The following is a 57671-nucleotide window of genomic DNA, read 5'->3' as shown; positions in this document are numbered from 1 at the left end:
TCAGCTGTAAACCACTTGGCATCCTGGCGAAGTTTGTAGGTATAAGTTAAACCATCCTTCGAAACACTCCAATCTTCTGCAAGAGCAGGAATGAGATTCCCATAATTGTCATTTTCAAGCAAACCATCTACTAAGTTGGTAATCACACTAGTATTGTCACCAGAATAATCCAAAAGGTAGTTGAAGGTTGTTGGATCTGCACCAAATGTTGACGAGTAGGTTTTAGCATCTGTTGCGGATTTCCCACATGCAGTCAATAAGACCGCAGCAGCAAGTGTCAACCCCGCTCCAATCAATCGTTTTTTGAGTTTCATGATTCAACTTCTCCTTATATGTTAGGTTTTATAACATAAGATGATTTTATCAAATTTTATCCTAAAAGTAAAGTTATTTAATTTTTTGCTACCCGTCACTAAGATGAAAAAAAGAAAGAAACCCAGCATAAAAACTGGATTTCTTTCAGTATTGTACAGATTATTTAACGTGATTTGCCAGCTCTTTTTGGTATTTGGCATTTGTTTCGATTTTTTCTTTTTGCCATTTCTTGAGAGCTTCTTCGTATTCTTTAGCAGTTACAATATCATTTTGCAATTCTAAGCCTTTGAATACAAATGGATCTCCCTTGATACCAACTTGAGAGTAAGCTTTTGTGAATGGCACTGTACGGCTAACTGTCGGAGAACCACCTGAAGAAGCTACAGGGATAAGAAGTGAGCTATCTGATACCCAAGCTTGTGCTTTGGCATATTTTTCATAGCGTTTGTTAAGATCACTTGTTTCTGATGCTGCATCATCCAAGAGTTTCTTATACTCATCAAGTCCAACTTGAGCCATGACTTCTGGATCTTTACCTTTTGTAATACCCAAGTGTTTAAGAGCAGAACCCTTCTTAGCATCTAAGATATTGAGGTAGGTTGCTGGGTCTTGATAGTCTGGTCCCCAACCAGTTCCGTTCAAATCGTAGTCTTTTTGAGAAGGCACTTTGGCTTGAGATGTGATACTCATTTTCTCATTGTCAGTCATTTGAAGTACATCGATAACAACATTTTCACTTCCAAGTGCTGCTTCGACAGACTGTTTGAGAGAGTTGGTTTGTTGCACAGCAATAACATCAGTTTGTTCAACTGGAATATCCAAATGGATTGGGAAGGTTACACCTTTGGCTTGCAATTCTGTTTTTGCTTTTTCAAGGGCGGCCTTTGCTTTTGTTGGATTGTAAAGAGTATCCTTACCATCTGTCAAAGCAACATCTTTCCATTGATCTCCGTATGTTACCAATTGTTCTTGCGCCAATTCACCGAAGGTCTTTTCACCAACCTGAACAAAGTCATAAGGTACAAGACTGGTACGGATAATCTTGTCTGCACCCTCTTCACCATTCATCTGCGCAGAGTATGAATGACGGTCAAGGGCAAAGTTGATTGCCTGGCGGAAGTTTTTATTGAGAAGTGCTTCTTTTGTAGAAGTCTTTTGCGCTTCGTCTGTCTTGGCTGTTTTATTGTAAGACTGACGATTTACGTTGAAGGTAAAGTAATAGCTAGTCGCTTCTTGCGGGCTATAAACAATTTTATCGCCGTATTCTTTCTTAGTTGAATCAAAGCTTGAACTAGTTGGGAAAAGGCGTGCTGTTGTATAGGCCCCTGATGCAAAGCTACGAATCAATGATTCTTGGTCAGAACCATCGTAGAAAGTAAGCTTGACGTGGTCAATCTTAACATTGTCTTTGTCCCAATAATTTGGGTTCTTTTCGTACTCAATGACTGATTTTGAAGTGAAGTTCTTCAAAATATATGGCCCATTATAGAGAATCCCTGAAGGTGCAGCTGCACCATAATCTTTCCCTTGAGAATTTAAGAACTCTTCATTGACTGGGAGCATAGTCGCTGTTGTTACCTTGGAATTCCAGAAGCTTTCTGGTTGGTTCAAGGTGTATTGAACAGTGTAGTCGTCAACTGCTTTGACTCCAACTGTTGAGAAGTCATTTGTTTCACCGCTAACGTACTCTGCCAAACCTTTGATAGAGTCTTGGATAAGTGTTAGGCCATCTGACTTGCCATCAGCAGCATGCTTCAAACCAGTCACAAAGTCTTGAGCCTTGACCTCGGCGTACTCTTCACCTTCAGAAGTATACCATTTGACACCTTTGCGTAGCTTGTAGGTATAGGTCAAACCATCCTGTGAAACCGACCAATCTTCAGCAAGAGATGGAATCAAGTTCCCGTATTTGTCATTTTCCAAGAGTCCGTCGACCAGGTTAGCGATGACGTCTGATGTCGAACTTTTACTAGTTACGCTATAGTCCAATGTTGTTGGATCAATGGCATATACATATGAAAATGTTGTAGGAGCATCTGCTTTTTTCTCAGTCTTGCTACAAGCTGCTAAAAGAAGAGCTGCACTCATCGTTATCCCTGCTACTGCGAGCAACTTTTTCGATTTCATCGGTATTCTCCTTTAAAATACTATTTTTCACCATTATACCCTATTTTTTTATAAAAGCAAGGGTTTTCATGGCATTTTTTAGAAAATTCAAAATAATATTTTTTAAAGAAATTTCTACACTTATTTTAGAAAAAACTCAAGCATCTTAGATACTTGAGTTTTTAGGTTTAATTGTCTAATTCGACACAGAATGCATCCCAAGGGGCTAGTCTTAGTTGTTCGAGTTTTTCTTGAACCTCGGTATTCGCAACTAAGATTGATTTTAGAACTCCATCAAAGTGAAATTCTTGTTCTTGATTTGAGAGGTTAACGACTACTAGGAAACGGCGTTTCCCATCCTTGCGAATATAGGAAAAGATTTTCTCAGCTGTTTCTAATAATTCAAAGTCAGCTTGAACCAACCAGCTGTTTTCTTTGCGAAGTTGGACTAGTTTTTGATAGGTATAAAAGATAGAATCTGGATTTGCTAAAGCCTCTTCTACATTTATCTTCGCATAGTTTGGATTAACTCCCAACCAAGGCTTCACATTTGAAAATCCAGCATAGTCGCTAGCATCCCATTGCATTGGGGTACGGGCATTGTCTCGCCCTACTGTACGAATACTGTCCATAATTTGCTCGAGTGGAACGCCTTGCTCAAGCGCTTCTTTGGCGTAGTTGAGCGACTCAATATCTTCAACTTGCTCCAAGCTTTCAAATGGGAAATTGGTCATACCGATTTCTTCACCTTGATAGATATAGGGTGTTCCTCTCATCAAGTGAAGTAAAATCGCAAAAGCCTTGGCTGACTTCTCATGGTATTGGCCTTCATCGCCCCAGATAGAAACGATTCGTGGAAGGTCGTGGTTATTCCAAAATAGGGAATTCCAGCCCTCTTCAACTCCTAATTCTGTCTGCCATTTGTTGAAAATTTCTTTTAACTTTCCAACATTTAACTCTTTTTGGTACTGCCACTTAGGTTTCCCTTCCCGATACTGAAGACAGATGTGTTCAAACTGGAAGACCATAGACAGCTCTTGACCTTCTGGATTCGAATAACGTTTAGCTTCTTCTGGATTTGCTCCCCAAGTCTCCCCTACTGTCAATAAATCTTTATTGCCAAAGGTCGCCTGATTCATTTCCTTGAGATAGGGATGGAGCATAGGACCATTGTTGACAACTTTCTGGTCAGGAACCTTCCCAATCATGTCAATGACGTCCATACGGAAACCACCGATACCTTTGTCAATCCAGAAGTTTATCATTTCATAAATTTTTCGGCGTAGCTCTTCATTTTCCCAGTTGAGATCAGGCTGTTTCTTACTGAAAAAGTGTAGATAGTATTGACCAGATTTTTCATCATATTCCCAAGCAGATCCACTAAAAGCCGACGTCAAATCATTAGGCTGGTCTCTCCAGATATAGTAGTCACGTTCTGGACTTTGAGGATTTTCACGCGCCTCGATAAACCAAGCATGCTCATCGGATGTATGATTGACAACCAAATCCATAATGATTCGAATATCTCTTTTTTTAGCTTCAGCAATCAGCTCGTCCATGTCTTCCATGGTTCCAAAGATAGAAGCAATGTCTTGATAATTGGCAATATCATAACCATTGTCATCCATAGGGCTATCGTAAACTGGTGAAAGCCAAATTGCTGTAATCCCAAGCTTAGCTAAATAATCTAACTTGCTAGTAATTCCAGGCAAATCACCAATTCCATCCCCATTACTATCCTTAAAACTTTTAGGGTAGACTTGATAGACTACGGCATTGTGCCACCATTTTTCTTGCATCTTTTCACCTCATTATTTTAATAATCTATGGTCTATGATAGCGCTTTTCATAATTTTATGCAAGCGTTTGCTTTATCTTTTTTCTTACTTTTGTGACTCTCTAGTTTCTTATCTTTTATTTTTTTTATATAATAGAAAATAGAGGTAAAAAAATGAAAAAACAAGCTTTTAGTTCTGAACAATATTTGAATCTACAACGCGACCATATTTTGGAACGCATTAACCAGTTTGACGGCAAGCTTTACTTAGAGTTTGGGGGTAAGATGTTGGAGGACTTCCACGCTGCTCGTGTTCTTCCTGGTTATGAACCAGATAACAAAATCAAACTTTTGCAAGAGTTGAAAGAACAAGTTGAGGTTGTGATTGCCATTAACGCTAGCAATATCGAACACTCAAAAGCTCGTGGTGACTTGGGTATTTCTTACGACCAAGAAGTACTTCGTTTGATTGATAAATTCAACGAGCTTGGTATCTTTGTTGGCTCTGTCGTTATCACTCAATACGCTGGTCAACCAGCGGCAGATGCCTTCCGTAACCAATTAGCTAAAAATGGGATTGACTCTTATCTCCACTACCCAATCAAGGGTTATCCGACAGATATGGACCATATCATCTCTCCTGAAGGTATGGGGAAAAACGACTATATCAAAACGAGTCGCAATTTAATTGTCGTGACTGCTCCTGGACCTGGTTCAGGTAAGTTGGCAACTTGTATGTCCAACATGTACCACGACCAACTGAATGGCATCAAATCTGGTTATGCTAAGTTTGAAACCTTCCCAGTTTGGAACCTTCCTCTCCATCATCCAGTCAACTTAGCTTATGAAGCGGCAACAGCAGACCTAGATGACGTTAATATGATTGACCCATTCCATCTCCAAACTTACGGAGAAACAACTGTCAACTACAACCGCGATATCGAGATTTTCCCTGTCCTTAAGCGTATGCTCGAACGTATCTTGGGTGAATCTCCTTATGCATCTCCAACTGACATGGGTGTAAATATGGTTGGTTTTGCAATCACTGATAACGACGCTGCAGTTGAAGCATCAAAACAAGAAATTATTCGTCGCTACTACCAAACCGTTCTCGATTTTAAAGCCGAAAAAGTTGCTGAGTCTGCTGTCAAGAAAATCGAACTTCTCATGAATGATCTCGGCATCACGCCAGCTGACCGTAAGGTTGCTGTTGCTGCTCGACAAAAAGCTGAAGAAACAGATGGACCTGCTCTAGCACTTGAGTTACCTTCTGGTGAAATTGTCACTGGTAAGAACTCGGAACTCTTTGGTCCAACAGCTGCTGCTTTGATCAATGCTATTAAAAAGTCAGCTAACATCGATGCCGAAACAAAATTAATTGAACCAGAAGTGGTGAAACCAATCCAAGGTTTGAAAATCAATCACTTAGGCAGTCGCAATCCACGTCTTCATTCTAACGAGATTCTCATCGCTCTTGCAATTACAGCTATGCAGAATCCTGATGCAGACCGTGCTATGAAAGAACTCGGAAATCTCAAAGGTAGCGAAGCTCATTCTACGATCATCTTAACGGACGAAGATAAGAATGTTCTCCGTAAATTGGGAATTAACGTAACCTTTGATCCCTACTACCAATACGACCGTTTATATCGTAAGTAGATTGAAAACTAGTAAGAACTTCTTATCAAGTATCACCCCTCTTCGATAGATTTCGAATCTCTCTTAAGGGGTGACTTTATTTTATGATTCTGACGATTTCCGACTATCTTCTTTTCTAAATTATTCTAACATTACTTCGGGAGTTTATTAAAAATGAGAGAATTACTCAGCCAAAAAGAGCAGAGACAATTAAAGATTTTAGAATATTTGTTTGAAAATCCTGACTGGATTTACCTAGATGATTTATCTAAAACCATTGGACACAATGCTCGCATCATTAAAAGTGATATCAAAGAATTACGTGAAATCTTTCCTGATTTTGATATTCGACACTCAACTGCGGGGATTATGATGGTGAATACGAAAAATAATGGCATCGAGCGAATTTACCAATATTTTTTACAGACGTCTGAGTATTTTCAAATTTTAAAAGCATTTTTCCTGTTGGACAGCCCCTTTACCTATGAGCATCTTGCCGAATTTCTGGATATTTCCCTTCCTTCTTTGAGAAAGAAAATTGCGGATATCAATAAGACACTTGATGGAACTTACCGCTTTAAGCTCAAGGTAACCCCAATCTCTATTATTGGAGATGAAAAAGATATTCGATTTTTCTTCTCCCAATTTTTCCACGAAGCTTATAATTTTCTGGACTGGCCCTTTGAGGAGGTTAAGGAAGAAAATATAAATGATTTTGTCTCTTTCTTCATCAATTTGGCGAAATTCCCTGCAAAATATCAAAATCTTTACCAAATCAGAACGCAGGCTACAGTCGATTTGCACCGAATGAAGAGAGGATATTTCGTTCAGTTATCGAAACAAAATATTTCCTGGTTAAATCCTATTTTCGACCAACTACCCGATTTTCAGCATCAGTTACAAGAATTGGCCCAAGGACTTAACATTGATATCAATCCGGAAAATCTCTATCAAATCTTCAGTCCATTTGCTGAACCTAGCCTCTTCTTCACAGTCGAAGACTTTCTAGCTGCTCGTCAATCTGACGAAAAAGTTAATTTGTCCTATCATGCTGCACGAGACATTCTGGACAACTTAACTCGAAAATTTGGCGTCCAATTTTCAAATACGGATACTTTAATTTGGAACTTGCACAATACTGCCTTACTCGAGCGAAGAGAAATCAACTCCGAATCGATCATTTCACAAAATAAAGACTATACACTTGGAAAGATTAAAAAATTCTTCCCTAATTTTTATGAAGCAACAGTCTTTGAAATGATGCGCTATAAGAATATTATGGGACAAAAGGAGAAGATACCTGCTCTTTCTCACCTGATTTACACCCTATTTACTCACGCAGAGGGGCTTACAGATCAATTATTTGAACATAAAAAGAAAGTCAAAGTCTTAGTTCTCAGTGAGTATGACTTTGCTCATCCAGAATTTTTGATATCTCTCTACGAATTCCATACTTCAAATAACATCCAGTATGAAACTTGGGATAAAGAAACCCTAAATATCGAAGAAATTAGGCAAAGTGACTATGACGCTATTATCACTAATTTTGATATTAAAGAAATCGATAATAAGCGAATCATGAACATTAGCCGACTATCTATCCTGCAAGTTGTCAACGAACTCAATAAGATTTCCATGCAAGATTTATAATTTTAAAAACCTCCTAGAAAACATCTAGGAGGTTTTTATGAATCTCTGTTTTTCTCAAGAACCATGAGCCAATCACATTATTCAAAATCAACAGTCTTATTCTTAATCACAAGCTTGGTATGAGCTGTTATATATTGTCGGTCAAGGGTTGTTGTAACTTCCCCTTCACCATTTATAATATGCCAAGCTCCGTCTTTATGAACAACCATAGCAACTTCTTGTTTGTTTTTATCTTCATTCTTAACAGCCAAGGCATAGGCGTCATCGACCCCTTCTAGCAAGAGTTCTTTGTTGCTACTGAGTGTCAGTAGATAATAGGCTCCATCTCGAACACCAATATCGTATTGTTGATTCACAAATATGGTTTTGTCGTAGCTAGGTCCTGGTTCAGAAGTTCCTGATCCATTCCCAAGAATACTTTTAAAAGTATCCTTTTGTTTGTCTGACTCTGCCTGTTCTTGGGATTTGATAAATTCCTGAACTGCAGCAATCTTTTCACTCTCTTGTTTCTTTGAAGCTCTCATTTGATGAATCACGACAGTTCGAATCAAAAATGAACTGGCAAACAGGAGTCCTATGATAGATGAAATTTTCCCCTTTTTCATTTCCGCTCCAATTTCCTTATACTTCACTATTTACTACTTTTCTATAGTATAACAAGATTTTGCTAGGTTGACAAGAAAAGTTGGAGTTTAGGAGCAGGACTTCCTTATTCTACTGTTACAGACTTGGCAAGATTACGTGGTTTATCCACATCAAGTCCACGGTGGAGGGTTGCAAAGTAAGCGACCAATTGAGTTGGCACGACCATTGAGATTGGTGAGAGGTAAGGGTGTACGGTCGTAAGGACGATGTCATCTGTATCTTTGGCAACATTCTCTTCTGCGATGGTGAGTACCTTAGCGCCACGGGCAGCAACTTCTTGGATATTCCCACGAGTGTGGTTAGCAAGAACTGGGTCTGACAAGAGGGCCAAAACAGGGGTTCCATCCTCAATCAAGGCAATAGTTCCGTGTTTGAGTTCCCCTGCCGCAAAGCCTTCACATTGAATGTAAGAAATCTCTTTGAGTTTGAGACTGGCTTCCATGGCTACATAGTAATCTTGACCACGTCCGATGTAAAAGGCATTGCGTGTTGTTTCAAGAAGCTCACGAACCTTGCTATCAATCAATTCTTTTTCTGAAAGGGTTGATTCGATAGACTGAGCCACGATAGACAACTCATGAACAAGGTCAAAGGCTTGCGCTTTTTCGTTGCCATTTGCTTCACCGACTGCTTTTGCCAGGAAGGCAAGAACTGCGATTTGTGCCGTATAGGCCTTGGTTGATGCTACAGCAATTTCAGGACCTGCATGAAGCAACATAGTATGGTTAGCTTCACGAGAAAGAGTTGATCCTGGTACGTTTGTCACTGTCAAGCTTGGGATACCCATTTCATTAGCCTTAACCAAAACCTGACGGCTATCAGCTGTTTCACCAGACTGACTGATAAAGATGAAAAGCGGCTTCTGGCTGAGAAGTGGCATCCCATAGCCCCACTCAGAGGAGATTCCAAGTTCAACTGGTGTATCTGTCAATTCTTCCAACATCTTCTTAGAAGCAAATCCTGCGTGGTAAGATGTTCCAGCTGCAAGGATGTAAATGCGGTCAGCCTCTTGAACAGCCTTGATGATGTCTGGGTCTACCACTACTTGACCAGCCTCATCTGTGTAGGCTTGGATCAGTTTACGCATCACCGTTGGTTGCTCATCGATTTCCTTGAGCATGTAGTAAGGGTAAGTTCCCTTTCCGATATCTGACAAGTCAAGTTCAGCAGTGTAGCTAGCACGCTCACGACGATTGCCATCATAGTCTTGCACTTCGACGCTATCAGCCTTGACGATAACCAACTCTTGGTCATGAATTTCCATGTATTGGTTGGTTTCACGAATCATAGCCATAGCATCAGAGCAGACCATGTTGTAGCCATCTCCAAGACCAATCAAAAGTGGTGATTTATTCTTGGCTACATAGATGACATCTGGATTTTCAGAGTCGATCAAGGCAAAGGCATAAGAACCACGAATGATGTGAAGGGCTTTTTTGAAGGCTTCGAGAACTGATAAGCCGTCTTCTTCGGCAAATTTCCCAATCAAATGTACGGCGATTTCCGTATCTGTTTGTCCCTTGAAGTGGTGTCCCGCAAGGTATTCTTCCTTGATTTCAAGGTAGTTTTCAATCACCCCGTTGTGGACCAAGACAAAACGTCCAGTCTCAGATCGGTGTGGGTGAGCGTTGTCTTCCGTTGGTTTTCCGTGAGTAGCCCAACGAGTATGTCCGATACCAGTTGTTCCCTCAACACCTGCAGTTTTAGCAGACAATTCTGCAATACGACCAACAGCCTTGACTAGATGGTTTTCAGCGCCACCTAGGACAAAAATCCCCGCAGAATCATAACCACGGTATTCGAGCTTTTCAAGCCCTTGAATCAAAATATCAGTTGCATTTGTGTTTCCAACAACACCAACAATTCCACACATAGTATATACGACACAGACAAGCTGTGCTTTCCCCTTATCGAAATTGGTATAGTCTGATTTTCTGTTTTTAGAATCAGTGAAAACAGTATATAATTGTTTCTTTTACTTGTCAAGAATAAAAATTGGTATAGTTCAATCGCTTTTAAACCACAAACAAAAAACCATTCAAGAAATAGCTCTTGAATGGTTGGACACAGCATTATTGTTGCAATAAAATATATCTACAACTAGAATCTTTACTGAGGATTTTGCCTGAGTCCCAGATAGGCATAGGTTCGAGTCCGTGGACAATCTTTTTCCATCCTCACCCTAAAATAAAATCGATGTTCCCTGCCATCCTTGGCATTTTCCTTATTCAAGACAAAGTAGTCCTTTTGATTGATAGCCATGGTTCGCAGAATGTCGTCAATCAGAAAAGTCAGGGGTACATTCATGGCAGAGTATTTTTGAAAATCTTCCTCAAAACGAATATAGTCGTCCGAAAAATAATCCATCTGCAATTTGTTTTCATAGAGCTCTTTTCTAGTCATAGACTTCCTCCTGACAAAGTTGGATTGTGAGAATATCATCTACCCTTATTAATCGATAGCCTTCATCAGTTCTAAGAGAGATTTCCTCGGGAGATAATTCTCTTACTTCACCCAATATGGTGCTTTTATGATTTTTCTCCTTGACCACAAAAGAGCCTTTTAGTCCCCCAACATAGAACTGGGAAAGTAACAACAACTTTTCGACTGGATTCAAATCGGTCGACAAATCAACACGATTTTTTTCTTCACTGAGTGAGCTGGTATGCTCCGATAGGAAAAAGCCCATCCACTTCTGCATGCCTGGATCTTGATAGTCCCTCGCGGATTGGAAGGGCAAATAAGAGCGATCAATCATTTTAGTCCATCTAATCCTCCAGCAGAGTGCCCTCCGATGAGCTTGCTTCTGGCAATACTTCTCGATGCATCCTCTAAAGCAGTCGCCTTCAAGAGAGAAGTAAAGCCGAATTGCTCTCGAATGGAATCAATGGTAGTCTGGAGCCTTTCTTCTTTTTCTAGCTTATCTACATCATCAAAAAGGGAAATCAAGCCAAAGGATTCGTCTACAAATCCTGAATAACTAACGGCAACACTCCTGACAGCTCCTGAAGTGTATTTGCTATGAAATAGTTTCAACACATAGCTGACCAAAAGACTGGTATTATTGGTCGGCTCAACCTTCATCTGGGTATGGATGGAGCGTTTTTGTTCCTGCTTTGAAAATCCAAGATGGATAGACACCACTGTCGTCTTCTTCCTGGCCCGTCGAAGTCTGATAGCCACCTGCTCAGCCATCTCTCGAAGAATAATTTCGATATCTCGCTTCTTAACGTAGTCTCTCGGTAAAATTTGCGAATTGCCCAAGCCGTGAGATTTTGGCTTATAAGGCTTGTGAACATTACTCTCATCAATTCCATTGGCATGAAACCACAAGCGAAGTCCAGCTTGGCCGAGTTCCTTCTTCAGGTCATCAGGATTGCTATTGGCTAATTCCTTAATTGAATAGATTCCCAAACTATTCAAGCGCTTCTCCATCCGGTGCCCTATCCCCCAAAAGTCAGTCATCTTAGAAATGTTCCAGACCTTATCTTCCACATCCTGATAAGACCAATTGGCTCGCATGGTCGGTGTGTGCTTGGCTTCATTATCCAAGGCTAACTTAGCAAGCAGGGGATTGGCATTGGACATACCGACTGTCGAGTAAATCCCGGTCTGCCGCCAGATATCTCTCTGGATACGAGCCGAAAGCATATCTAGCTTATCTTTGCGAGAAATCTGCTGGTCTGGGACAAAATAATTAATCGAACTGGTTAGATCAATAAAGCCTTCATCAATTGAATAAGGATAAATATCATCTGGACTGCCGTAATTCTGGAAAATGCGCTGAATTTCCATGTTGACTGCGATATACTTATCCATCCGAGGAGGGACAATGACGGTCACCCGAGCCCAATCTTCGATAAATTTCACATAGTCCGGATCTGTCCGTAAGCCTTGTTTCTTGGCATTATAGTAGGAAAATTTACGCGTCATGATATCAAAGGGCAGGTCATAGGCACGGCCTACATTTGCTTTCCCAAAAACCTTTTTAAACATAGGCGAGGAGGCAAGAATAAGCCCAACAGAATTATCCGCCCGACTCATAACACAAAGGGAGGTTTTAAGGGGATGGAGTCCTCTTTCCACACACTCAACACTGGCATAAAAGGACTTCATATCGACAAAGGCAATATCACTTTTGGGCTCTCTGGAATAATCAAAGTAGCCCATAGACTATCCCTCCATCGGTACAAAATTACCTACGATAATTCCCACAATCCGCGGATCTTCTTCGTAAGAAATGTGAATATCCTTGTATTTAGGATTGATGGAGACCAAACGCAAACCATCCTCTTCTCGATAGACTCGTTTGATATAGGTCTGGTTATTGCAAACCACTGCATAGACAGCACCATCATAATCAAATCCGGTCTCTCGAATCAGAGCCACGGAACCATTTTGATATTTGGGCTCCATAGAATCCCCAGACACCCAGGAAGCAAAATCATGAGCCAGTTCTTCATTGAAATAAACCGTATCAAAGTTTCGATCATCATAAACCGAAGCCCCAATCCCCGCTGACATGCGTTCATAGACATGATACTCGTAGAGTTTTTCTGAAATAAGCGTCACCTTCTTGGCTTGTTCTTCTTGAGCCAGATCGCGAGCATAGACCACTACCTTCTCTTTTCCTTGTTTAGAGAGGCTATTATAAAGACGGACAATTTCGATTTGGGTGAAATAGCCTTTTGGTACTTTTAAAAGATCTTCTAGCTGGCTAACCTTTTCTTTAGAAGGCTCCTTGACTCCACGTTCCCAGGCCGAATAAGCCTGAAAACTAGTGCCAAGCTTCTCTGCAATCTCTTTCTGTGTTAGCTTTAACTCTTTTCTCCTAGCCTTGAGTTTTTCTGGTTGGTACATGATTTACCTCCTAGTGTTATCTTTCATCCTAGGTTGACTTCGTTTTAGAATTCAACCATTTTGGTTTAGTTTTATTATATAAAAAAAGCAGACGAATGTCTAGTGGGAAACTTTTGAACAAACTCTTGATTTTTAGACAAAAAAGACATCCAAGAGAAAATTCTTGAATGTCTGTCAAGATTGACAAGGCCATTTTTTCTATTAGTAAACTGGTAATGATGCTGCTATAGATTCCTTATCTCAAATACTGCCGTATGAATCCACTCGTTATGCATTTGAAAGTCATTTTCTATGATTTTACTAAAGGTAAAACCATTTTTTAAAAGCACTCTCTGAGAGGCCAGATTGTCCGTTGCCGTCCCTGCGATAATCTTATGTAAACCATAAGTAGTAAAGGCCTTTTCTAAAACGAGTTTAACCGCTTCACTTGCATAACCTAAATTGGTAACATTTTCTCCAATCCTATATCCAAGTTCTGCTGTTTTTCTATCCTTCCCTAAAACACTTAAATTGATTCTTCCAACCATAACACCTTGTGCATCTCTAATAAGATGCATGTAGACATCATGATTCTCTTGTTCTCTTAACAATTCCCTTGTAATTTCTTTAAAACTTTCTGAATCAAAATAGTGAGCTGGTCTAGGAGGTAAACTTAGCTCAAAATACTCTCTATTTTCTTTTTCAAAAGAATAAACATCTATGCTATTTTCTTCAGACATCAACTCTAAACTTATCATTGTAAACCATCTCCTATTATTCTCTAAACTCAAATTCACTCATGTTCACACAAAGTGACATTTACAAAATTTAAATAGATATCTTAATTTTTTCATATCGTATCTACATTATAACATAACATACTATGAAGAAAAATAATATCCATCAAGGACCTCATAAATTCCAACATCTTACTAAACAGGCTGGAACGCTTATGGAAGTTATTTTTAAACCCTACCTGCTTCATCTTCATAACATGATTATGACTTACAAATAAAGAAGAAAACCATCTCAAATTTGATGAGATGGTTGGAATATTTAATCTACTTTATAAAAAACTTGTTCCGAACTCGTTGGAGCAGCTTGACCAGCAATCAGCCTATTTTTACTTGGATCAGAATCAACCCACTTCATAGTAGTTCCAGCAGGATAAATAATCATACCAAATCCTGTATTACCAGTTCTAACACTAAAGTTAATACTTCCATCATTACCTATACTCGATTTTTCAATGTTTCCACTGTTTACTAATCCATTTTTATCGAATGTAAATTCTTGGCCCAAACCATTTCTCCATGTTCCAACTAGAGTAGAGAAATCACCATTTAGAATGGCTTGCGCATCTATTTTTTGTGATTTAGAGTGCGCTTGCTCTTCTTGTGTCGAAAGTTTTTCCTCTGTAGTCGTCACACTATCTTGAGAAGTTGTTAAAGCAGTGGTTGTCGTTATACTTGTTGTACTAGTCGTTGTCGTACTAGTAGTAGAAACCTGTTCTGTTGTAGTATTCACTGCTTCTGCATCTTGCTTCTTATGATTAAAGAAGAACAAAGAACTTATCAGTACTATAGCAATTACGCAACTTAACAGAATCAAAATCCAATTGATACCTTTTCCTATTTTCATTTATAACTCCTTAATATTATTCGTATTTAATTATATCATACTGAACTTATACTAGGAAGAATTTGTATAAGATAAAGACTATTGGGGTGAATTTTGTATTTTTGAAACAAAAAAGACATCCAAGAGAAAATTCTTGAATGTCTGTAAATGTTGATAGTATCGTATTGATTAACGTTTTGAGGCAACTGACTTTGTCAGGTTGCAGCCACATTTGTAAGCGACTAAAGTCGCAACAACTGTGTCAATTGCACCAATTTAGTAAAAAGTACAAAAAAAGAACACCCCGAAAGGTGCTCTTTGTAAGTACAGTAATTCCTTCGAATTAACGTTTACTAAATTGTGGTGCTTTACGAGCTTTCTTAAGGCCTATTGAAAATATATTATTTTTATGCTAATAAAACAAGAAGGCTACTGATACCTAAAACTGTTTTCACCCAAATTAACCTTAAAATATTTGAACCTCATATCTGAATCTGGAATCGAGAATTCAAAGCTTTTTTTAGTTCCATTTTCCCATAAATATCTTGTTTCAAACTGAAAACCAGAATAAATTTTATCATTTTCATCATAAAAAGAAATATTTATATCAATGTAATTGATGCGATGACCTGTAGTATTTTCAAAATTCCCCACGTATCGTTTCTCTTTTTCTAATCCATCTTCAACCTCTTCAACAACAAAGTTTTTTGCATCAAACGTATCTACTAATATTCCGTAAACTCTATTAAATTCTTTAACAGCTTCACCGGATCTCAATATATCATTTAAACTATTTTTATCTTGAACAGGGATTTCACTTATTGAATTAATATCTAAAAGTAATTCATAACGTTTATGTTGGAGTTTGTTCCACTCGTCTCTAAAGATACTATCCAGGTATTTTCGATTTGTTGTCGTTTCCTTTTCATTCTTAAGGACATCAATATAGGTGTCAGCTAGTTTCTTTAACTCGGGATTTTCAAACTCACGATTTTTATATTTCTTAAGTTCATTTAGTTCATAATCCACATAGGTTCTATAGTTTTTTAGTGATTCTTTATCATACTCCCTTTTGGCAATAACCTCCCAACGTTTATCTAACCCTTTTGCTAACGAAGTTAGAAATTCATTATCATAGGTATTATTGTTGTTTTTACTTGCATTAAATATAAGCAAAAGCATTAGTAGAAGTATTGAAACTACACCTAATAGTTTTTTCCCCACACTCAATCTCTCATTTCTGTCTTTTTTTCTATTATAACACTCCTTTGATTACTGTCAAACTAATAGATGCTTTTGAAAAGTATTGTAAATATAGACCCTTTTCTATATCAAATGAATTTCATATATTTGAGAAAAGTTGTCGATAAAAAATAACTCAAGAAAAATTTTGTGATAAGTCTTACTTTTTAACAAAAAAAGAACACCCCGAAAGGTGCTCTTTGTAAGTATAGTCATTCTTTCGAAGAACGTTTACTAAATTGTGATGCTTTACGAACTTTTTTCAAGCCTGGTTTGAAAAGTCTGGCTTTTAGGACAGCTCAAAATCACTCGATAGCAAGCGTCAGAAGAGTTTCTTCTGATTTTGATTTCAAGAAATAGGAATAGATGGATCTAAAATAGGAAAATTTCTTAATTCAGAATTTTCAATCCTATCCTCTTCCTTCTTATCCTAATAAAGTTTGTAATATTGGAATAACAACGATAAATAGAACCGTACTTAGAGTCACCACATTCGTCGAAAATTCCACATCTCCTTTTCCTTGATTAGCAAGGATTGGGAGAACGGCTAGAGCTGGTGTCGCGGACTGAATCATAAAGGTCTTAAATTCAGCCGTTGCCATATTTGGAGCAAAGAACTTCAATACAAGAAGCATGATTAGGGGAGCTAAAATAAAGCGTCCAACCAAAGTGACAATTGTATCTTTATCAAAACGAATCGTATTCAAGCCTGCCTTAGCTAGAACAATACCGATATAGACAAGAGATAGTGGCGTTGTTAAACTACCAATATAAGTCAAGGTGCTTTCCGCAAAACTTGGAACAGGAAGACGGAACACTAAAAACACGAGGGCTACGAGAAATCCCAATAAAGGTGCTGGGAAGAGCTTCTTCCAATTAAATTTTTGAGCTTGCTTTGAAGCCCCTTCTTTGCTATCCGAGGTCATTAGATAGACACCTAATGTCCAAGTAGAGACCGTATTTGTAATATAATACACCAAGAAGTAGGGAAGGGCTTGATCTCCAAATAGAGCTATGTTTAAAGGTAAACCAATAAAAATGGTATTGGCATTTACGAAGGTATTAATCATGGTTCCTCGACGGCCCGGGCGCACTCCAAAAAGTTTCACCGCTATAAATGCCATTAGGTAACCGAGAATGAAGGCGATAAACGTATACAACAGACCGCCAGACAAGCTAATTAATTTATCTAACGTTAAATATTTAAGAACAGAGGTAAAAATTGCCACTGGCATGGCCACATTCATAATGAGTTTAGATAAATCATTTCCAAAACTCTCTTGAAACCAACCACGGACTTGTAAGAAGTAACCTAGAATGATGATGACGATAATAGGTACAATACTCTGAATTGAAGTTAAAAAGATTTCCATAGTCTCCCTTTCTATATGTCATAGCGTATAGTTGAAGGTGTACGAAGCATCCAGTCGCACTCGTACACCCCATTTCCATTTACTTATTTATAGGTTGGATACCACTTCTTTATAGGTTGGATACCACTTCAAATCACGAACTGCTTTGGCCATATCTGTTTCCTTGGCACGCGCAAGACCTTGTTCTTGCGCTTTTTTAGCGACTGCTTCTGCTACTTTAATAGAAACATCTGCTACATACTTGAATGGTGGCAAGACAGGAGCTCCCGGTTGACCTGGATTGACAATACCACTCAACGAATGAGCCGCTGCTCCAATCATTTCATCTGTCAAAAGACTTGCTTCAGAAGCTAGCATACCTAGACCAAGACCTGGGTAAATCAAGGCATTATTGGCTTGACCAATCACATAGTCTACACCTTTATAAGAAACCGTATCAGCAGGAATTCCTGTTGCGACAAAAGCCTTACCATCTGACCATTCAATCAAATCTTTGGCACTAGCTTCTGCTAGTTTGGTTGGATTTGACAAAGGGAAAATCATCGGACGCTCTGTATTTTCACACATCGCTTCTACAATTTCTTTAGTGAAGGTATTTGGCTGAGTTGAAGTTCCTACTAAAATAGTTGGTTTAACAGTTTTAACGACTTCTAATAGATCTGTTAATTTATCAGCATTAGGAAAATCCGACCGTTTCTTCGCAAACGGTTTTTGCTGTGGTGTCAAGTCATCCATATCATCAAAGAGAAGACCTTGTTTATCCACCATAAAGAAACGTTTATAAGCTTCTTCTTCGGAAAGACCTTCACTCACCATTTCACGAAGAACACGAGAGGCAATTCCTGCACCCGCAGTACCACCACCATAGCAGAGATAAACTTGATCGGTTAATTTTTCACCACTAATATCCAGTGAACCAAAGATACCACCTAAGGTAACGATTCCTGTACCCTGAATATCATCATTAAAGGTAGGAATTTGTTTCCGGTATTTTTCAAGAATATTGGCAGCATTAGAACGTCCGAAATCTTCCCAGTGAAGGTAAAGTTTAGGGAAAAGCCGTTCTGCTGTTTGAACAAATTGGTCAATGAAATCGTAGTAACGATCTCCGCGGACCCGTTCGTGACGATTTCCTAAGTAATTAGGATTGTTCCGAAGTTCTTCACGGTTAGTTCCTGCATCAATAACTAAAGGAAGGACCATAGAAGGATCGATTCCAGCAGCACCCGTATAGACCATCAATTTCCCAACAGAAATATCGACACCATTTGTTCCCCAGTCACCGATTCCAAGGATTCCTTCTGCATCTGTTACAACAATGAGTCGAATCTCACGGTCCCCTGCTGCATTTTTCAAAGTGGCTTCAATGTTTTCAGGATGATTAATATCAAGATATCCCGCATACTGTGGATCTACAAAGAGGTCACTATAGCCTTCAATGGTATCTGCAATGGTTGGGTCATATACAATTGGATTGAATTCTTCCAAATGTTGAGAAAAGAGGTAATAGAAAAGAGTCCGGTTGGTATTAAAGATTTCCATTAAGAACAAACGTTTTTCCAGATCATTGACCTTTGTTTGCATTTGTGCATAGGTTTGTGCCGCTTGTTCCTCGATGGTTTGAACGTAAGGCGGCAATAACCCAATAAGGCCTAGTTCCTTTCGTTCCTCTAAGGTAAAGGCAGTTCCCTTATTAAGGAAAGGATTGTTTAAAATATCATGTGCAGTCATAGTGCAACCTCCTTTTTGCTTATATTATACCACTAAAATAAACCGTTTACAAAACTTTGTTATATATAAAATACAATCGTGTACGCATATGTTATAATGGGGCTACGAGAAAATTTATAATAAACCTTTTGATACTTAAAACACTATTATTGATAATCACTCTTTACTAAAAGTTTCGAGTAACAGAAACTAATCATACAATTTGGCAACTATAATTAAAATAAATAGTACGAAGGTTTGTTATAGAATACTTTGTGTTTTTTAAGGTGTTTTTTTGTCATACAAAACTTGTATTCTATTTATATGACAACTAAAAACTATTTACAACAATACATTTCCCAAAAAGTGAAATATTTTCGAACACAGAATAAAATGAGCCAGGAAGAACTTTCGGAACAAGCGGGACTTGGCCTTAAATATATCAATCAACTCGAAAATCAAAATGTGAATCTGACCATTCACAGTCTCGAAAAAGTGATTGACGCCCTAGAGATGACCCCAGAGGAATTTTTCAATTTTGATAGCCTTGAATCAACCTCTGATAAGACTGATAATCTTTCACTCAAAAGAATCAACATGAAGGTTAAACAACTTCCTGTTGATAAACGAGAAAAGATGTTGGTCATTTTTGAAAGTATCTTAGATAATCTATGATATCCCTGACTCACTTACATTTTAACTGGTGACTACTCATATAGTCAAATTGTAGGATACGGATAAGATTTATTTATCCGGTGATTTCCACATATTTTCCATTTTCCAACTAATGAAAGTGAGCCCATATGAATTTAAAAGATCTACAATATTTTTATGACCTCTGCCAGCTTCAATCCTATACGGAAGTAGCAAAACAACACAAAGTCAGCCAGCCTTCTATTTCTTATGCCATCAAGCGCTTAGAGGAATCCTTTAATTGCAAATTGATTCACCACGATCCCTCGCATCGTTCCTTCAAACTAACTCCCCAAGGACAAATCCTTCTAAAGCATACAGAACAGATCTTACCTGAGATCAGTTCTGCTCACAAAGAAATTAATCGCTCCTTGGCACATTACTCCACTGTCGGATTCCCTCCTATTATCATTCAGTATCTCTTTGCTGCCTTGAAGGGAAAAGATAAATTCGATTTTTTAAAAAAGGTACGCCCTATCCGCGGTGGTTCCGTGGAATTATTAAATCTTCTCCTCAAGGGAGACCTTGATGCAAGCCTACTCGGTTTGATTGAACCACTAAATCATCCTTCAATAGATACGCATGAACTCTTTCAAAAAGAACTATATGTCGTTTTATCTAAGAACCATCCTCTTGCTACTGCTTCTTCCCTCACTTTTGAAGAATTAGTAGATCAATCCTTTATACTTTTAGACGAACACTTTGTTCACCTGAAGGCTTTTGAACTACTTAATCAAAAGTATCAAAACAAGGCAGAAATATTCTTTAAGAGTGACGACATTGTCATCATTAAAGAACTTTTAAAGAAAGGAATTGGCCTTAGTTTACTAGCTGATATCGCACTTTCTGATGAAGATAATGATTTAATAAAAATCCCTCTAATCCCGGAGGACCAGATCACATTTACAGTTTATTATGCTTATCTCAAATCAGCTACACCGTCATCAGAAGTAGAGTCCTTATTTAATCTGATTAAATCATATGAATAGCAAAAAAACTCTAACTATCAACTACCTGATAGCTAGAGTTTTTTACATTGTAGATATTAAACTAACATAAAGAGAAATAAGGAATTATCGATTAATCTTTTCATTTACCTAATACCCTTCAACGAGATTTCTAATTATCAATCCAAAAAATGTCAAAAAAAGAACACCCCGAAAGGTGCTCTTTGTAAGTATAGTAATTCTTTCGAATTAACGTTTACTAAATTGTGAAGCTTTACGAGCTTTCTTAAGACCTGGTTTGGCTAACTGTTAAAATAAAGTGTCGCAAATAGTTATAAACAAGGACTTTTTTACGTTCAATTATCAATTAAATTTTATCTATTTTTAAATAATTTCATTTAAATTGGGCAAATTTTTTTATCAAATAAAAAAATACGAGTCAGATATCTCAGAAATTTGCCCTAACTAGTGAAATCAACCAGTACTAGTTATACATCACTATTGAAAAAATTTTTGCTAAAAAACTTACAAAAATCCTTGACTTTATTTTCAAATAAGATTACAATGAAAGTATAGTTGTAGTTAGACAAATTATTTTTTCAAAGAGAGGTTACTTATGGAAATTTCTACCTACTCAGATTTTCTTCAAGAGAAAACTGCTTTGACTTTTGAAGATGCACATAAGATTTATAATGAACTAATTAGTTCATTTGACATAAAAGATCCAATTTTTCTCGATGACTGGACAATGTTGATTGAGTTAGCTGCAGAGTATACTGAGATTCGTGTCAAATCAGCAACAGTATCAAAAGAAAAACAAGATAAGCATGGAACTCTTAGAACCTCTGCTCATAATGCTTTCATCATACAATTGAATGCACTAAAAAGCGAAATCGAATCTACAGGAGGAAATACTAGCTGGTTTGATAAAATTACAGAAGATCGACAACGCCAGGGAGATTTCGCCAATTATTTAGCATACATTTACGCTGTAAGCACTAGATCATCATAAAGTAAAAAATACTCTTCAAACAATCGCTTAAGATTCTCAAAATTAAATATTACCGTAATAAAACTGAAAGGAAAAACTTATGGAACATCAAGAAGTTATTGATTGGTTGAAATATTGTGACGAAAATAATATCAAACCATGGGAATGGGATTTTAAAAATTGTTATTCTGATAAACTAACATCAGATAGTATAACAAACTTTTTAAAATATAGAAATAATGAACTTACTAATCCTACTATTTTTCGAGTAACAGACAGGATTGGTGAATCTGCCGACTGCGATAAGGAAGCATTCTATCTATATAAACTTTTGGGATGGCAAGAGTCACAATATAGTATCATTAGAGGAGAAACTATAAATTCTTTTTCAACTACTTTTACTAAAGCTATTGTGAAAAGTTCAAATCGTGATCAAGTATATAAAGAAATTGGTATTAACCCTAAAGAATATCTAAATAAACAATACACAATTTTATACTATAATGAGAATTACCAAAAATTTGATATTATGAGTCAAAATAAAGATAATTTTGAAAAATTTGCAGAATTGACTCATACAATTGGAAATTTCACTGTTTTACCTAACTGGATGAATTGCGGCCGAGGCATGTGCCTATATGACTACTGGGACATTACTTTAATGTCACTTCAAGAATTTTTAAATATTTTATCTCCTGAAGCATGGCCAAACTTCATAAAGAGGTACTATCTTCAACCATATGTTAATAGCGATTATAACGTAGATTTATTTTGGGATAATCATGATGACAAGCTCTTACCTAAAGAAACAGATTTTCCAATTTTCCTCAAAAAAGTCAATGAGCGAATTGAAGAACGAGGTAAATTTATTATTAAACAAATCTGTGATCAATTAGATCAAAAAGATTTCAATTTCTATAAAGAAATTGAAAATATGGATACAATAAAATTTTCTAACGAATTTTAAAAAGGAGGATTTATGGTCAGAGTATATAAAAGTGTTCGTCTTGCATATGAAGCTAAAGTGTGGATAGACGAGCTTATTCAAAATAAAGAACGTAAAATCAAAGAACTAAATCAAAATAATTTTCTAAGTACACTAGAACAAACACTTCTATCAAATCATTACGATGAATTAAATGGTGTATCTTTCAATATTGTTTTGAAAGCTTCTATTGGAAGCGTAATTGAAGAAGCATATAGAAACACAAAACATTACTCCATTGACAAATGGCAAAAACTACGTCAAGAAATGGAAAAAGATATCAAAAATGTCAATCCTAGTCTAGAAACATCAGTAACCCCTAGACTCTATTTAGATGAAAATGTTCTAAATGGTCTTGATGAATTTCGATATCATTTAATGAAAGAAGATGGCGCTACTAGATTACCAAGACTTAGCTACATCATTAAACTTGTTGTATATTCCTATTGGAAGACACAACAATAACCTAAGCAAAACCTGCTTAGGTTCCTTATACAAAGTATTGTATAGTTGTTTTACTACTTATTCGGAGGTTGCTTATGTTTAAATTAAAAAAAGAAGCTGACTTAAAAAGAAATTATTTTATTACAAGTTCACGTTTAAAATTGTTACATCTCATAATAATTGTCTTTTCTATCTTTATTTTATTAAGTTTAATAGTAAGTATTAGAGCTCCTGCTTTTATTCAAATCTTATATATTGCCTTTGGTATTCTAGCAATCTATAAAATAAATAATACATTAAAACATTTTAGATACAATCTAGACTTTGATTTGATTATTAGAGAAAGCTTGCTATTTGTTTTATATACAAATCATCTCTACACTTCAGAAAAGGATAATTCAGGTTATGAAAAAATTATTAGGAGTGCTATTTTAAAATATGAATTAGATAATCAAAACGGTCGTATTATTATTAAAGCGCTTATCAGAGGTGACGAATTTAGTAAAAAGGTTCAAACACTTGATGATGTATTAGCTGGAGTTCTCGAACTTGAACTAGAAGAAAAAATTACTCATCCTAATATTGTGGAATATCACTTTTATTACAAGAAACCTGATAGACTAATATTATCACCCCACAGTCATAAAAAAGAGATAGATAATCTTGATATAGACTTAGGATATGATATAACTTATAATCCTATAAAATGCCCTCATATTTTAGTTTCAGGTGGTACAGGTAGTGGAAAATCTATATTCATATCTTTCTTAATTATTGAACTTCTTAAGAGAAACTCAACACTATATATTGCAGATCCCAAGAATAGTGATTTAGGTAGTTTATCTCATTATTTAAGCGATAAATATGTAGCTACAACTCCCAATAATATTGCTCGTATTGTACGTTTGGTAGTCGAACAAATGCAGGAACGATATCAAGCCATGCGTGATAACTTTAAATACGGTTCAAATTTTGCCGACCATGGTTTTAAACCAGTATGGCTTATATTTGATGAAATGGGAGCATTTCAAGCTTCAGCAACAGATAAAAAATCTAAAGAAGTTATTACCGAAGTAATGGACGGTATCAAACAAATTATCCTACTAGGACGACAAGCAGGTGTATTTATTCTTATATCTGCCCAACAAATGAGAGCTGAAACTCTAAATACTGATCTTAGAGATAATTTAGGACTGAGAATAGCTTTAGGAGCAAACTCAATAGAGGGATACCGTATGGTATTTGGCACGGCTACACCTGATAAGTTAAAATCTATTGATGAAAAAGGAGCAGGATATCTTTATATGCAGGGATCAGGGAAAGAAAAGGCACAATATTGGGAAAGTCCTTATCTTGATACAACACAATTCGATTTTATAAAAGAACTACAATTATATATAACAAAGTTAAAATAATTTCAATAGAAATTTTTGCTTAAATTCAATAGATTTTCAGTAAAAATTTCTATTCCTCATCGCTTAAGCGATGACAAAAAGAAACGAGGTATTATATGAAAATTAACGATTTTCTCAAACCAGAATTATTAGGAAATAAATTCGTGGCAGTAAAAGGATATACAGAAGTTTTGGACCGAGAAACAAACAAACCTGTAGCACTACGTCTTAATGTATCAATTCAAGATGAAAATTCTGATTTCTTTATGGAAATGATCCAGATAAAAGTCAATACGTTATCTCCTACAGCTACCCCTCAGTTATTGTCGGACAAAAAAACATGTCCTGTTAAATTATCGAATTTAACAGTTGGACAATTTAATGGAAATTTATGGTTTTCTTGTAACGATGTAGTTCCTATTTCTAAATAATTTGGTGATACTATTTATGGCTAAACTTTTTGCAATATCTGATATACACGGTTACTTTGATGAGTTCATAAGCGCTCTCAGTACAGTAGATCTATCTGATAAAAATAACCGTCTTATTCTAATCGGAGACTATATTGACAATGGACTTCAATCTTTTCAAGTCATTTCTAAAATAATTGAACTTGAAAAGCTTTATCCAAAACAAATTATTACGCTTTTGGGAAATCATGAAGAATGGTTTTATGATTGGTTGATTTTAAATAAGCCTACTGCTTCTGCATTTCCAGAAACAATAAAGAGTTTCTTCACTCTAGAGGAATTGGACTATATTTTAAAATCGAATCCTAACAACTTTGAAACAGGTGTTAGAGATGAAATTAAAAATAATATCAAATTCATCCCATTCATAAACTGGTTAAAAAAACGATATAAGGATAAACGATATTATGAAACTGATACTCAAATTTATGTTCATGCTGGTATTGATGAAGAAGCTGGCAAGCTTTGGAAAGAGCTAACGAGTCCTGAAATATTTACAAATAAATTTCCTATTACCACTGGTGGTTTTTTAAAAGATATTATTTCCGGTCATGTTGCTTCTTGGGAAGTAGCTAAAAATAAAACTTACCAAGGTAAAATTTACTTTGATAGTAAAAATCATTACTTCATTGACGGTGATGTAAATCATAGCAAAACAATACCTGTTCTTTGCTATGATACAATTACCAAGAAATATCACTTTCTATAACTTTTAATCATGCGCTCTTAGGCAAAACTGCCGACTGGAGGTCGGCAAGCTGGAAGCGTGTTTAGTGGAGCGATGCCTAGAAACACATGATAGAAGCACTGAGGAGCTTTGCTCCTCCTAGTTTATTTATTATATAAGCAAACATTACGAGAAAAGGAGATGATTTTGTGAGTTATAATCGCAAAATTATCCGAACTTCTTCATACCTTGAAATATGGGAATACGAATCTCCAATTTTTTCAAATGATACTACTCAAATTGATGAAGAACACATTTCACTTAAAGAAAAAAAGAAACGTAGAACTTTTGAGGAACTCACAACTGCTGAACAAGATGAACGAATAAAAAGAATTTCTAATACTCGTAAAAATTCTAAATGGAAACTTCAACGCCTAATAGATACAAATTTTGATGAAAGAACTAGTTTCCTTACCCTTACCACTAAAGAAAATATACAAAACAGATCTGAATTTAATTTACTTTTTGATAAATTTATTAAACGTTTAAACTATAACATATACCATTCCAAAAAAAGACTTATTAAATATATTGCAGTATTAGAACGACAAAAAAGGGGAGCGTGGCATGCACACATTCTCCTTTTTTCTTTTCCATTTATCCCTCATAAAGAATTATTGACAATTTGGGGATTAGGTGCAGTTCGGATAAACAAACTAAATAGCTTAGATGATTCTTCTAATGCTGGCCGTTATGTTGCAAAATACATGGAAAAAGGCATAGGACAGGAATTATTAGAGAGTCTAGGAAAAAAGGCTTTTTATTCTTCTCGTAATTTACAAAAGCCTGAAGAGATAAAATTTTTTACAAGTGAATCTTTAGATGACCTTGTTAAAAATGAAGATATCCTATTTGAAAGCAACTATATTAGCAAAGTATTCCGTAATGGACACTTAATTGATAATAAAGTCAAATACAAAAAAATAAAGTTAAGTAAGGAGTAACGAAGAAATGCAAGTCATTCTACCAACAGAACAAGTTCAAGAAATACAGTCGATGATTACTAAACTCTTGCAACATGAGATTTCTCATTTCAAAGAAGATTTGGGACTGGATAGCCCTTATCTCAACAAAATACAAACTTGTCAATATCTAGGTATTTCTAACAACACATTAGATGGCTGGATACAAAAAGGTCTTCCCGTTATTAAAATTGGTAAGACTGTCCGATTCAATAAAACTGAGATTGATAAATGGCTTTGTAGAAAAGCTATGCTATAATATCTCTAATGATATATCCTGGCTCGTAAAAGGAGAACATCATGGCTGTTACAAAAACAAATAGTAACACTTACAATCTTAAAGTGTATATACCTAAAGAAATCCGATCTAAAATGGGGATTAAAGGGAATCACTTTGTTAAACGATATAAAACAAGAAAGGAGGCTAAAGAAACTGAACTAGAGATTTTAACTAAGATACATCAACTTGAAAGTGGTGAAGATATACCACTTTCTAAAAACAGTGATATTCTATTCTCTGAGTTCTTTAATAATATTTGGTGGGATTCATACAAAGCTGGTCAAACAACTTCAACAACTAAGCCTCCAACTCAAGTTACTATTGATAATACTGAAACTGTTTTTAAAAAGCATATCTTACCAATGTTCGGCAATTATTCAATCAATTTTCTAAATCAGAATAAGCAAGTCGTCCTAAACTTAATGACTGCTAAAGCTGAAGAGTATGCTAATTTCAAGGTTATTCGAAGCTATGTAAACTCAATTTTCGATTGGGCTGAAGAATTAGAGTATATAGAATCAAATCGATTATCCAAGACAATTAAACGAATTAAAGACACCAAAAAGCTAAAACTCCAAGAAGCTAAAAATGAGGAAGACCTGTATCTGTCTAGTGAAGATTTACAAGACTGGTTTGATGCTTTTAGAGAAGATTTGGAGAACGATAAATTATCACTGAAAGATTATGTTCTATTCTTTACAACCTTTATTCTGAGCGATAGAAAATCAGAATCCTATGCTCTACATTGGAAAAATATAGACTTGGAAAATGCTCAAATTGACTTAAGACATGCACTTGATAAATACAAGAATGTAAAGTCAACAAAAGGAAATAAGAAAACAATTTTTTCAATTCCTAGTTACCTTGTATCACTTCTTTCAGAATGGAAAAAACAACAGAAATACGAGTTAGCGAAATTTGGCATAATGCAAACGCCTGATCAACTGGTCTTTACCTATATAGATACGAAAGGTAATGTAAATAGCCCTCTACATGTTGATTATCTCAATAACAAAATGAACTCCGTAAAAAGGCGACACCCAAAGTTAAAACACGCTACACCGCATAAATTGCGACATACAGGAGCGACACTTGCTAAGAAAGCTGGCATGAGCTTAGAAGCTATCTCAGAAGCATTAACCCATAGTGATACGATTACAACCAAGACTTATGTCAATACTTCAAATATTGTTCCCCTATCTGCTGGACATGTCGCCTATCAACACATTAAAAATGAATAGTGCAAATTTAGGGCAAATTTTAGGGCAAATTCTCGTAGAAAGCATAGAAAAAAGCACCCATAGGGCAAACCTGTGAGTGCTTTGAAACGTTGATATAATCGTATTGATTAACGTTTTGAGAATTGTGATGCTTTACGAGCTTTCTTAAGACCTGGTTTCTTACGTTCAACTTTACGTGAGTCACGTGTAAGAAGTCCTGCGCGTTTCAATGAATCGCGGAAGTCTGGGTCTACTTGAAGAAGGGCACGAGCGATACCGTGACGGATAGCTCCTGCTTGACCAGCGTATCCACCACCTACAACGTTAACGAAAACGTCGTATGAACCTACAGTTGAAGTAACTGCAAATGGTTGGTTGATGACCAAACGAAGGTCAGCGTGTGGGATGTACTCTTCAACATCTTTTTTGTTAACAGTGATTTTACCAGTTCCTGGAACAAGGCGAACGCGTGCAACAGCGTTTTTACGACGTCCAGTACCTGCATATTGTGCTTGTGACATACTTTATTGTTCCTTTCCTTAGATAAGTCCTGAAATATCAAGAACTTCTGGTTGTTGTGCAGCGTGAGTGTGCTCAGCTCCAACGAATACTTTCAATTTCATACCTTGAGCGCGGCCAAGAGTATTGTGTGGAAGCATACCTTTAACTGATTTCTCGATCAAACGAACTGCATTTTTAGAACGAAGTTCACCAGCAGAGATTTGTTTCAATCCGCCTGGGTGGTTTGAGTGAGTGTAGTAGATCTTATCAGATGCTTTTTTACCAGTCAATTTAACTTTTTCAGCATTGATAACGATTACGAAGTCACCTGTATCAGTGTGTGGTGTGAATGTTGGTTTGTTTTTTCCGCGAAGCACGCTAGCAACAACTGCTGAAAGGCGTCCAAGAGGTACATCAGTTGCGTCAACAACGTACCATTTGCGTTCTACTTGGCCTGGTTTAGCCATGAATGTAGTTTTGTTCATGATTTCTCCTATTATGAATATCGTTTTTGTTTACAGGGCGGATGTTCCGGTCCGCAAGTTATTTGAAAGGTTCCGGGGCCTTACAAATGGGGTAAACAATACCGCCTACTATTGTATCAAAATTCTCAGATAAAAGTCAAGCGGTTGGGAAAATATTTTTTCATTTTTGCCAGATTCGTAGTCTTCTTTCACCCTTCTCCTCAAGCATGGTCTGAAACGCCTTAGAAACTAAGTAAATAGCGCAAGTCAAGAACAGCGTAACCACTATATAATTGATCAAAGGACCGTGGTCTCCAACCAATGGTGGTTTTGTCAAAAAGCCATAATCTCCACCCGTCATTAGATTAACCACAAAGATCAGCGCATTAAGCGAAGATGTGATGACTAGGATTCGTTTGAAATCCAATAAACTAGCATCATAGTCCTTTAAAAGATAAATCAAGGAATTTCCAAAGAGGGCTAAATGTCCGAAAATAAAAGACAGAATAGCGATGTGGGGGAAGGGATAGGGATCTGGCACTGGATAAACAAAGGCTGCCAATGTCCCAAAGGTTCCAAGCACAGAAAAGTACTGTTTGACTCTAGAGACTCCCGGGGTCAAAAGCACTACAAACATTGCTAAACGGCAATGATAAAAGGGCAGACTTTCTGTCAGAGGCATCTGGTTGACCAAATACCAACCGTAGAGAAGAATTAATTGAGTGGCCTGTAAAATCTGGAAAAATCGCTGGCAGATTGTATTGTTTCTATAGCGATAAGCTAAAAAAACAGTCACTGCCAATAATGTAAATAGACTTGCGTACCAAGTAAATCCAAATTGGGGTGGCTCCGTCGGCTGGGTGGTAAATAAAGCATCCCAAACATTCATATAATTTTCCTCATTTTCATATAAGCTAGCGATTTTGATTGTTCACTAGGAACTCTGCTGCCAGCTTATTTCACTTTCTTATTTTTTATGTAACAGAAGCTAGCTTCCTTAAGATAAGGCAACGCTTCTAATCGACATATTGTTCCCGCTCCCCCTGATAGACCTGCCATAGAATTTCCATTTGTTTCTTGGTTATTCGTTTTTCAGATAGGGGAGGCAGATTCTCAATATCAAAAAATCCTAGTTCTGCAACTTCTTGATTTTCTTGAAAGTGTCCATCTAATAACTGACAGGCAAAGACGAACTTGGCATACTGTTTGTTCTGAAGTTGAAAGCGATTGGTATCAAAAACCGCTAATAAAGAGCCTACTTCTGCAGAAAAGCCTGTTTCTTCCTGAACTTCTTTTCGGATATTTTCCTTAGGAGAATATCCTACTTCACCAAAGCCACCAGGCAATGCCCAAGTATCCTCTCCTTGTCCTCTAACCAGGCAAATCTTCTGATTTTGAACAATCCATGCCCTTACATCCATCAAGGGAGTTGCATAGCTACCTGTTGGTTTTAAAATTGCAGTCAATTCCTCTTGACCGAGCTCTGTTTGATCCTGCAAGACACTCCATAAAATCTGACGTAAATCCTCATAACGTTCACGGTCATAAGGATCCTTGGAATAGGTCAACCCAGTATCAGTGATAGCTAACATTCTCTGAATAGCTTTGGCGAAATCAGTTGTGCTCATTTTCTAGGCTTTCTACTAGCTTGGCTAGATTCATAGAGTTCGAACCTTTAAGCAGAATCTGGTCATGTGCGCCAAGACTTTCCTTGACCTGTTTAAGCATAGCTTCAAACTGGTCTTCATCAGCTGTTTTCTTGAAATAATAAACATGACCGATTGGGAACATTTGACTGGCTAATTGAGCTAGGTCAGCGATATCTTCACCGTAGAAAATAACGGTATCAAGGACATCTGGGGAAAGGCTCAAAATCATTTGATTATGGAGTTGAACAGACTGGTCTCCAAGTTCTTTCATATCCGCCAGAACTGCTATTTTCTTACCACCTTCATTAGCTGGGATAGCAGAGAAAGTTTCTAAAATCAACTTCATAGCTGTTGGGTTGGCATTGTAGACATCTGATAAGATATCTGCACCGTTGACAGCCTTTTTCCACTCGGTACGATTTCGGGTCAACTCTAGATTTTGGAAGGCTTGACCTATCTGCTCCTCAGTCACTCCTTCTTGCAGGGCAACATAAGATGCAATCATAGCATTGGTCGCATTGTACTTACCAGTTACTGGTAAATCAAGGGCCTGCTCCAAGAAATTAGCCTTGAAAGTCAAGCTACCCTTACGCTCGATCAAGTCTGTAATTTCGAGTTCTGCACCTGGACCAAAGCGAACCACCTTTTTATCAGTAGGTAGATAATCCTCTACAATGGGATCAGATGGCGCCAAGAGCAAGGCACCTTTCTCCATACCATCAGCGATTTGCAATTTCCCTTTGGCAATCTCTGAACGGTCCTTAAAGAAGGCCAAATGTGCCTCTCCGACCAGAGTCACAATAGCTGTCTTTGGACGAGCTAGTTCAGACAAGAGATGAATATCTCCCAAGTGATCCTGTCCCATCTCCAAGACCAATTTCTCAGTGTCATCCGGCATATGGAGAACTGTATAAGGTAGTCCAATTTCGTTATTGTAATTCCCTTGCGTTTTGTAGGTTTTGTAGCTTGTAGAAAGCAAATGAGCCAACATATCCTTGGTCGTTGTCTTCCCATTTGAACCTGTAACAGCAAAGACATCTACTCCTGTCTTTTGAAGGTAATAAGCTGCAAGAGCTTGAAAGGCTGTCAGAACATCATCCACTAAAATGTAAGGATAATCTGCCACTTCCTTTTCTGACAAGGTTAGAGCTGCGCCATTTTCAAAAGCCGTCTCAATAAAGTCATGACCATCACGCGCTCCCTTTAGTGGCACAAATAAATCCCCAGATCCAATCAAGCGACTATCAAACTCAGCCTTGACTAGCGGGCTATCCGCATATCCTGTCACATCATTTTTTGCATCGACGGCACGCGCAACTTCGTGAATCGTAAGTTTCATGTTTACTCCTTTAAAAAGGGGCAAGGAGTCCTTCCTCGCCCTTATGTCTGTCTTTACAATAGGTGCGCTTCACGCTTGTCAAAACTTTCCTTAGCAAGATCAACTAAACGTTCAATTAATTCTGGATAAGAAATTCCCATATTGTCCCAAAGTAAGGGATACATAGACCATTGGGTGAATCCTGGCATAGTGTTGAGCTCGTTTAGGAAAACTTCTCCCTTATCTGTATAGAAAAAGTCACAACGTGAGAGACCAAGTCCACCAATAGCACGGAAGGCAGTTTCGGCATTCTTGCGCATTACCGATACCACATCATCGCTAATCTTAGCTGGGATGTCCATCGTAATCTTGTTATCGATGTATTTAGCTTCGTAGTCATAGAAGGCTACATCCTTGACAACTTCACCAGGAAGCGTACTCTTGACATCATAGTTTCCTAAGAGGCCAACTTCGATTTCACGTGCATTGACTCCTTGCTCTACCAAGACACGACTATCGTACTTGAAGGCAAGCTCTAAAGCTTGATGGAGTTCTTCTTTATTTTCAGACTTAGAAATACCGACACTAGATCCCATATTGGATGGTTTAGTAAAGACTGGATAGGTTAATTTTTCTTCAACTTCAGCAATCTTAGAAGTCAAGTCATCCCCTTCAACAATCGCTACGTAAGGAACTTGGGCAATCCCAGCAGACTCCAAAACACGCTTAGTTGTGATTTTATCCATAGCAAGGCTTGAAGATAGGATGTTGCAACCGACATAAGGCATTTTCAAGACTTCTAAGAAACCTTGAACGGAACCGTCTTCTCCCATAGGTCCATGAAGAACTGGAAAAACAACCGCTCCTTCTTCGTAGATGGCACTTGGAGCAATTTTCTTGTCCCAATCAATCGTTTCATTGGTCATGAGACGTTCATCTTGTCCAGGAGTTTGGGTAAATTCTTGGGTTTTGATGAAATCACCGGACTGGCTGATAAAGAAGGTTTTGACTGCGAAACGATCATAGTTGACCGCACGCATGACACTCTCAGCTGACAATACAGACACTTCACGTTCTGCACTGCGTCCACCATATAATAAAATAATTGTTTGTTTCATATGATTGTCCTATTTCTACTAGAATACTTGCTCTTTAGTATATCACATTTGTCTCTTTTTTTAAACTTGAATAGCAAAAAAGAGACTAGATTAAAAACAAATCCAGTCTCTATGTTTCTTAAAATCTTATCTACTAGCTAATTGCTTCTATCATTAATCTTACAGACTAGAGTTCTGTACGATTTTCGATAGCTCTTAAGAGCGTTACTTCGTCCGCATATTCGATATCAGCTCCGACTGCTAGACCTCGCGCTAGACGAGTAACCTTGATCCCTGCGGGTTTGAGAAGTCGAGAGATATACATGGAAGTCGCCTCACCATCAGCAGTTGCATTAGTGGCTACGATGACCTCTGAAACCTCGCTATCCATGAGGCGCGTCATGAGACTTTTGAGATTGATGTCATCTGGGCTAATCCCATTCATAGGGGAAATCAAGCCGTGCAAGACATGGTAAAGTCCGTGGTATTCTTGGATATTTTCCATGGCAGCGACATCACGACTATCCTCAAGGACCAGAATCGTTGACTGATCTCGGCTAGGATCGGTACAGATAGAACAAGGATCATCATCTGTCAAACGCCCACAAATAGAGCAATAGGTCAATTCTCGCTTGGCTGCAAGGAGATTTTTTGCAAATTCATTGACGTCGTCATCCGACATCCCAATGGTATAAAAGGCCAGTCGGGTTGCTGTCTTAATCCCGATCCCTGGAAGTTTAGAATAACTGTCAATCAGCTTAGCTATAGGTGTTGGGTAAAGCATGGCTTCCTTTCTAATTCATTGGATGGTGTTGGTTGTATAGATTGATAATGTCGCGAGCAATTGCTGGCCCAACATTTTTGGTTAAATTGGTATTATGAGGAAAGACTACTGCAACTGCAATTTGAGGATTTTCTGTTGGAGCATAGGCCACAGCATTGGTATTATTAGCTTCTTGACCACCAGCTACATAGCTTTCAGCTGTACCGGTCTTACCACTGATAGAAACAGTAGCGCCATCTGAAAACGCCCGTCCTGTCGTAAGGGGACTAGTTCCATGCGATACTTGGTAAAATCCTTGGTGCAAGATTGCCATATCTGATTCAGAAATATTGACCTTGTTGATTTCCTTGGTATCTATTGCTTGGATCAATTCCCCAAGGCCACCCTTATCATTGTTGTCGTATATTCCCTCGACAATATGTGGAGCTAGACGAACACCATTGTTAGCAATCGTTGCAACGTACTGGGCTAATTGCATCGGTGTGTAGTTATCAAACTGGCCAAAAGCATTAGTTAAATAATTAGCCAAGTCAAATTTTTGGGGGATAAATCCTGTTGATTCCTCGGGCAAGTCAATACCTGTAGAAGCACCCAAACCATACTCACTAAAAGTCGCGCGTAGTTTTCCCATGGCAGACTCAAGTTGGTTGGTTTTGACTGTCATCTCTGGTTGATAGGTCTGACCCATCATTCCTAACGCAGTTTGAACCATGTAGGCATTAGATGAATATTCTAGAGCCTCAACGGCTGTAACCGGAAAGGAACCGTAATAAGGGGTATACCAGGAATTGATAGGGGCAGAACCTTGGAAGACGATTGGTTGGTCTGTCAAGGTTTGGTTGCCTGACAAGACCCCATTTTCCCAACCAGAACTGATGGTGGCTGCCTTAACGACAGACCCTGGTACAAAAACATTGGTCACTGTTCCTAGCGAGTCTGGTGTCAATTCACCAGTCTCCAGATTATGCTTCATTCCTGACATGGCTAATACAGCACCTGTCTTAGGATTAAGGGCTACTGCATAAACACCTTCTGAGTATTTAGCACCACCATTTGCAAGTTCAGAATTAAAATAACTCTTCAAGAGACTGTCCACGCTATCTTGGAAGGCCAAATCAATGGTTAATTTGATGTTTTTTCCCTTGCTACCTTCTTCTATATTCTCTACGCTCTCCATGTCTCCATGCTTGTCCAAATGGATTTCCTTGACGGTCCGTTTCCCTTGCAAGACTTCTTCGTATTGTTTTTCAAGATAGGAAGTCCCGACGCGGTCATTGAGCGAGTAACCTTTTTTCAAATACGCATCCACTTCTTCTGCTGGAAGACCTGATTTTTCACTAGAAACAGTTCCGACAATAGATGAAAGAGAAGTTTCTAAGACCTTTCGATCCCATGAGGTAGAGATAGAAATACCTGGCAATTCCTTTGAAGCAGAAGCAATTACAGCTACCTGTGTATCACTCAAAGGATCTGTTTGAATATTTCCTGTAGCAAAATTTCCTACTGAATTGAGTTGGCTAAAGAGGTAGATTGCCTTCTTTTCATCCTCGGAATAGTCCATCTGATTAGCTGCAATACTATTAGCAGCGTTGTTATAGAGTTCAGATTCAGAAAGTTGATTGCCATCTGAATCATACCGTTTATCTTTTGGAAGAGCTTCAACTGTTTTCTTATAAGCTTCGGCATCCGCCAAGTAGTAGTCTGCCATTTGTCGGTCCGTCAACTCTGGAGAAGTGACTGTGACATAAGTCAACAATTTTTTAGAAATATCCTTCAAATCAGCCGCAGTCATCTTGTTACTTCGTGTGAATGAAACAACTTGTTTAACGGTGTTTTGGACTAAAGGTTTTCCTGTTGCATCATAAATTTCTCCACGAGCGGAACCCATGGTTACTCGAGTTTGGCTAGCAGAAGCTAGTTTATTTTCATAAAAATCCTTATGAAGAACTTGCATATAAAGCAAACGGCCAATAATTGTTAAAAAAAGCAAAATGACGATTGCAAATAACAAATTAAGCCGTATCGGTATCGAGTGGCTATTGAATTTTCTCATACACATCAATCTCATTTCTAATCAAAATCACACTCTTCATTGTACCATAATTTAATCCGAAAATTATGGAAAAAGAAAAGACTTTTCCTTTTTGGTCCAAAAATTATTTTCTATGATATAATGGAGGTAAGCGCTATTTTATTTGTTAGATTTGTCAAAGTAATTTTGGCAAATAGCTATAAAAGGAGTCCCATGAATAAGCAAGATATTTCTACAATCATTGACCTTCACTTTGAAGAGATGACCGATTTAGAGCAAGAAATTGCCCGCTATTTTCTGCAGGCAGATACCATAAATGATGACTTATCCTCTCAACAAGTCACGCAAAAACTTCATATTTCCCAGGCGGCGCTCACTCGTTTTGCCAAGAAATGTGGTTTTAAGGGCTACCGAGAGTTCATCTTCAAATATCAACAACAAAAAGACACTCTTTCTGCTCCTCAACAGGATATGAATCCTTTGACTCAAAGAGTTCTCAGAAGTTATGCAAACCTGCGAGAAATTTCTCAAGGATTGATTGACGATGAGCAATTGGAACGTGTGGCTCAGATGATTGACCAATCAGAACGCGTGTATTTTTTCGGAACAGGAAGTTCTGGTTTAGTTGCACGTGAGATGAAGCTACGTTTTATGAGATTGGGTGTCGTCTGTGAAGCCTTAACCGATCCAGACGGTTTTGCCTGGACGACTAGTATCATTGATGAAAAATGTTTGGTCTTTGGTTTTTCCCTCTCAGGAACAACACCGTCTATCATAGACAGTTTATTAGATGCCCAGGACATGGGAGCCAAGACGGTTCTATTTACAAGTGCACCGAATAAGGATACTCAAGCATTTACAGAAACAGTATTAGTCGCAAGCCAAAGCCAGGCCTCTTATATCCAACGAATCTCTGCTCAGATTCCAATGCTGATTATCATTGATTTACTCTATGCTTATTTCCTAGAGATTGATCGCGAAAGTAAAGAAAAAATCTTTAATAGCTATTGGGAAAATAATAGACTGAATGGTTATCGTAGAAATACAAGAAATAGAAAACCCTGAAATTGAAAACAATTCAGGGTTTTCTGTTTGGAATAACGTTATCAATAAAAGAAGGAGTCCACGATGGGACTCCCTTTTTTTGTGTTTCAAAACACGTTCTTTGATTTAGTTTCTGCTAATCCTTCATCTCTTTTTTGAAGAAGAATAGCATCATTCCTGAAACTAGAGTGAGGGCAGGCAAGAGAGCTGAACTGACTTCTTCTCCTGTTGCTGGTAACTGTTTGCTAGCAGAATCTGCTACAGTTCCCTTCGCCTCTAGCTTGTCTTCTCCCATTGGTTGTGGTGCAGGAGTTTCTACATTTGTTGGTGCATCTGATTGAGGTGCATCTTTGTACACTACTGCATAGACACCTAAATGTGGAGCTACAAATTCAAGGGATGAACCTTTTTGTTCAAACTTCACTTCCTGCAATTCTTGATTTGCATTCATGGCATAGACATTGGCTACATCTGACGCCACAGTGACTTGAACAAGGGCTACACCTTTCAGTTGAACGAGTTCGCCTTTCTCATTTTTCAATTGAACTTGATAAGCATCGAAACGTCGACCTTCTAGAACCTGATCAGCAACCTTATCGACCTCTAGAACAGAACCTCCATTTAGGTCCCCTTCTCGGGCGATCAGTTTCAAGTTAGTTGAAGAATCTTTCAAGACCTTCAATTTGCTATCAGTTGATGGAGTTTCTTCCTTAGTACCAACCTCAATAATGCGATCTTGGGCTTCCTCACGTTCTACTTTAACAACCTTACGGTTGCCACCATCGACTTCTACATAAGTAGTCACTTGACCTTCTTTTCCTTCAGAAATGACTTGTTCCTTACCTTTAGCCAAATTAGCATTCTCACGGCGAACAGTCTTGAAGGCAATTGGTTCTTTCTCTACTTTTAGATTTGGTAGGTTAAAGTCCAGATTCATAACGCCTTCTGTCGGCATAGCAGTTCCTTCTTGAGTACCTACTTCAACGATGCGGTCTTGAACTTCCTCACGTTCAACCTTAACAACCTTACGATCGTTGCCGTCAACTTCTACATAAGTCGTTACTTGTCCGTCTTTTCCTTCAGAAACGACTTGTTCCTTACCTTTAGCTAAGAGAGAATTTTCACGACGAATCGTATTGAAGGCAATCGGATCTGTCGTTACTTCAAGGCTTGGTTGAGTTACACTCAATTCTTTAACACCTTCAATTGGAAGATTTGAATGTTTCACTTCCTCTTCTGGCTTACTTGGTTCTTCTGGTTTGCTTGGCTCTTCTGGCTTACTTGGCTCCTCTGGTCTCGCAGGCTCTTCTGGCTTACTTGGCTCCTCTGGTCTCGCAGGCTCTTCTGGAGCTGGTTCCTCTTTTGGAGTTGCTTGAAGCTTATTGATGGATACCAACGCGTCTTGCAAGGCCTTATCTACTGCATCCTGAGTTTTGGCTTCTTCAATAGCAGCTAAGGCTTGTTCTGCTAGTTCAACTAGTTTCTTCTTAGCTTCCTTGTCATCACCCAACTCAGCTGTTTTACTTTTAATGGCTTCGGACAAGCTTGCCATAGCTTTATCGTAGTCAAGCTTAGGCTCTACTGGTTTGCTTGGTTCTTCTGGTTTTGCTGGTTCTTCTGGTTTTGCAGGTTCTTCTGGCTTGCTTGGTTCTTCTGGTTTTGCTGGTTCTTCTGGCTTGCTTGGCTCCTCTGGTTTTGCTGGTTCTTCTGGAGCTGGCTCCTCTTTTGGAGTTGCTTGAAGCTTATTGATGGATACCAACGCGTCTTGCAAAGCTTTATCTACTGCATCCTGAGTCTTGGCTGCTTCAATAGCAGTAAGAGCTTGTTCTGACAACTCAACTAGCTTCTTCTTAGCTTCTTTATCGTTTCCGAGTTCCTTGCTCTTGTTTTGAATAGCCTCTGCCAAACTTGCCATAGCCTTGTCGTAGTTTGGTTCTTCTGGTTTTGCAGGTTCTTCTGGAGTTGGCTCTTCTTTTGGTGTCGCCTGAAGACTATTGATAGACGCTAAAGCTGCTTGCAAAGCTTTATCTACTGCATCCTGAGTCTTGGCTGCTTCAATAGCAGTAAGAGCTTGTTCTGACAACTCAACTAGTTTCTTCTTAGCTTCTTTATCGTTTCCGAGTTCCTTGCTCTTGTTTTGAATAGCCTCTGCCAAACTTGCCATAGCCTTGTCATAGTTAGGTTCCTCTGGTTTTGCAGGTTCTTCTGGAGCTGGCTCCTCTTTTGATGTCGCTTGAAGACTGTTGATAGATGCTAAAGCTGCTTGCAAGGCTTTATCTACTGCATCCTGAGTCTTAGCTTCTTGGATGGCTGTCAAGGCTTGCTCTGTTAATGCAACTAGCTTCTTCTTAGCTTCCTTGTCTTCCCCGAGTTCAGCTGTTTTTCTTTCAATCGCTTCTGTCAGACTTGCCATAGCCTTGTCGTAGTTAGGCTCTTCTGGTTGGGCTGGCGTTTCTTCGACACCGTAGTTCTCTTCCTTATCAAGGATTGCTTGCAAGGCTGTTACTGTTTTCAGAACTTCTTGTGCATTCGCATCACTTACTGAAAGTTGCTCAGATAGTTTGTCCAAGTTTGACTTGAAGGCTTGACGTGCCTCTGGAGTATTCTTCAAGCTTGTCTGGTCAAACTTAACCAACTCATCCTTCCAGCTCTTCATGGCTTGGATTAACTCTGCTTTGGTATAAAGAGCACTAGCTTCACCATGAGTGATGAACTGGTCAACTTGGATACCAATATTTCTCGTAGTATCATTACGTTTTGGATCCAATTGCAAGGTTACAGCATGCCAACCTTCTTCAAGTCCAGTCAAACGAACGAGAGTCTGACCACCTTGACGGGTAGTAGCTGTACCACTGAAGTACTTCTTGCCGTTGTATTCAGACGCATTCCCTAGACCATCTTGATACTCGACTTTTCTACCGTCTAGCGTTACTCTGTAGATACCATGTCCTGGATCCACATATCCTTTGATCTCAAGACCTGTTCCGTAGAAGTAGGCTGTTACACTAGCATTTTTCTTTTGCTCGTCATTCAATCGACCGAATGATGCCCAAGACTCAGTGTTTTGGTATTTACCTGATGAATTGGTTTCATGGTGCCAACCTGGGCTATAGTCAAGCTGAGTTGCTTGATCGTCATAGCTTGTCTGGTCTTTTTGGAGTAGTTCTGCCTTCATCACTTGAATCGTAGCTTCTGAAGCAAAACCAAGGAGGGCATTATCAGAAACGCTAGTCATTTTCACTTTGAAGTCAAAGATTGAATCAGCTTGCTCTGTAAAGTCAATTGTTGGAATCGTGATTGTTTTCTCAGTTTCACCATCTTGGAAAGTCAAGTCAGCTGTTGTGTCCTTGTACACTTTACCATGAACCCCTGTTCCTGGTTCTGTTACAACATGGACTGTTGCTGTTCCTTTGCTACCACCAACACGCTTAATGGTTACAGTAACCGGTTGACCTTTTTGAACTTCATAAGTTGTTTCTTTCATCTCAAACATACCTTTGCCGGCATTGTTAAGAGTGTAGATACCTTCAGTCGCAATAGGTTTACCAGTCTTGTTAACAAGTTTGATGGTATGTTCACCTGGAGCCAAATCATCTGTTTCATAAACCATCTGGCTACGTTTACGAGATGCATTATTGGTTTGAACGTCTGCAACCTTTTGACCATCCACGTAAACTGACATTTCACCGTGGTTTGGATCCACTGTAGATACTACATATGCTTTTGTTCCAGTGAAACGGTAGGTGACGCTAGCATCTTTTTGGTTTGTCCACATAGATGTTCCGCGGATACCTTCAGATTCGTCATACCAAGTTGTATTTTCTTTATCAGCTGTTGTATTTGAATGGTAATCCAATCCTAGAGGGTAGCCGTCTGTTTTCTCAATACTGCTTGGTGTCTTATAAACAGAGAAGTTTGTCAAAATAGGTGTCGCTTGTGCACCAGTAATGGTCACGCGAATCTTTTGTGCTTCTACTGGTTGACCTTGGATAAGGCGACGATAACCAACAGTTGACCCTTCCCCGTATGGTACCCAACGTCCATTGAGCTCAACTTCAACCTTGAAGCCAGAGATACGTTGACCTTTAGCGATATCTTCTTTGAGTTCGACTACGTCAAAGCGTCTCTTTTGACCAAGATCGACAGTAAATTCACCCGTTTTAGCATCATTTGCTGGTGCCCAGCTGGTATCATCCTTACCATCTGTTAGGTGGCTTGCTTGATACAAGTGATTCTTACGAGTAGAGCTTGCAGTAACTGTTGCACCCTTAGCGAAATCAGTCGCATACATTTGATCCAAGGTTGCTCGGAATTCTTTCAAGCGGGCGACATCTGCATCTGCGAATCTACCTTCTTTATTTGGTGGAATATTGAGTAGAAGTGGCGTTCCACGACCAACAGACTTGAAGTAAATATCCATCAAATCTTTGATTGATTTTGGTTGTTGATTATCATGGTAGAACCAACCTGAACGGATAGAAACGTCTGCTTCACCGACTGAGTACATATCTCCTTCTGGATCCCCATGATTGAGATAATCATTCTTCACATCGTCGGTGATTTTAGCTTTCTTGACTTTATGCCAAACTGGATCTCCAGCGATTCCACGTTCATTACCAATCCAACGGACGCTTGTCGGTTGAGCAGAGAAGATAGCGATATCCCCTTCAGCTTTCTTGATGTACTCGAACCACTTGTCAAAGGTATAGGTTACTTTTTGAGCTCCGCTACCACGCGCACCGTCCATCCATACTTCGATGAATTTACCATTATTTCCGTATTTAGGATTGCCAAGGATTTCCTTGAGTTGGTTAAGGTAGTATTCGTTGTACTCTTTTTCAGTATTCACGTGATAGTTTGGATTATTTGCATCCCATGGTGATAGGTACACACCCATATTCATGTCATACTTAGTTGCTGATTTTGAGATTTCTTCAAGAAGGTCACCCTTACCATTTTTCCATGGGCTAGCAGCTACGGTATGTTTTGTGTATTGAGAAGGATAGATGACAAATCCGTCATGGTGTTTAACGACCATAATTGTTCGTTTGAATCCGGCATCCTTCAATGTCTTAATCCACTGGTCTGTATCAAGGTTCGTCGGGTTAAAGTTTTGAGGATTTTCTCTACCGTTACCCCACTCAGAGTTAGTATAGGTATTCATACCATAGTGGATGAAGGCAGCCAATTCTTCCTTGTGGTAGTCCAATTGAGCCTTGCTTGGAAGTGGACCGTAATCAGCAATCTCTGTTTCTTCATCTTTTGGATCAACCACTGGAGTTACAGGAGTTGCTGGTTTTGGATCTTCAATCTTTTCGTATTCAAAAATAACTTCATTCACCCCTTTATGCTTGATAGTTGCTTCTTGACTTGCATTTACTGCACGATAACCTGCAATTTCTTTGGCTTGGAATCTATGAACAAAGGAAACATCGTATTCCTTACCTTCGTTATTATCCACATCTGCAGTTGTCAACTCTTTATCAGAGTCTTTCAAGCGATAGTGAACTTCAAAAGAACCTTTATTCACTTTATAAACTACCTTGATGACACGAGTTCCTGCAGGAGCCTTGCTCACAACACTATAATCATCTTCCCAAGCGTCTTTCAATTGTTTATTGATAGCTTTGCCATCAATCGATACAATCTCATATTTTTCTTTATTCTTCTTGAAGAAGTCAGTCTTTTCAATTTCTGTTTTATAGTTATAGTTGAATTGAGCGCCAACTTCTGCCTTATCTACAAACGTATCGTTTTCTTTGACTAGATTATCATTTTGGTCCACATGTTCGATAACTACTCGGCCATAGTCAACGCCTTCAACTAAGGTTGCTAGACCACTGTTGTCAAAGGCATACTTGTTTCCGCCAATGACAGCTGTTGTATTTCTGAGCAATTGTCCCTTCGAGTCAAAATAATAGCGATTATCGTTATCGCCTTGGTACCAACCTTCTTTGACACCGTACTTGTCAATGATTTCTTTGACCCATGCCAGTTGTTCTGGAGACAAGACAAGACCTCCACCGAAGCGATCTTTTTCAGCAATGTTCATATTGTCAACAGTCCCACGTTGGTGAATACCGATAACTTTACCATCACCGTTGATGATACCGCCACCAGAAAGACCTGATACAGAAGTCAAACGATAAGTGACACCAACAGTTCCCTTATCATCATATTTTTCAGTACCTTTAACAACACCGTCAGCCTTATACAATTGGCCAGGTACAATTGGTTCCTTCAATTCTGGTGAGCTTGAGTCTGTAGGATAACCAATCGTACTAACAGGTTCTCCCGCTTTATACTCTCGATACTCTGCTAAAGGAGTAAAGGTTGCAGCCTTATTTGGGCTTGCAATCTGAAGTGGTATAGGAGCTACAACCAAGGCTAAGTCATTCTTGTAACCTTCACCAAACTTTTCTTTATTCCAAAAATGAATATCTTTTTCCTTAAACAAAATATCCTTTCCTGAAGTTGGTAAAGATCTTTCTTTTGGAGTATTAGAGCCGACATTGTAGTAGAACTTAGCGGTATCACCACCTAAGATATGACCAGCATTGGTTTCGGCATCCTTCTTCAAGAAATTATGAGCCACTGTCAACATGATATTTGGAGCTACAAAGATACCAGAACCTGAATTGAGGTAACGCTGAGTTCCACCGTCTGCTAGAGGTGAACTGAAAATTGTGTAAATCATGGTAGCTGATGTAGCAGGTTGACCCTCATAATTGATATGCTTAAGGTCTTGACCACCATTGATAATAGCTCTATTATCTTTCTCAACTTCAGTTGCATTTGATTCTTCAGCTTTTAAAATACTCTTCGTTTCTACTTTGGGGCTATCCTTTTCTGATACAATAGCTGAAGTATCCAATTTTTTCACTGGTGTATCAGGATAAGCACGGTCAGGAATCTCTGCTGGTAGTAAATCGCCAGCTTCTTCAGTAGTTTTAGTTTCTTCTGTTACTTTTTCCGTAGCAGGAGCTACTTGTTCAGCTACATCTTCTTTAACAGGAGTCGCTACTTCTTTAGTTTCCTTAACTGTTTCTGCTTTTTCTTTATCAACATCGATTACTTCTTTTGCTTGACCTTCCACTTCTAGTTTTGGCTCTGTTACAACTTCGTTAGCAACAACATTTCCAGATGCAAAAAAAGCTAGTCCAACTGCCACAGAGGCTACACCAACCGTTAGTTTCCGAATACTGAATATTCGACTTCTTTCAAAAAAATACCGTTTCATCAAATTCTCCTAATGAACAAAAGCAGTCCGCTACTGCAAGAGCCCAGTTTCTGCTGGCGACAATTTTATTTCTCAGTACCTACTTTAAAACTCTTCTTCCTCCCACTCTTATCTTCTGTTTAAATTCATTTAGAAATCGCTTACATTTTTTCTGAATAAAAAAATGACTTGATTTTACAAACGCTTTTTCGAGATTTCTCAGTATAATAAATATACTATATTATCTCAAGAAATGCAAGGGCTTTCAAAGTTTTATTAAAGTTTTACCTAACTTTTTCCCTGTCAAAAAACCCTAAATTGGCAAAGCCAATTTAGGACTGTTTGGTTCTAAAATGATAATATGCGCCGAGCATGCCAGCAGTATTCTGATGGTGGGCAAATTCAAGACGAGTCTTGTCTGCCAAACTTGGAACAAGTGCATCTTTCAAAGCCTTACGAATTTTAGGTTTCAGAATAGCTTCTTGCCCCATAATGCCACCACCTAGGATGACAACTTCTGGATTGGCTACATAACAAATATTGGCGAGCCCCTTTCCAAGGTAATCTACCATGCGGTCAATCCCCTCCATACAGAGTTTGTTTCCCTCGGTTGCTTCCTTGAAAATCCGGCGGCCATTCCACTGTTCTACCTGATCACCATGTGCATCAGCCACATACTTAACAAGTGCTGTTGTAGAGGCTAAATCTTGGAAGTCTCCATCTTGCATATGCAGGTAACCAACTTCACAGGCAGAATTACTAAAGCCATGGAAAACTTGCCCATCAATGATTAAGCAACCACCGATACCAGTTCCGATGGTCAAACATAGCGTTATTCCTGCACCTTTTCCGGATCCAGAAACAGCTTCTGCTAACCCTGCACAGTTAACATCATTCTCAATCTCACACGGAATTCCAAAACTTCCTTCAATTTCTTTTTTAAATTGAGTTCCAGCATAATTTGGAATCTGTGGACCAGCATAGAAAATCTCACCCTTATCAGGGTCAACCATTCCTGCAGAAGAAATGGCGACGCCCGACACTGGACCTTTTTCTAGATAGCCAGCTACGATATCTTTTGTTTTCTGTAAGATGTGTGGACCGCCCTTATGAGCCTCAGTCGCAACTTCGTGAGACTCTACCAGTTGTCCATCTTGGTCAATCAAACCGTATTTGATATTAGTGCCACCAATATCAATTGCAACGTAATTAGTCATAAAGCCTCCTATTAATTAGAGGAAACGCTCCTTAGTTTCACGAATCAATGCCGCAGCTGCTTCAACAACTGGACGATCTTCTTCGGTCACTGGTGTAAGTGGAGAACGAACTGATCCGATATTAAGTCCTTCATTGATTTTCAAAACTTCCTTGATCACACCGTACATATTCCCGTGAGCTGCAGTCAATTTACCGATGATAGCGTTGATAGCATATTGCAATTCACGCGCTGTTTCTAGGTCTTTATCCGCAATCAATTGGTTCAGTTTCAAGAAGAGTTCTGGCATAGCACCATAGGTACCACCGATACCAGCTTTTGCTCCCATGAGACGTCCACCTAAGAACTGCTCGTCTGGACCATTAAAGACGATATGGTTTTCACCGCCAAGGCTGACAAAGGTTTGGATATCTTGAACTGGCATTGAAGAGTTTTTAACACCGATAACACGTGGGTTTTTCAACATTTCTGTGTAAAGACTTGGAGTCAAAGCGACACCTGCCAACTGAGGAATGTTGTAGATAACATAGTCTGTATTTGGTGCTGCTGCACTGATATCGTTCCAGTATTTAGCAACTGAGTACTCAGGCAAACGGAAGTAAATTGGTGGGATTGTTGCGATAGCATCTACTCCCAAGCTTTCAGCATGGCGAGCAAGCTCAATACTGTCTTTGGTATTGTTACAAGCTACGTGAGCAATGATGGTCAATTTACCTTTGGCAACTGCCATAACTTCTTCCAAAATCAATTTGCGGTCTTCTACACTTTGGTAGATACACTCACCTGAAGAACCATTAACGTAAAGTCCTTGAACACCTTTATCAATGAAGTATTGTACCAAGGCACGAGTACGTTCTGGGCTTACTTCACCCGCATCATCATAACATGCGTAGAAGGCAGGAATGACACCTTCATATTTTTTTAAATCTGACATAGATTTCTCCTAAGATTTCTTTTTTCTGCTTTGAGCAGATGATTTTTACTATTTTAGTATACACCTTGTAAAAAGCGCTTTCAATACATCTCAGCCACTTAGATTTTAATTTCTATTCATCTCCCATAGCTTTTCTTGTTTGAAAGTAGTTTCATGTCGTTTTCAATCTGCTTGATATTTAGCAAACAATTTTTCCATTAATCCAGCTTGGCAAAAGGCAAGAAGACTAAAGCCAAAGAGTAGAAATGCTGAACCACCAAGCACTAGAGTAAAGCCTGATAGATAGAGAAGCATAATAATTAATAAAATAATCGCAAGCATCAAGAAGAACCAAACGAAGTTAAAACTGACCAGAAGTAAGCCCTTTTGGAGCACTTCTTTCCAAGTTAATTCATAGCGTGCAGCAATTGGATAGCTAGCCAACATAACTAGGGTTAAAAATATCAGAATTCCCAAGCAAATAGCTTTAATGAGCTGAAAGGCAACACCAGTTTGACTCCAGAATAGTGATAAGTCAATTACACTAATCAAAAAGATTCCTAGTTCCAGCAAACCTAACTGGAGACCTAATTTCAAATTTTGCTTGAAGGCTCTTATATAAGTTTTAAAAACAGGAATACGACGGCTGCGCTTCACTTCAAAGATTGTCTGATAGAGACTAATTTTAGCTACTCCAATAGTCACAATAGGCAAACAAGACACAACAAAGAGTAGGTTAACCGTCACAATATCTAAAACCTTCTCGCAAAAACGCATAAGAAAATTATCCGTATCGAAAGCCGCTTTTATCAATCCAGATCCTTTATGTGCCATTGTTTGCTCCTCCTAACTGACTAATCGATTAAAATTTTAAATAAATATTTGCGAACTGTATCTTCCATACCTGCATAACCGTTAGGCTGATGAGGTTCTCCTGGGAAAAAGACTGCAAAATTGTGATATCCCAACAAAAGTGGGTATTGTTCGTGACAATGAACAAAGCCAATATCACTGGCTTTATCAAAGGCTACAGCCTCATCTTTGATGCGAGAACCGTAGCTAGAATACTCATGTCCTTCAACTAACAAATGCAAATCTGCATAGTTTTTATGATGCTCAAAGCGATCATTTTCTTCTTTGTTGAGAACATTTTCCTGTACAACTAGGAAGACCTTATCTCCATCAATATCGTATTTGCCTAATTCAAAGCTATCCTTACGATGGTCATAGAGATAATCAATAGCCTTGTCCAGATTTGGGTGAATTCCCTTGTAAAAGCTAATGTTTTTTAAATCATCAAAAATCATAGTAATTTCCTTTACTTGATTGTTATCTTCAGACACAAAATGTCTAGCCAGTAAGTTTATAAGTGTCTAACAAAACTTCATGAAGTAACCAACTCCTCTCCATTTTGTAGACACTTATAACCCTATATTGTAATGCGATAGATATATTTTTCTATACTCAATGAAAAATTGAAGAACAAACTAGGAAGCTAACCGCAGGCAATACTTAAGTATGGCAAGGTGCCGCTGACGCAGTTTGAATTCGATTTTCGCAGAGTATTATCCTTTAACAGCTCCCATAGTAATCCCTTGAGTAAATGATTTTTGGAAAACTAAGAAGACTGTTACGATTGGCACAGCTGCAAGAGCAGCCCCTGCCATTATTAAACCATAGTTGGTTGCCATTTCAGCCTGCATGGTCGCAACCCCTAGTGAGATAGTCAAGTTGTTACGAGAAGTCAACATAACCAACTGCATGAAGTAGTCATTCCATGTATTGATGAAGGTGAAGATTGCAAGAGCTGCAAATCCTGGTTTCACGATTGGGAAGGCTACGCTCCAGAATGTACGAATCTCACCGCATCCATCGATTTTGGCAGATTCAAGCAATTCTGTTGGAATATTTTCACTGAACTGTTTCATGAGGAAGACCCCAAATGGCCATCCAATCAAAGGCAAGATAACTGCCCAAAGCGTGTCATGGATTCCCATGAAGTTAACGATACGTACCAATGGCACAAGGACAACTTGTTTTGGAAGAGCCATGGCAGCGATAAAGATAGCAAAGAGGATGCGTTGTCCGTAGAATCGTTTCTTAGCCAATACGTAACCTGCTAGGGATGAAGTTGCACAAACCAAGAACATGGTTACCAAGGAAATGAAGACTGAGTTCCACATCCATTGTAAGGCTGGGTTTTGCACCATCAATTGTTGGAAGTTCTCCATAGTTGGAGCTTTCGGGAACCATTGTGGTGGAATCATAATGGTATCCGGTTGTGATTTGAATGCACCTGTCAAAATCCAGTAGAATGGAAAGATAAACAGTACAGTCAATAAAAGCAAGAAGATGGTTGAAATAACAGTGAAGGCTGTTAAAGGTTTCTTTTGTGTAGATTGCATAGCTGTCTCCTTTCTATTAGTATTCTACGTCGTTTCCAAGTACTTTAAATTGAACAAAGCTGACAATTGCGATCATAACTGCCAAGAATACACCAATAGTATTGGCATAACCATACTCAGTCAATTGGAAGGCTTTCTCGTATAGGTAGTACATAAGTGTACTTGTTGAGTAGTTTGGACCACCTGAAGTCAAAAGCTGAATCAAAGCGAAACACTGGAATGAGTTGATGGTTGTGATGATCGCGATATAAAGAGTTGTTGGAAGGAGGCTTGGCCATTTAATCTTCCAGAAAACTTGTAACTCAGTTGCTCCGTCGACACGCGCCGCTTCAACAAGAGAGTTATCAATATTACCCATTGCAGCGATGTAAAGAATGATTGGTTGACCAACTGATGTTGTCAAAAGAATAATCATAATCGCCATCAAAGCCCAGTTTTTATCTCCTAACCAAGAAATGTTTTGGCTAATGATATGGCTTGACTTAAGCACGAAGTTCAAAATACCTGATAGAGGATCGTAGATCCATTTCCATACTACTGTTACGGCAACACTACCTGTTACTACAGGGAGGAAGAAGACGAAACGATAGAAGGATCTAGCAACGGCATTTTGTTGGTAAGTTTGTGATGCCACAAATAGTGAGAAAAGTACAACGACTGGTACAGATCCGATAACTAAGATTACGGTATTAATCAAAGATTTTGTAAAGACAGGGTCTTTAAACATGCGGATATAGTTGTCAAGTCCCACAAACTCAAAGCTAGTCATCGAGTAGTTAAAGAAACTAGTGATGAATCCCATGATCATTGGAGCTAGGACGAAGACGGTAAAGAAAATTAATACTGGTGCTAAGAAAGCATAAGAAACAATTGTTTCTCTCATGCGAATTTTATTGACTTTCACAGTTGGCACCTCACTTTCAAATAGTTTTTGTTTTTCGACTGTCATCTGACATTGATCTAAAATCAGAATGAAATTCTTTTAAAGATTTGCCAATGTAAGAACTTCATTTTAATTTTGACCTGTCAGTTCCTTACATTTTTTAAATAAAACTCCCCCTTTTCGTACACAGTTATGCACAGGGAAAAGGGGGGATTTTACTTTTTATTTAGGGCTTATTTTTTAGCTGCTTTTTTGATTGTTTCATTCGCTTTTTCAGTGAATGTCTTCAAAGCTGGAGCAGGTTCTTCGTCACCATTAGATACTGATTGCAACATTGGGAACCAAAGTGTTCTCATTTCAGCAAATCCGTCAATTGTGTTGTAGTATGGAGCGTAGTATTGAGTCCAACCACTGATTGTTTCCATACGTTTGTCATCGTAAAGTTTACCAAATGAAGTACGAACTGGGAATGCTCCTGTGCGAACTACGTCTTTAGGACCCCACTCTTTATCATCAGCCATAAATTGGATGAATTTCTTAGCTGCAGCAATTTTCTTTTCATCCTTGTTGTTAAATACTGCAAATCCGTTTACAAGGTATTCAAGAGATGGTTTGCCTGAGTCAGATGGGAATGGTACTTCAACCACTTCAACTTTACTTGCTTCCAACAATTTAGCTTGGATACCGTTTTGAGCTGGAGCCCAAAGGAGTGTGTATGATGTTTGACCGTTTGCAAAGTTTTGGATGTCTGCTCCACCGTCATATTGTGAACCGTTGTTCAACAAACCTTCTTTAATCCAGCTTGATGCTTTTTCAAGACCTTTAACAAACTTAGGATCGTCAGTTGTGTATTTAGTAACTTCTTTGTCTGTTACAGAACCGCCGTAAAGGTTAGCGATGAAGGCACGTGTTCCTTGGTCTCCCCCTTGACCAGAACTGAACAATGAACCTGGAGTGTAGCCTTTATCTTTAAGTGCTTTCAAGACTTTTTCGAAATCATCTGTTGTCCAACCTTCTTTAACAAGGTTAGCTACACCAGCATCCTCCAACATTTTCTTGTTCATAGCCATGTAGAATGGTGCTGAACTGATTGGATACATGTAAGCTTTATCGCCAGCTTTACTTGCTTGGATGATGTTTTCGTTGTTAACATCTTTCACAAATTCGTCTGTGAAGAGATCGTTCAACTCAGCCAATTTACCATTTTTACCGTAATTGATGATACGACCTGGTGCGTCAAAGAGTACATCTGGAGCAGTTCCAGCTTCAATAGCTGTCGTGATTTTTTCAGGTCCAGACTTGAAGTCGATTGTTTCTAATTTAACTTTGATATCTGGATTTGCTTTTTCGAAAGCTTCGATGATAGATTTTTCATAAGTACCTACACCGTCACCAGATTTTTCTTGAGTGAAGACTGGGAAAGCCCACCAAGTGATTTCAGTTTTCCCTGAATCCGCTGCAGCGTCTTTTTTAGCGTCTGATTTGCCACAAGCAGCAAGAGAAAGAACAGCAGCACCCGCAAGTACTGTACAAGCTAGTTTTCTAAATTTCATTAGTATTCTCCTAAATGATGATAAGCGTATCCGAAACGGATAGTGAGCATTGACAACTTTGTATACGTTTACATTTTATTTTACGAATCAACCACTCTCCTCGTATTTTAATTGTCTTATTTGAGACCTGCAACAAATCGTTCCGTGATCTCTTTTGGTCTAGTAATAGCGCCACCAACTACGATGCCTCGCACTCCGTAACCTAGGATTTGCTTAGCCTGTTCTGGTGTATGAATTTTTCCTTCTGCGATGACGTCCACCCCTGCGTCGCAGAGTTTCTTGATGAGTTCAAAATCTGGACCATCCACTTTTGGACTATAAGATGTGTAGCCTGACAAGGTTGTTCCAACAAAGTCGATTCCTGCCTCAACTGCTGTTAGGCCTTCTTCAAAGGTACTTGTGTCAGCCATCAAGAGTTGATTTGGATATTTTTCTTTGATTTGACGGATAAAGTCTTGAATCTCTAGGCCATCATGGCGTTCTCTCTTCGTACAATCAAGAGCGATCACCTCAATGTCAAGAGCTGCTAATTCATCAACTTCTTTCATAGTAGCAGTGATGAAGGGTTCCTGTGGTGGATAGTCACGTTTGATAATTCCGATAATTGGAAGATTTGTGACCTCTTTGATTTCCTTAATATCCCGAACACTATTTGCTCGGATACCGACTGCTCCACCTTGCTCAGCCGCTTTGACTAGCAAGGGTATTACACCTCCCGCTTCTGTATAAAGCGGTTCGTGAGGAAGTGCCTGACAAGAAACGATGATTCCATCTTTAATCTGCTCAATCAAAGCTTCTTTGCTAATTTGTGGCATCCACTTTCCTCCTTTTCTTTTTTCTTATGAGCCTATTATATATCATTTTTAAAGCGCTTTCAAGAACTTGTACTAGAATAGATTGAAGTTTCAAAACAATTTTATGAAACAGAATCTCCTGAAAGTAGTTTCAGAGAGAAACACACGACTTTGAATCGCCTTCCATCCGCTTATTTCCACTAAAATCTTCGCTTTCTGCAAATAAATAGCCTGTAACGAATAAACGTTACAGGCCCTTCTAATATAAGTCTAAACTTTTTTATAGAGACTTTTTAGATTCAATGTTGCCATTAATCTTCTTTTTTCTTAGCTATTCCAAACAAACCGAGGAGAATTCCAACCATTCCTACAGATACTAGAGGAGTTGAAACCTCACTTCCTGTTGCAGGGAGAGTTGGTTGTTGTGGTTGAGCTGCTGGAGCTTGGTAAGTCTTATCTTGTTGCGCTACTAGCGTTACAAGCGGTTGTTCTTCGCCCTTATATTCTGAAAGTTCAGTCTTAGCTGCTTCATCTGCATTGACGCCACCTGTGAATTCTGGGAGTTCATGCTTAAGGGCTTGAACGGCATTTGCTCCACCTGTGAATTCTGGAAGCTCATTCTTGAGCGCTTCAACTGCGTTTACTCCGCCTGTGAATTCTGGAAGCTCATTCTTGAGCGCTTCAACTGCATTTACTCCGCCTGTGAATTCTGGAAGCTCATGAACCGCAGCTTCGACTGCATTGACACCACCTTCGAATTCTGGAACTTCTACTGTTGGTGCTGCTTCGTCACCTACTGTTGCACTAGGAGCAGTGTATTCAGGAAGTTCAGCCACAGTTGCTTCATCGTCATTGACACCGCCTGTGAATTCTGGAACTTCTACTGTTGGCGCTGCTTCGTCCCCTACTGTTGCACTAGGAGCAGTGTATTCAGGAAGCTCTGCTATAGCCGCTTCCTCGCCATTGACACCACCTTCGAATTCTGGAACTTCTACTGTTGGTGCTGCTTCGTCGCCTACTGTTCCAAACGATTCAGTGTACTCAGGAAGCTCTGCTACAGCCGCTTCCTCACCATTGACACCACCTTCGAATTCTGGAACTTCATGGATTGCCGGTTCGTCACCATTAACTCCATTCGTAAGTTTAGTACCTACCACAGATACTGGTAAGTTATGCATACTTTCAATTGCACCCGCTTCAATAGCTTTAACTTTTTGACCGATATCTTCAGGAGCTATCGTAAATAGGAGAGTCTTCGTATCATACTGAGTCATGAAGGTTGCAGTCTTACCATTAGCTAGTTTGAGAGTTGGAGCTTGATTTACCAAGACTTCTGAATCAAACTCCATAGCAATAATGCCTGGCCATTTTTCCATAGCCTGTGTCACTTTCACTTCTTTAGGAGCAAGTCTCTCTTTAGTTAGGTAATCCCAGTTGAATTTCTTGAAGGATAGAGTATAAGGATTGCCACCCGCTTCATGATGTTCGTACAAGAGACCAAATTCTTTTGGACCGATTTGTTGAAGTGAGTTATAAGCATACTCACCTTCTTGAATCAAATGATGATGCAACCAAGTCAACTCGCCATCTTCTTCTACGCGAGCCACTCGAATATGGCCATTCTTACGACCTGGTCCATTAGCATTGGCTAGAAGGATATACTCTTTACCATCTTGAACTGTGTGAGTTGCCGCCATTTGAACATAAACATCTGTGACATCTGAATAGCGTTTCACATCTTTTTCCCAAGTTGCTCCACCATCTTTACTTGTTGCGACCTGCAAATCTCCTGTCAATCCACGCATAAAGAGTTTCAATTGACCATTGTTCAACTGAACAACAGAAGCTTCTGTATTTTGAGCGTAGTAATTCTTCATGTTGCTTGAATCAACTACTGTGCCATCATGAAGTGTACGGTTGTCATTGACACCGCCACCCATATGCCAAGTCTTACCATGGTCATCTGAATAGATAATGCGAGATGATTGAGAACCGTCGAGGTGGTGGGTTCTGTTTGTCGTATAGACAGGGACAACAATCCGACCTTTATGAGGTCCATTCTGGAGGGTAATTCCCACTCCAGGTCCCACACCTAAGAATTTCATCCAATCAGCTTTGACCATTGGAGTAATATCTTGTGGTGCAGACCAAGTCTTCCCATCATCATCACTATAAGACATCCATAGGTAGCTGTCTTTAGCAATTCTAAATGGAGAAGTTTTATTGCTTGTAAAGTAGATATTTCCTAGTAACTGCTCACCTTGATAAAGGTCACCTTTATCGCTATATCCAGGCTTAACAGGATTTACAACAACTCGGTAATCCGTTGCCTGACCATCTGGTGTGTAGACAAGCCCATTTTCACGAATCGTATAGGCTCCATTTTCTCCTTCACGGTATAGAATTTGATAAGTTTTTCCATCAATTTCCTTATAGGCAACTTCTCTTTCAGAAGACATTCCAAAGATCCCTTTACCTTCTGGGAACATATCATAGACTGAGAAGATTCGTTTGGTTTCCGTATCTTGAACCAAGACCATGTCGATATTTACTGGCGAACCGATGTTTGGATCTTTGGCTTTTGGATTGTCACGTAGATTCGTAAGAGTGATGCGATCGCTCCATGTTTGACCCTTATCTTCACTTCGTTTAACGACCATACCGATATCACCCCAGTCATAGTGGTGTAAGCGGCGTTCGTCAGCTCCAGCAATCAAAGTTCCCTTGTCAGTCTTCAGGAGGGCTGGAATACGATAGCTGTTGATACCATCTTGATTTGGCTGCCCATTTTTACCTGCCGTAAAGACATCTGTTTTTTTAGAAATTTCAGCCCCTTCTGGAAGTTCTTGCCCCAAGTCTCCTCTTTCAAATAATTGACTTCGTGTTCGAACTTCATCTTGTGTTAAGGCGCGGTCATAGACTGTTAAATTACGAACTTGTAGATTTGAGCCCCAAACTGTCTTGCTTCCTCGTTTGGTCGCTCCGATTTGAACGTGGTTAACATCTGGCATATCTTTGATGAATTTTCCAGATTTTAGACTTGTTCTGGATAAGACACCATTTACATATAGACGAACTCTTCCGGTAGGAACTTCAGTTGTTGGTTTTTCCACAGTAAAGGTAACTGAATTCCACTGACCAGGGCGAACCTTTAATGGCGCATCAGTGTATTTATCATAGAATTGTGTACCATTTGCATCACGTCCTTCGATAAGGGCTGTGTTATCAAAGACTGACATGGTAAAGTACTCATTTTCCTTGGTATCACTTGATACAGAGAAAAGATTGTAGAAACGTGGTGCCGATGCATCTGGTTTGAACTCCATATGCACTGTTGCATCTTGAAGTTTCTTGAGTTTCTCTAAGTCACTTGTAAGATCATCTCGCTGATTATTTTCTGAGTTAATAGTAACATCATTTTTTTCTACGACAGTGTTAACATTTTCTAATTCTCTTGAGTAATAATCCCTAGCAATTGCTCCTTGGTTCTCAGTCTCTTCTGCATTTCCAGTTTCTGCAGCTGGAGTCTCTGCTGGAGTTTCAGTTTCTGTTGGTTTTTCAGAGCCCGGATTTGCTTGCAACTCCTCACGGTTAACTTCTGTTCCTTTATCTGTCGCTGTTGCCAACTTATCAGCAAGTTCCTTATCTAAGTTAGCTAGATTTCCTGTTTCTACTTCTTTTGGCAATTCTGGCAAAGCTTGTCCAGCTGTTTCACCACTAGTTGCTGGAGCTTCTTGAGCTAAAACTGGTGAAGCTCCAAAAACAACTGCTCCAATGACTACCGATGCAGCTCCTACTGTAAACTTTCTAATTCCAAAACGTTGTTTCCGTTCAAAATCTCTCTGTGTCATAATTTTCCTTTCTTTTTACAAAAAAATAAAGCGCTTTCTTTTTTACTTAAAAATTTTTGCCTCCAGGGCATATATCGTGTAAAGAAACTGTATTATTGATGGGTTTTCCCATTCTTTTTCATCTGAAATGCGGTTGCTTTTATTTACTTCCTTCCAGTAAGCAACCATTTTACTCCTTTCAAATTGATACTACACTTATTATATAATAAATCTTCCAAATTTTAGCCTTAGTAATCTATAATAGAATTTACTTTCAGATATATTTCTATGTTTCAAACTTTTTGAAACTACTTTCTGTACTCCTCAACAAAGAAAGCCCTGTTTTAGCAAGGCTCTTTTTCATTTTTTTAATGACCTATATAGGTAAAGGGAATCTCACTACCACACAACCAATTGTAGACTTGGTCGTTAACATGGACATTCATAGCCTCGTGGGCATATTCTGGCATGAGACGATAGCTCTTCTCACAAGCCAAACGATTGTAGATAGCAAATTGAGTAATCGGATAGCAGACATCGTCATCAAGCCCGGTAATCATTCTCACCTCACCTTTGATTCGATGGGCAAGATTTTTCACATCAATATAGCCAAGTGTTTCCATGATTTGCTCTTCTGTCTCATGGAATGGATCATGAAACTTAAAGTATCGAAAGAGTTCATCATAGGCTTCACTCGTATTTCCAATCTCTAGCACGCGTCTAAAGTCTGACAAGAATGGATAGATGGCAACTGTTCGCTTGATACGTGGATTGAGACCAGCAGCCACTAAAGCCAAGGCTCCTCCTTGCGAAGCTCCATAACTAACCAGTTGTTCTTCATCTACTTGCGGGAGACTAGCTACAATCTCAATCAATTGATAAATATCAAGATAAACATCCTTATAAAAGAGTTGCTCTTTCCCTTCAACAGCACCACGGATGATTTGTCCCTTAACTGTATTTCCCAGCGGAGAACGCAAACCATCTTGTGAATAACCAGACTGCCCTCGGACGTCCATAGATACAACGCCATAACCAGCGACCGTAAAGGCTAACATATCTGTCCAATCCCAGCAACGTCCCATATAACCATGGAAGTGGAAAATGACCGGCACTTTCTTTTCTGATTTTGGTAAGACGACACGCGCATAAATAAGGCCATCACGGGTACCTTTAAAAGTAAGCTCGTAGCATTTCACATTTGGGATATGAAAGTCACGTTTCTCTAGTTGGTATTCTGGCAAGACCGAAACCTTCTCAATCTCACCATCCCAAAAAGTATCAAAATCTTGAGGAACTTCATCTCTCCCTCTGTAAGTTTTCATTTCTTCTATTAATGCTGGATTTCTCATAGAATTCTCCTTTGTTTTGTAACCGTTATCATAACTGTAGCACATATGGAGAAGCAATGCAAGAAAGAAAGGAAAACGGAAAGTGGATTTAATGTCTGACCCCTGCAAGAATCCCTCTGAAAGTAGTTTTAAAAAATAAAAAGAGCGATTTCGCTCTTTTCTTAGTATTTAGGAGAAGGTTGAATTTCTTTTTGAAATGTCTTTTGGTAAGTCACTTTAATAGTCATGAGAGAGTCCTCGTTTCTTTTTGATGACTCTAGTATAGATACTCACCCTAAAAGCAAACTTATATTTTTCTTAGAAAAAGCTTAATCCAGGAATTCTTTTTTCTCTAGATGCAAGGCAATCATGTGCCATTCTGAATCCTCTCTCCAATTTGGGAGGGAGCTGATATAGCTAGCTACCTTTCTGGCTTCCTCAAGGATCGGGAAGTCTTCAATAATATCGGCCACATGAAACTCTGGTAGACCCGACTGTTTGGTCCCAAAGATTTCTCCAGAGCCTCGCATTTTCAAATCTTCCTCCGCAAGAACAAAACCATTGGTCGTTTCTGTCATAATACGCATGCGGTCTTTCCCAGAATCAGTCT

Annotated in this window: 48 protein-coding genes (2 of these 48 running past the window's edge); 14 read left to right on the top strand and 34 right to left on the bottom strand. The window is 38.7% G+C overall.

Translation table 11 applies throughout. The features are described 5' to 3' along the window. The 3 genes from KJR31_RS07405 to KJR31_RS07395 all read right to left on the bottom strand — a co-directional run. A protein-coding gene (locus KJR31_RS07405; RefSeq protein WP_214262759.1) for a peptide ABC transporter substrate-binding protein crosses the window boundary here: on the bottom strand, positions 1 to 314 show its start. 1645 nt of this gene lie to the left of the window's left edge; only the first 314 of its 1959 coding nucleotides appear in the window; it begins with the start codon at positions 312 to 314; its stop codon lies off the left edge, out of view. A gap of 160 nt (positions 315 to 474) precedes the next feature. Then, the gene (locus KJR31_RS07400; RefSeq protein WP_214262758.1) at positions 475 to 2442 is read right to left on the bottom strand and encodes a peptide ABC transporter substrate-binding protein; all 1968 of its coding nucleotides are present in this window, start codon (positions 2440 to 2442) and stop codon (positions 475 to 477) included. 167 nt (positions 2443 to 2609) lie between these two features. Beyond that, complete coding sequence (locus KJR31_RS07395; RefSeq protein WP_214262757.1) at positions 2610 to 4220, bottom strand: glycoside hydrolase family 13 protein; 1611 nt, start codon at positions 4218 to 4220, stop codon at positions 2610 to 2612. Between the two features lie 152 nt (positions 4221 to 4372). Here KJR31_RS07395 and KJR31_RS07390 point away from each other — a divergent pair, with 152 nt between their 5' ends. Continuing rightward, positions 4373 to 5857 carry a DUF1846 domain-containing protein gene (locus KJR31_RS07390; RefSeq protein ID WP_214262756.1) on the top strand — a complete coding sequence of 495 codons (1485 nt, stop codon included), beginning with the start codon at positions 4373 to 4375 and terminating at the stop codon, positions 5855 to 5857. Between the two features lie 153 nt (positions 5858 to 6010). Further along, the gene (locus KJR31_RS07385; RefSeq protein ID WP_214262755.1) at positions 6011 to 7486 is read left to right on the top strand and encodes a M protein trans-acting positive regulator PRD domain-containing protein; all 1476 of its coding nucleotides are present in this window, start codon (positions 6011 to 6013) and stop codon (positions 7484 to 7486) included. Positions 7487 to 7563: 77 nt separating this feature from the next. On the opposite strand, the gene KJR31_RS07380 is transcribed toward KJR31_RS07385, so the two are convergent. From KJR31_RS07380 to KJR31_RS07330, 11 genes are all read right to left on the bottom strand, one after another. After that, positions 7564 to 8091, bottom strand: coding sequence for a hypothetical protein (locus tag KJR31_RS07380; protein WP_214262754.1), 528 nt, complete (start codon positions 8089 to 8091; stop codon positions 7564 to 7566). Positions 8092 to 8195: 104 nt separating this feature from the next. After that, complete coding sequence (glmS, locus tag KJR31_RS07375; RefSeq protein WP_214262753.1) at positions 8196 to 10004, bottom strand: glutamine--fructose-6-phosphate transaminase (isomerizing); 1809 nt, start codon at positions 10002 to 10004, stop codon at positions 8196 to 8198. Between the two features lie 236 nt (positions 10005 to 10240). Next, a complete protein-coding gene (locus KJR31_RS07370) occupies positions 10241 to 10534 on the bottom strand; it encodes a DUF5960 family protein (protein ID WP_214262752.1) in 294 nt (97 codons plus the stop codon). Continuing rightward, positions 10527 to 10889: a hypothetical protein gene (locus KJR31_RS07365; RefSeq protein ID WP_214262751.1), complete on the bottom strand. Its 363-nt coding sequence runs from the start codon at positions 10887 to 10889 to the stop codon at positions 10527 to 10529. The genes KJR31_RS07370 and KJR31_RS07365 overlap by 8 nt, the downstream gene beginning before the upstream one ends. Further along, on the bottom strand, positions 10886 to 12301 hold the full coding sequence (locus KJR31_RS07360; RefSeq protein WP_214262750.1) for a Y-family DNA polymerase: 1416 nt from the start codon (positions 12299 to 12301) through the stop codon (positions 10886 to 10888). The genes KJR31_RS07365 and KJR31_RS07360 overlap by 4 nt, the downstream gene beginning before the upstream one ends. 3 nt (positions 12302 to 12304) lie before the next feature. Continuing rightward, entirely contained in the window at positions 12305 to 12991 is a 687-nt protein-coding gene (locus KJR31_RS07355) for an XRE family transcriptional regulator (protein ID WP_214262749.1), read from the bottom strand. Between the two features lie 224 nt (positions 12992 to 13215). Beyond that, positions 13216 to 13728 (bottom strand): GNAT family N-acetyltransferase, encoded by a 513-nt coding sequence (locus tag KJR31_RS07350; RefSeq protein ID WP_214262748.1) that lies wholly within the window; start codon positions 13726 to 13728, stop codon positions 13216 to 13218. Between the two features lie 298 nt (positions 13729 to 14026). Continuing rightward, positions 14027 to 14611, bottom strand: coding sequence for a DUF6287 domain-containing protein (locus KJR31_RS07345; RefSeq protein WP_214262747.1), 585 nt, complete (start codon positions 14609 to 14611; stop codon positions 14027 to 14029). Between the two features lie 408 nt (positions 14612 to 15019). Beyond that, positions 15020 to 15814 (bottom strand): FxLYD domain-containing protein, encoded by a 795-nt coding sequence (locus KJR31_RS07340; protein WP_214262746.1) that lies wholly within the window; start codon positions 15812 to 15814, stop codon positions 15020 to 15022. Between the two features lie 443 nt (positions 15815 to 16257). Continuing rightward, complete coding sequence (locus KJR31_RS07335; RefSeq protein ID WP_214262745.1) at positions 16258 to 17205, bottom strand: AEC family transporter; 948 nt, start codon at positions 17203 to 17205, stop codon at positions 16258 to 16260. A gap of 87 nt (positions 17206 to 17292) precedes the next feature. Further along, the gene (locus KJR31_RS07330; protein ID WP_214262744.1) at positions 17293 to 18936 is read right to left on the bottom strand and encodes a malolactic enzyme; all 1644 of its coding nucleotides are present in this window, start codon (positions 18934 to 18936) and stop codon (positions 17293 to 17295) included. A gap of 303 nt (positions 18937 to 19239) precedes the next feature. Between KJR31_RS07330 and KJR31_RS07325 the strand changes: the two genes are divergently transcribed. From KJR31_RS07325 to KJR31_RS07275, 11 genes are all read left to right on the top strand, one after another. After that, the gene (locus KJR31_RS07325) at positions 19240 to 19590 is read left to right on the top strand and encodes a helix-turn-helix domain-containing protein (protein WP_214262743.1); all 351 of its coding nucleotides are present in this window, start codon (positions 19240 to 19242) and stop codon (positions 19588 to 19590) included. A gap of 128 nt (positions 19591 to 19718) precedes the next feature. Continuing rightward, positions 19719 to 20597, top strand: coding sequence for a LysR family transcriptional regulator (locus tag KJR31_RS07320; RefSeq protein ID WP_214262742.1), 879 nt, complete (start codon positions 19719 to 19721; stop codon positions 20595 to 20597). A 574-nt stretch (positions 20598 to 21171) separates the two neighbouring features. After that, complete coding sequence (locus KJR31_RS07315) at positions 21172 to 21567, top strand: hypothetical protein (RefSeq protein ID WP_214262741.1); 396 nt, start codon at positions 21172 to 21174, stop codon at positions 21565 to 21567. 79 nt (positions 21568 to 21646) lie between these two features. Next, positions 21647 to 22513 (top strand): hypothetical protein, encoded by an 867-nt coding sequence (locus KJR31_RS07310; RefSeq protein WP_214262740.1) that lies wholly within the window; start codon positions 21647 to 21649, stop codon positions 22511 to 22513. A gap of 12 nt (positions 22514 to 22525) precedes the next feature. After that, positions 22526 to 22996 carry a hypothetical protein gene (locus KJR31_RS07305; protein WP_049479783.1) on the top strand — a complete coding sequence of 157 codons (471 nt, stop codon included), beginning with the start codon at positions 22526 to 22528 and terminating at the stop codon, positions 22994 to 22996. A 74-nt stretch (positions 22997 to 23070) separates the two neighbouring features. Continuing rightward, positions 23071 to 24390, top strand: coding sequence for an FtsK/SpoIIIE domain-containing protein (locus KJR31_RS07300; RefSeq protein WP_214262739.1), 1320 nt, complete (start codon positions 23071 to 23073; stop codon positions 24388 to 24390). Positions 24391 to 24485: 95 nt separating this feature from the next. Next, entirely contained in the window at positions 24486 to 24800 is a 315-nt protein-coding gene (locus KJR31_RS07295) for a hypothetical protein (RefSeq protein WP_214262738.1), read from the top strand. A 16-nt stretch (positions 24801 to 24816) separates the two neighbouring features. Next, positions 24817 to 25548 (top strand): metallophosphoesterase, encoded by a 732-nt coding sequence (locus KJR31_RS07290; protein ID WP_214262737.1) that lies wholly within the window; start codon positions 24817 to 24819, stop codon positions 25546 to 25548. Positions 25549 to 25715: 167 nt separating this feature from the next. After that, positions 25716 to 26510, top strand: a complete 795-nt coding sequence (locus KJR31_RS07285; RefSeq protein ID WP_214262736.1) for a rolling circle replication-associated protein — start codon at positions 25716 to 25718, stop codon at positions 26508 to 26510. Positions 26511 to 26517: 7 nt separating this feature from the next. Then, positions 26518 to 26787, top strand: coding sequence for a helix-turn-helix domain-containing protein (locus tag KJR31_RS07280; protein WP_214262735.1), 270 nt, complete (start codon positions 26518 to 26520; stop codon positions 26785 to 26787). A gap of 41 nt (positions 26788 to 26828) precedes the next feature. Then, positions 26829 to 28049 carry a site-specific integrase gene (locus tag KJR31_RS07275; RefSeq protein ID WP_214262734.1) on the top strand — a complete coding sequence of 407 codons (1221 nt, stop codon included), beginning with the start codon at positions 26829 to 26831 and terminating at the stop codon, positions 28047 to 28049. A gap of 107 nt (positions 28050 to 28156) precedes the next feature. On the opposite strand, the gene rpsI is transcribed toward KJR31_RS07275, so the two are convergent. The 8 genes from rpsI to pbp2b all read right to left on the bottom strand — a co-directional run bounded on the left by rpsI (position 28157) and on the right by pbp2b (position 35894). After that, a complete protein-coding gene (rpsI, locus tag KJR31_RS07270; protein WP_000075969.1) occupies positions 28157 to 28549 on the bottom strand; it encodes a 30S ribosomal protein S9 in 393 nt (130 codons plus the stop codon). 18 nt (positions 28550 to 28567) lie between these two features. Further along, on the bottom strand, positions 28568 to 29014 hold the full coding sequence (rplM, locus tag KJR31_RS07265) for a 50S ribosomal protein L13 (RefSeq protein ID WP_061418105.1): 447 nt from the start codon (positions 29012 to 29014) through the stop codon (positions 28568 to 28570). 160 nt (positions 29015 to 29174) lie between these two features. After that, a complete protein-coding gene (locus KJR31_RS07260) occupies positions 29175 to 29882 on the bottom strand; it encodes a YwaF family protein (RefSeq protein ID WP_214262733.1) in 708 nt (235 codons plus the stop codon). Between the two features lie 127 nt (positions 29883 to 30009). Next, positions 30010 to 30621: an NUDIX hydrolase gene (locus KJR31_RS07255; RefSeq protein ID WP_214262732.1), complete on the bottom strand. Its 612-nt coding sequence runs from the start codon at positions 30619 to 30621 to the stop codon at positions 30010 to 30012. After that, positions 30608 to 31981, bottom strand: a complete 1374-nt coding sequence (locus KJR31_RS07250; RefSeq protein WP_214262731.1) for a UDP-N-acetylmuramoyl-tripeptide--D-alanyl-D-alanine ligase — start codon at positions 31979 to 31981, stop codon at positions 30608 to 30610. Before KJR31_RS07250 ends, KJR31_RS07255 begins: the two co-directional genes overlap by 14 nt. Before the next feature lie 53 nt (positions 31982 to 32034). Continuing rightward, positions 32035 to 33078 carry a D-alanine--D-alanine ligase gene (locus tag KJR31_RS07245; protein WP_214262730.1) on the bottom strand — a complete coding sequence of 348 codons (1044 nt, stop codon included), beginning with the start codon at positions 33076 to 33078 and terminating at the stop codon, positions 32035 to 32037. A gap of 166 nt (positions 33079 to 33244) precedes the next feature. Beyond that, a complete protein-coding gene (gene recR, locus KJR31_RS07240) occupies positions 33245 to 33841 on the bottom strand; it encodes a recombination mediator RecR (protein ID WP_000966747.1) in 597 nt (198 codons plus the stop codon). 10 nt (positions 33842 to 33851) lie between these two features. After that, on the bottom strand, positions 33852 to 35894 hold the full coding sequence (gene pbp2b, locus KJR31_RS07235; protein ID WP_284444678.1) for a penicillin-binding protein PBP2B: 2043 nt from the start codon (positions 35892 to 35894) through the stop codon (positions 33852 to 33854). 192 nt (positions 35895 to 36086) lie between these two features. Here pbp2b and KJR31_RS07230 point away from each other — a divergent pair, with 192 nt between their 5' ends. Further along, a complete protein-coding gene (locus KJR31_RS07230) occupies positions 36087 to 36938 on the top strand; it encodes a MurR/RpiR family transcriptional regulator (RefSeq protein WP_214262728.1) in 852 nt (283 codons plus the stop codon). Between the two features lie 115 nt (positions 36939 to 37053). Here KJR31_RS07230 and KJR31_RS07225 read toward each other — a convergent pair whose 3' ends face one another. The 12 genes from KJR31_RS07225 to recG form a co-directional block, all read right to left on the bottom strand. Further along, the gene (locus tag KJR31_RS07225) at positions 37054 to 44157 is read right to left on the bottom strand and encodes an alpha-L-fucosidase (RefSeq protein ID WP_214262727.1); all 7104 of its coding nucleotides are present in this window, start codon (positions 44155 to 44157) and stop codon (positions 37054 to 37056) included. A 311-nt stretch (positions 44158 to 44468) separates the two neighbouring features. Then, positions 44469 to 45353: an ROK family protein gene (locus KJR31_RS07220; protein ID WP_214262726.1), complete on the bottom strand. Its 885-nt coding sequence runs from the start codon at positions 45351 to 45353 to the stop codon at positions 44469 to 44471. A gap of 15 nt (positions 45354 to 45368) precedes the next feature. Continuing rightward, positions 45369 to 46286 (bottom strand): dihydrodipicolinate synthase family protein, encoded by a 918-nt coding sequence (locus tag KJR31_RS07215; protein ID WP_214262725.1) that lies wholly within the window; start codon positions 46284 to 46286, stop codon positions 45369 to 45371. 162 nt (positions 46287 to 46448) lie between these two features. Next, positions 46449 to 47099, bottom strand: a complete 651-nt coding sequence (locus tag KJR31_RS07210) for a YesL family protein (protein ID WP_214262724.1) — start codon at positions 47097 to 47099, stop codon at positions 46449 to 46451. Between the two features lie 20 nt (positions 47100 to 47119). Next, on the bottom strand, positions 47120 to 47572 hold the full coding sequence (locus tag KJR31_RS07205; protein WP_214262723.1) for a YhcH/YjgK/YiaL family protein: 453 nt from the start codon (positions 47570 to 47572) through the stop codon (positions 47120 to 47122). A 258-nt stretch (positions 47573 to 47830) separates the two neighbouring features. Continuing rightward, positions 47831 to 48670: a carbohydrate ABC transporter permease gene (locus KJR31_RS07200; RefSeq protein ID WP_004250812.1), complete on the bottom strand. Its 840-nt coding sequence runs from the start codon at positions 48668 to 48670 to the stop codon at positions 47831 to 47833. 16 nt (positions 48671 to 48686) lie between these two features. Next, entirely contained in the window at positions 48687 to 49553 is an 867-nt protein-coding gene (locus tag KJR31_RS07195) for a carbohydrate ABC transporter permease (protein ID WP_053092415.1), read from the bottom strand. Between the two features lie 233 nt (positions 49554 to 49786). Continuing rightward, positions 49787 to 51106: an ABC transporter substrate-binding protein gene (locus KJR31_RS07190; protein ID WP_214262722.1), complete on the bottom strand. Its 1320-nt coding sequence runs from the start codon at positions 51104 to 51106 to the stop codon at positions 49787 to 49789. A gap of 116 nt (positions 51107 to 51222) precedes the next feature. Further along, positions 51223 to 51921 (bottom strand): N-acetylmannosamine-6-phosphate 2-epimerase, encoded by a 699-nt coding sequence (locus KJR31_RS07185; RefSeq protein ID WP_214262721.1) that lies wholly within the window; start codon positions 51919 to 51921, stop codon positions 51223 to 51225. Positions 51922 to 52211: 290 nt separating this feature from the next. Continuing rightward, the gene (locus KJR31_RS07180) at positions 52212 to 55751 is read right to left on the bottom strand and encodes an SIALI-17 repeat-containing surface protein (RefSeq protein WP_214262720.1); all 3540 of its coding nucleotides are present in this window, start codon (positions 55749 to 55751) and stop codon (positions 52212 to 52214) included. A 347-nt stretch (positions 55752 to 56098) separates the two neighbouring features. Further along, positions 56099 to 57082 carry an acetylxylan esterase gene (locus tag KJR31_RS07175; RefSeq protein ID WP_214262719.1) on the bottom strand — a complete coding sequence of 328 codons (984 nt, stop codon included), beginning with the start codon at positions 57080 to 57082 and terminating at the stop codon, positions 56099 to 56101. Between the two features lie 308 nt (positions 57083 to 57390). Next, positions 57391 to 57671 carry the 3' portion of an ATP-dependent DNA helicase RecG gene (gene recG, locus KJR31_RS07170; protein WP_214262718.1) on the bottom strand. 1735 nt of this gene lie beyond the right edge of the window, so the window shows 281 of its 2016 coding nt (coding positions 1736–2016); its start codon lies off the right edge, out of view; its stop codon occupies positions 57391 to 57393.

The sequence above is a fragment of the Streptococcus infantis genome (assembly GCF_018499575.1).
Lineage (GTDB): Bacteria > Bacillota > Bacilli > Lactobacillales > Streptococcaceae > Streptococcus > Streptococcus infantis_K.
The sequence above is the reverse complement of the archived record's forward strand: the minus strand, read 5'-3'. Positions and strand labels throughout refer to the sequence as shown.

Bases quoted from the DNA above. Each gene is read 5' to 3' on its own strand.
- KJR31_RS07350 (WP_214262748.1), bottom strand. From the start codon at position 13,728: ATGATAAGTTTAGAGTTGATGTCTGAAGAAAATAGCATAGATGTTTAT.
- KJR31_RS07300 (WP_214262739.1), top strand. From the start codon at position 23,071: ATGTTTAAATTAAAAAAAGAAGCTGACTTAAAAAGAAATTATTTTATT.
- KJR31_RS07245 (WP_214262730.1), bottom strand. From the start codon at position 33,078: ATGAAACAAACAATTATTTTATTATATGGTGGACGCAGTGCAGAACGT.
- KJR31_RS07185 (WP_214262721.1), bottom strand. From the start codon at position 51,921: ATGCCACAAATTAGCAAAGAAGCTTTGATTGAGCAGATTAAAGATGGA.
- KJR31_RS07200 (WP_004250812.1), bottom strand. From the start codon at position 48,670: ATGCAATCTACACAAAAGAAACCTTTAACAGCCTTCACTGTTATTTCA.
- KJR31_RS07220 (WP_214262726.1), bottom strand. From the start codon at position 45,353: ATGACTAATTACGTTGCAATTGATATTGGTGGCACTAATATCAAATAC.
- KJR31_RS07345 (WP_214262747.1), bottom strand. From the start codon at position 14,611: ATGAAAATAGGAAAAGGTATCAATTGGATTTTGATTCTGTTAAGTTGC.
- KJR31_RS07180 (WP_214262720.1), bottom strand. From the start codon at position 55,751: ATGACACAGAGAGATTTTGAACGGAAACAACGTTTTGGAATTAGAAAG.
- KJR31_RS07205 (WP_214262723.1), bottom strand. From the start codon at position 47,572: ATGATTTTTGATGATTTAAAAAACATTAGCTTTTACAAGGGAATTCAC.
- KJR31_RS07395 (WP_214262757.1), bottom strand. From the start codon at position 4,220: ATGCAAGAAAAATGGTGGCACAATGCCGTAGTCTATCAAGTCTACCCT.
- KJR31_RS07255 (WP_214262732.1), bottom strand. From the start codon at position 30,621: ATGAGCACAACTGATTTCGCCAAAGCTATTCAGAGAATGTTAGCTATC.
- KJR31_RS07380 (WP_214262754.1), bottom strand. From the start codon at position 8,091: ATGAAAAAGGGGAAAATTTCATCTATCATAGGACTCCTGTTTGCCAGT.
- rpsI (WP_000075969.1), bottom strand. From the start codon at position 28,549: ATGTCACAAGCACAATATGCAGGTACTGGACGTCGTAAAAACGCTGTT.
- KJR31_RS07295 (WP_214262738.1), top strand. From the start codon at position 24,486: ATGAAAATTAACGATTTTCTCAAACCAGAATTATTAGGAAATAAATTC.
- KJR31_RS07330 (WP_214262744.1), bottom strand. From the start codon at position 18,936: ATGACTGCACATGATATTTTAAACAATCCTTTCCTTAATAAGGGAACT.
- KJR31_RS07290 (WP_214262737.1), top strand. From the start codon at position 24,817: ATGGCTAAACTTTTTGCAATATCTGATATACACGGTTACTTTGATGAG.
- recR (WP_000966747.1), bottom strand. From the start codon at position 33,841: ATGCTTTACCCAACACCTATAGCTAAGCTGATTGACAGTTATTCTAAA.
- rplM (WP_061418105.1), bottom strand. From the start codon at position 29,014: ATGAACAAAACTACATTCATGGCTAAACCAGGCCAAGTAGAACGCAAA.
- KJR31_RS07280 (WP_214262735.1), top strand. From the start codon at position 26,518: ATGCAAGTCATTCTACCAACAGAACAAGTTCAAGAAATACAGTCGATG.
- KJR31_RS07400 (WP_214262758.1), bottom strand. From the start codon at position 2,442: ATGAAATCGAAAAAGTTGCTCGCAGTAGCAGGGATAACGATGAGTGCA.
- KJR31_RS07315 (WP_214262741.1), top strand. From the start codon at position 21,172: ATGGAAATTTCTACCTACTCAGATTTTCTTCAAGAGAAAACTGCTTTG.
- KJR31_RS07390 (WP_214262756.1), top strand. From the start codon at position 4,373: ATGAAAAAACAAGCTTTTAGTTCTGAACAATATTTGAATCTACAACGC.
- KJR31_RS07210 (WP_214262724.1), bottom strand. From the start codon at position 47,099: ATGGCACATAAAGGATCTGGATTGATAAAAGCGGCTTTCGATACGGAT.
- KJR31_RS07225 (WP_214262727.1), bottom strand. From the start codon at position 44,157: ATGAAACGGTATTTTTTTGAAAGAAGTCGAATATTCAGTATTCGGAAA.
- KJR31_RS07385 (WP_214262755.1), top strand. From the start codon at position 6,011: ATGAGAGAATTACTCAGCCAAAAAGAGCAGAGACAATTAAAGATTTTA.
- KJR31_RS07370 (WP_214262752.1), bottom strand. From the start codon at position 10,534: ATGACTAGAAAAGAGCTCTATGAAAACAAATTGCAGATGGATTATTTT.
- KJR31_RS07320 (WP_214262742.1), top strand. From the start codon at position 19,719: ATGAATTTAAAAGATCTACAATATTTTTATGACCTCTGCCAGCTTCAA.
- KJR31_RS07195 (WP_053092415.1), bottom strand. From the start codon at position 49,553: ATGAGAGAAACAATTGTTTCTTATGCTTTCTTAGCACCAGTATTAATT.
- KJR31_RS07325 (WP_214262743.1), top strand. From the start codon at position 19,240: ATGACAACTAAAAACTATTTACAACAATACATTTCCCAAAAAGTGAAA.
- KJR31_RS07335 (WP_214262745.1), bottom strand. From the start codon at position 17,205: ATGGAAATCTTTTTAACTTCAATTCAGAGTATTGTACCTATTATCGTC.
- KJR31_RS07250 (WP_214262731.1), bottom strand. From the start codon at position 31,981: ATGAAACTTACGATTCACGAAGTTGCGCGTGCCGTCGATGCAAAAAAT.
- KJR31_RS07365 (WP_214262751.1), bottom strand. From the start codon at position 10,889: ATGATTGATCGCTCTTATTTGCCCTTCCAATCCGCGAGGGACTATCAA.
- KJR31_RS07360 (WP_214262750.1), bottom strand. From the start codon at position 12,301: ATGGGCTACTTTGATTATTCCAGAGAGCCCAAAAGTGATATTGCCTTT.
- glmS (WP_214262753.1), bottom strand. From the start codon at position 10,004: ATGTGTGGAATTGTTGGTGTTGTTGGAAACACAAATGCAACTGATATT.
- KJR31_RS07310 (WP_214262740.1), top strand. From the start codon at position 21,647: ATGGAACATCAAGAAGTTATTGATTGGTTGAAATATTGTGACGAAAAT.
- KJR31_RS07215 (WP_214262725.1), bottom strand. From the start codon at position 46,286: ATGTCAGATTTAAAAAAATATGAAGGTGTCATTCCTGCCTTCTACGCA.
- KJR31_RS07305 (WP_049479783.1), top strand. From the start codon at position 22,526: ATGGTCAGAGTATATAAAAGTGTTCGTCTTGCATATGAAGCTAAAGTG.
- KJR31_RS07260 (WP_214262733.1), bottom strand. From the start codon at position 29,882: ATGAATGTTTGGGATGCTTTATTTACCACCCAGCCGACGGAGCCACCC.
- KJR31_RS07230 (WP_214262728.1), top strand. From the start codon at position 36,087: ATGAATAAGCAAGATATTTCTACAATCATTGACCTTCACTTTGAAGAG.
- KJR31_RS07275 (WP_214262734.1), top strand. From the start codon at position 26,829: ATGGCTGTTACAAAAACAAATAGTAACACTTACAATCTTAAAGTGTAT.
- pbp2b (WP_284444678.1), bottom strand. From the start codon at position 35,894: ATGAGAAAATTCAATAGCCACTCGATACCGATACGGCTTAATTTGTTA.
- KJR31_RS07355 (WP_214262749.1), bottom strand. From the start codon at position 12,991: ATGTACCAACCAGAAAAACTCAAGGCTAGGAGAAAAGAGTTAAAGCTA.
- KJR31_RS07175 (WP_214262719.1), bottom strand. From the start codon at position 57,082: ATGAGAAATCCAGCATTAATAGAAGAAATGAAAACTTACAGAGGGAGA.
- KJR31_RS07190 (WP_214262722.1), bottom strand. From the start codon at position 51,106: ATGAAATTTAGAAAACTAGCTTGTACAGTACTTGCGGGTGCTGCTGTT.